The 57,671-nt window shown below is 44.9% G+C and carries 55 protein-coding genes and 1 tRNA gene (1 of these 56 running past the window's edge); 28 read left to right on the forward strand and 28 right to left on the reverse strand.

All coding sequences use genetic code 11. The features are described from left to right. Positions 1–354: 354 nt before the first annotated feature. The 6 genes from sir to QT990_RS15885 all read left to right on the forward strand — a co-directional run bounded on the left by sir (position 355) and on the right by QT990_RS15885 (position 5,068). The gene (sir, locus tag QT990_RS15860) at positions 355–2,343 is read left to right on the forward strand and encodes a sulfite reductase, ferredoxin dependent (protein WP_333412961.1); all 1,989 of its coding nucleotides are present in this window, start codon (positions 355–357) and stop codon (positions 2,341–2,343) included. Positions 2,344–2,581: 238 nt separating this feature from the next. Further along, positions 2,582–3,355: a 16S rRNA (uracil(1498)-N(3))-methyltransferase gene (locus tag QT990_RS15865; protein WP_333147871.1), complete on the forward strand. Its 774-nt coding sequence runs from the start codon at positions 2,582–2,584 to the stop codon at positions 3,353–3,355. 80 nt (positions 3,356–3,435) lie between these two features. Next, positions 3,436–3,666 carry a hypothetical protein gene (locus QT990_RS15870; RefSeq protein ID WP_333147873.1) on the forward strand — a complete coding sequence of 77 codons (231 nt, stop codon included), beginning with the start codon at positions 3,436–3,438 and terminating at the stop codon, positions 3,664–3,666. Then, complete coding sequence (locus tag QT990_RS15875) at positions 3,656–3,922, forward strand: type II toxin-antitoxin system PemK/MazF family toxin (protein WP_333465461.1); 267 nt, start codon at positions 3,656–3,658, stop codon at positions 3,920–3,922. The genes QT990_RS15870 and QT990_RS15875 overlap by 11 nt, the downstream gene beginning before the upstream one ends. A 187-nt stretch (positions 3,923–4,109) precedes the next feature. After that, entirely contained in the window at positions 4,110–4,538 is a 429-nt protein-coding gene (locus QT990_RS15880; RefSeq protein ID WP_333147877.1) for a lysozyme inhibitor LprI family protein, read from the forward strand. A gap of 65 nt (positions 4,539–4,603) precedes the next feature. Continuing rightward, a complete protein-coding gene (locus tag QT990_RS15885; protein ID WP_333147879.1) occupies positions 4,604–5,068 on the forward strand; it encodes a hypothetical protein in 465 nt (154 codons plus the stop codon). A gap of 308 nt (positions 5,069–5,376) precedes the next feature. On the opposite strand, the gene QT990_RS15890 is transcribed toward QT990_RS15885, so the two are convergent. Further along, positions 5,377–5,700, reverse strand: a complete 324-nt coding sequence (locus QT990_RS15890) for a YgiT-type zinc finger protein (protein WP_333412966.1) — start codon at positions 5,698–5,700, stop codon at positions 5,377–5,379. Here QT990_RS15890 and QT990_RS15895 point away from each other — a divergent pair. Beyond that, complete coding sequence (locus QT990_RS15895) at positions 5,690–6,847, forward strand: tetratricopeptide repeat protein (protein WP_333412968.1); 1,158 nt, start codon at positions 5,690–5,692, stop codon at positions 6,845–6,847. The genes QT990_RS15890 and QT990_RS15895 overlap by 11 nt on opposite strands. Before the next feature lie 105 nt (positions 6,848–6,952). Here QT990_RS15895 and QT990_RS15900 read toward each other — a convergent pair whose 3' ends face one another. Beyond that, positions 6,953–7,414: a hypothetical protein gene (locus QT990_RS15900; RefSeq protein WP_333147887.1), complete on the reverse strand. Its 462-nt coding sequence runs from the start codon at positions 7,412–7,414 to the stop codon at positions 6,953–6,955. A 318-nt stretch (positions 7,415–7,732) separates the two neighbouring features. Here QT990_RS15900 and QT990_RS15905 point away from each other — a divergent pair, with 318 nt between their 5' ends. The 3 genes from QT990_RS15905 to QT990_RS15915 all read left to right on the forward strand — a co-directional run bounded on the left by QT990_RS15905 (position 7,733) and on the right by QT990_RS15915 (position 9,379). Beyond that, positions 7,733–8,350 carry an alpha/beta fold hydrolase gene (locus tag QT990_RS15905; protein ID WP_333307061.1) on the forward strand — a complete coding sequence of 206 codons (618 nt, stop codon included), beginning with the start codon at positions 7,733–7,735 and terminating at the stop codon, positions 8,348–8,350. 2 nt (positions 8,351–8,352) lie between these two features. Further along, positions 8,353–8,964 (forward strand): alpha/beta fold hydrolase, encoded by a 612-nt coding sequence (locus tag QT990_RS15910; protein WP_333307063.1) that lies wholly within the window; start codon positions 8,353–8,355, stop codon positions 8,962–8,964. 142 nt (positions 8,965–9,106) lie between these two features. After that, a complete protein-coding gene (locus tag QT990_RS15915) occupies positions 9,107–9,379 on the forward strand; it encodes a hypothetical protein (protein ID WP_333044472.1) in 273 nt (90 codons plus the stop codon). Between the two features lie 116 nt (positions 9,380–9,495). Here the strand turns inward: QT990_RS15915 and QT990_RS15920 are convergent, their stop codons facing one another. Then, positions 9,496–9,927 carry a VOC family protein gene (locus tag QT990_RS15920; RefSeq protein ID WP_333148384.1) on the reverse strand — a complete coding sequence of 144 codons (432 nt, stop codon included), beginning with the start codon at positions 9,925–9,927 and terminating at the stop codon, positions 9,496–9,498. Positions 9,928–9,938: 11 nt separating this feature from the next. Between QT990_RS15920 and QT990_RS15925 the strand changes: the two genes are divergently transcribed. Then, the gene (locus QT990_RS15925) at positions 9,939–10,805 is read left to right on the forward strand and encodes a DUF92 domain-containing protein (RefSeq protein WP_333465462.1); all 867 of its coding nucleotides are present in this window, start codon (positions 9,939–9,941) and stop codon (positions 10,803–10,805) included. Between the two features lie 423 nt (positions 10,806–11,228). On the opposite strand, the gene hetR is transcribed toward QT990_RS15925, so the two are convergent. The 4 genes from hetR to QT990_RS15945 all read right to left on the reverse strand — a co-directional run bounded on the left by hetR (position 11,229) and on the right by QT990_RS15945 (position 15,944). Beyond that, on the reverse strand, positions 11,229–12,134 hold the full coding sequence (gene hetR, locus QT990_RS15930; protein ID WP_333034952.1) for a heterocyst differentiation master regulator HetR: 906 nt from the start codon (positions 12,132–12,134) through the stop codon (positions 11,229–11,231). Positions 12,135–12,986: 852 nt separating this feature from the next. Beyond that, on the reverse strand, positions 12,987–13,211 hold the full coding sequence (locus QT990_RS15935) for a hypothetical protein (RefSeq protein WP_333142682.1): 225 nt from the start codon (positions 13,209–13,211) through the stop codon (positions 12,987–12,989). Positions 13,212–13,816: 605 nt separating this feature from the next. Further along, on the reverse strand, positions 13,817–14,044 hold the full coding sequence (gene patX / locus QT990_RS15940; RefSeq protein ID WP_333142683.1) for a heterocyst-inhibiting protein PatX: 228 nt from the start codon (positions 14,042–14,044) through the stop codon (positions 13,817–13,819). A gap of 97 nt (positions 14,045–14,141) precedes the next feature. Further along, positions 14,142–15,944 carry an FAD-dependent oxidoreductase gene (locus QT990_RS15945; RefSeq protein ID WP_333465463.1) on the reverse strand — a complete coding sequence of 601 codons (1,803 nt, stop codon included), beginning with the start codon at positions 15,942–15,944 and terminating at the stop codon, positions 14,142–14,144. 349 nt (positions 15,945–16,293) lie between these two features. On the opposite strand from QT990_RS15945, the gene cysC reads away from it, so the two are divergent. The 6 genes from cysC (at position 16,294) to QT990_RS15975 (ending at position 24,754) form a co-directional block, all read left to right on the forward strand. Beyond that, complete coding sequence (gene cysC, locus QT990_RS15950) at positions 16,294–16,818, forward strand: adenylyl-sulfate kinase (protein WP_333142685.1); 525 nt, start codon at positions 16,294–16,296, stop codon at positions 16,816–16,818. Between the two features lie 37 nt (positions 16,819–16,855). Then, complete coding sequence (locus QT990_RS15955; protein WP_333307073.1) at positions 16,856–18,586, forward strand: SLBB domain-containing protein; 1,731 nt, start codon at positions 16,856–16,858, stop codon at positions 18,584–18,586. A gap of 143 nt (positions 18,587–18,729) precedes the next feature. After that, entirely contained in the window at positions 18,730–21,054 is a 2,325-nt protein-coding gene (locus QT990_RS15960) for a polysaccharide biosynthesis tyrosine autokinase (RefSeq protein ID WP_333307075.1), read from the forward strand. A 129-nt stretch (positions 21,055–21,183) separates the two neighbouring features. After that, positions 21,184–21,441: a hypothetical protein gene (locus QT990_RS15965; RefSeq protein WP_333142688.1), complete on the forward strand. Its 258-nt coding sequence runs from the start codon at positions 21,184–21,186 to the stop codon at positions 21,439–21,441. Positions 21,442–21,600: 159 nt separating this feature from the next. Next, on the forward strand, positions 21,601–22,968 hold the full coding sequence (locus tag QT990_RS15970) for an NAD-dependent succinate-semialdehyde dehydrogenase (RefSeq protein ID WP_333465464.1): 1,368 nt from the start codon (positions 21,601–21,603) through the stop codon (positions 22,966–22,968). Positions 22,969–23,116: 148 nt separating this feature from the next. Then, on the forward strand, positions 23,117–24,754 hold the full coding sequence (locus QT990_RS15975; RefSeq protein WP_333142690.1) for an acetolactate synthase large subunit: 1,638 nt from the start codon (positions 23,117–23,119) through the stop codon (positions 24,752–24,754). A gap of 230 nt (positions 24,755–24,984) precedes the next feature. Here the strand turns inward: QT990_RS15975 and QT990_RS15980 are convergent, their stop codons facing one another. Both QT990_RS15980 and QT990_RS15985 read right to left on the reverse strand, forming a co-directional pair. After that, positions 24,985–25,209, reverse strand: a complete 225-nt coding sequence (locus QT990_RS15980) for a DUF4926 domain-containing protein (protein ID WP_333053374.1) — start codon at positions 25,207–25,209, stop codon at positions 24,985–24,987. Positions 25,210–25,217: 8 nt separating this feature from the next. Continuing rightward, entirely contained in the window at positions 25,218–25,553 is a 336-nt protein-coding gene (locus tag QT990_RS15985) for a DUF6883 domain-containing protein (protein ID WP_333142691.1), read from the reverse strand. 195 nt (positions 25,554–25,748) lie between these two features. Between QT990_RS15985 and QT990_RS15990 the strand changes: the two genes are divergently transcribed. The 3 genes from QT990_RS15990 to QT990_RS16000 all read left to right on the forward strand — a co-directional run bounded on the left by QT990_RS15990 (position 25,749) and on the right by QT990_RS16000 (position 26,998). Continuing rightward, a complete protein-coding gene (locus tag QT990_RS15990; protein ID WP_333142692.1) occupies positions 25,749–26,078 on the forward strand; it encodes a hypothetical protein in 330 nt (109 codons plus the stop codon). Beyond that, positions 26,063–26,302: a DUF2283 domain-containing protein gene (locus tag QT990_RS15995; RefSeq protein WP_333142693.1), complete on the forward strand. Its 240-nt coding sequence runs from the start codon at positions 26,063–26,065 to the stop codon at positions 26,300–26,302. Before QT990_RS15990 ends, QT990_RS15995 begins: the two co-directional genes overlap by 16 nt. Positions 26,303–26,371: 69 nt before the next feature. Next, positions 26,372–26,998, forward strand: a complete 627-nt coding sequence (locus QT990_RS16000) for a type II toxin-antitoxin system antitoxin SocA domain-containing protein (RefSeq protein WP_333142694.1) — start codon at positions 26,372–26,374, stop codon at positions 26,996–26,998. 216 nt (positions 26,999–27,214) lie between these two features. Here the strand turns inward: QT990_RS16000 and QT990_RS16005 are convergent, their stop codons facing one another. The 6 genes from QT990_RS16005 to murA form a co-directional block, all read right to left on the reverse strand. Beyond that, entirely contained in the window at positions 27,215–27,442 is a 228-nt protein-coding gene (locus QT990_RS16005; RefSeq protein ID WP_333142695.1) for a hypothetical protein, read from the reverse strand. 95 nt (positions 27,443–27,537) lie between these two features. Then, entirely contained in the window at positions 27,538–28,413 is an 876-nt protein-coding gene (locus QT990_RS16010) for a DMT family transporter (RefSeq protein ID WP_333142696.1), read from the reverse strand. Beyond that, a complete protein-coding gene (locus QT990_RS16015) occupies positions 28,392–28,715 on the reverse strand; it encodes a hypothetical protein (protein ID WP_333142697.1) in 324 nt (107 codons plus the stop codon). The genes QT990_RS16010 and QT990_RS16015 overlap by 22 nt, the downstream gene beginning before the upstream one ends. Then, a tRNA-Leu gene (locus tag QT990_RS16020) sits at positions 28,689–28,770 on the reverse strand. Before QT990_RS16020 ends, QT990_RS16015 begins: the two co-directional genes overlap by 27 nt. Then, on the reverse strand, positions 28,749–29,618 hold the full coding sequence (locus tag QT990_RS16025; RefSeq protein ID WP_333142698.1) for a M48 family metallopeptidase: 870 nt from the start codon (positions 29,616–29,618) through the stop codon (positions 28,749–28,751). Before QT990_RS16025 ends, QT990_RS16020 begins: the two co-directional genes overlap by 22 nt. A gap of 94 nt (positions 29,619–29,712) precedes the next feature. Further along, a complete protein-coding gene (gene murA, locus QT990_RS16030) occupies positions 29,713–31,131 on the reverse strand; it encodes a UDP-N-acetylglucosamine 1-carboxyvinyltransferase (protein WP_333142699.1) in 1,419 nt (472 codons plus the stop codon). A gap of 365 nt (positions 31,132–31,496) precedes the next feature. On the opposite strand from murA, the gene smc reads away from it, so the two are divergent. The 5 genes from smc (at position 31,497) to QT990_RS16055 (ending at position 42,460) form a co-directional block, all read left to right on the forward strand. Then, positions 31,497–35,384: a chromosome segregation protein SMC gene (gene smc / locus QT990_RS16035; RefSeq protein ID WP_333142700.1), complete on the forward strand. Its 3,888-nt coding sequence runs from the start codon at positions 31,497–31,499 to the stop codon at positions 35,382–35,384. A 618-nt stretch (positions 35,385–36,002) separates the two neighbouring features. Beyond that, complete coding sequence (locus tag QT990_RS16040; protein WP_333142701.1) at positions 36,003–37,028, forward strand: PRC-barrel domain-containing protein; 1,026 nt, start codon at positions 36,003–36,005, stop codon at positions 37,026–37,028. Positions 37,029–37,318: 290 nt separating this feature from the next. Continuing rightward, a complete protein-coding gene (locus tag QT990_RS16045; RefSeq protein ID WP_333300507.1) occupies positions 37,319–38,341 on the forward strand; it encodes an SGNH/GDSL hydrolase family protein in 1,023 nt (340 codons plus the stop codon). An 81-nt stretch (positions 38,342–38,422) separates the two neighbouring features. Continuing rightward, positions 38,423–40,603 (forward strand): hypothetical protein, encoded by a 2,181-nt coding sequence (locus tag QT990_RS16050; protein ID WP_333142703.1) that lies wholly within the window; start codon positions 38,423–38,425, stop codon positions 40,601–40,603. Positions 40,604–40,615: 12 nt separating this feature from the next. Next, on the forward strand, positions 40,616–42,460 hold the full coding sequence (locus QT990_RS16055) for a DUF6798 domain-containing protein (protein ID WP_333142704.1): 1,845 nt from the start codon (positions 40,616–40,618) through the stop codon (positions 42,458–42,460). Positions 42,461–42,553: 93 nt separating this feature from the next. On the opposite strand, the gene QT990_RS16060 is transcribed toward QT990_RS16055, so the two are convergent. From QT990_RS16060 to rfbC, 4 genes are all read right to left on the reverse strand, one after another. Continuing rightward, positions 42,554–43,528 (reverse strand): glycosyltransferase family 2 protein, encoded by a 975-nt coding sequence (locus QT990_RS16060; RefSeq protein WP_333142705.1) that lies wholly within the window; start codon positions 43,526–43,528, stop codon positions 42,554–42,556. Between the two features lie 92 nt (positions 43,529–43,620). Beyond that, positions 43,621–45,366, reverse strand: coding sequence for a hypothetical protein (locus tag QT990_RS16065; protein WP_333142706.1), 1,746 nt, complete (start codon positions 45,364–45,366; stop codon positions 43,621–43,623). Positions 45,367–45,519: 153 nt separating this feature from the next. Beyond that, positions 45,520–46,392, reverse strand: a complete 873-nt coding sequence (gene rfbD / locus QT990_RS16070; RefSeq protein WP_333142707.1) for a dTDP-4-dehydrorhamnose reductase — start codon at positions 46,390–46,392, stop codon at positions 45,520–45,522. 2 nt (positions 46,393–46,394) lie between these two features. Beyond that, positions 46,395–46,940: a dTDP-4-dehydrorhamnose 3,5-epimerase gene (rfbC, locus tag QT990_RS16075; protein ID WP_333142708.1), complete on the reverse strand. Its 546-nt coding sequence runs from the start codon at positions 46,938–46,940 to the stop codon at positions 46,395–46,397. A 50-nt stretch (positions 46,941–46,990) separates the two neighbouring features. Between rfbC and QT990_RS16080 the strand changes: the two genes are divergently transcribed. Next, complete coding sequence (locus QT990_RS16080) at positions 46,991–47,665, forward strand: methyltransferase domain-containing protein (RefSeq protein ID WP_333142709.1); 675 nt, start codon at positions 46,991–46,993, stop codon at positions 47,663–47,665. A 62-nt stretch (positions 47,666–47,727) separates the two neighbouring features. Here the strand turns inward: QT990_RS16080 and QT990_RS16085 are convergent, their stop codons facing one another. Then, positions 47,728–48,273, reverse strand: a complete 546-nt coding sequence (locus tag QT990_RS16085; RefSeq protein WP_333142710.1) for a Uma2 family endonuclease — start codon at positions 48,271–48,273, stop codon at positions 47,728–47,730. Between the two features lie 194 nt (positions 48,274–48,467). Here QT990_RS16085 and QT990_RS16090 point away from each other — a divergent pair, with 194 nt between their 5' ends. Both QT990_RS16090 and QT990_RS16095 read left to right on the forward strand, forming a co-directional pair. Further along, on the forward strand, positions 48,468–49,070 hold the full coding sequence (locus QT990_RS16090) for a Uma2 family endonuclease (protein ID WP_333142712.1): 603 nt from the start codon (positions 48,468–48,470) through the stop codon (positions 49,068–49,070). 96 nt (positions 49,071–49,166) lie between these two features. Further along, entirely contained in the window at positions 49,167–49,790 is a 624-nt protein-coding gene (locus tag QT990_RS16095; protein WP_333142713.1) for a hypothetical protein, read from the forward strand. Positions 49,791–49,877: 87 nt separating this feature from the next. On the opposite strand, the gene QT990_RS16100 is transcribed toward QT990_RS16095, so the two are convergent. From QT990_RS16100 to QT990_RS16135, 8 genes are all read right to left on the reverse strand, one after another. Continuing rightward, on the reverse strand, positions 49,878–50,942 hold the full coding sequence (locus tag QT990_RS16100; RefSeq protein ID WP_333142714.1) for an NAD-dependent epimerase/dehydratase family protein: 1,065 nt from the start codon (positions 50,940–50,942) through the stop codon (positions 49,878–49,880). A 226-nt stretch (positions 50,943–51,168) separates the two neighbouring features. Next, a complete protein-coding gene (locus QT990_RS16105; RefSeq protein WP_333102862.1) occupies positions 51,169–51,825 on the reverse strand; it encodes a Uma2 family endonuclease in 657 nt (218 codons plus the stop codon). A gap of 79 nt (positions 51,826–51,904) precedes the next feature. Next, positions 51,905–52,102 (reverse strand): hypothetical protein, encoded by a 198-nt coding sequence (locus QT990_RS16110; protein ID WP_333102861.1) that lies wholly within the window; start codon positions 52,100–52,102, stop codon positions 51,905–51,907. Continuing rightward, entirely contained in the window at positions 52,099–52,899 is an 801-nt protein-coding gene (locus QT990_RS16115; protein ID WP_333142716.1) for a glycosyltransferase family 2 protein, read from the reverse strand. The genes QT990_RS16110 and QT990_RS16115 overlap by 4 nt, the downstream gene beginning before the upstream one ends. After that, positions 52,896–53,417: a hypothetical protein gene (locus QT990_RS16120; RefSeq protein ID WP_333142717.1), complete on the reverse strand. Its 522-nt coding sequence runs from the start codon at positions 53,415–53,417 to the stop codon at positions 52,896–52,898. Before QT990_RS16120 ends, QT990_RS16115 begins: the two co-directional genes overlap by 4 nt. A 128-nt stretch (positions 53,418–53,545) precedes the next feature. After that, a complete protein-coding gene (locus QT990_RS16125) occupies positions 53,546–54,649 on the reverse strand; it encodes a hypothetical protein (protein WP_333142718.1) in 1,104 nt (367 codons plus the stop codon). A 172-nt stretch (positions 54,650–54,821) separates the two neighbouring features. Then, positions 54,822–56,945, reverse strand: coding sequence for a hypothetical protein (locus QT990_RS16130; protein WP_333142719.1), 2,124 nt, complete (start codon positions 56,943–56,945; stop codon positions 54,822–54,824). Between the two features lie 222 nt (positions 56,946–57,167). Beyond that, positions 57,168–57,671: the final stretch of a chromosome partitioning protein ParA gene (locus tag QT990_RS16135; protein ID WP_333465465.1), read on the reverse strand. It continues 1,497 nt past the right edge of the window; 504 of the gene's 2,001 nt are visible here — the last part of the coding sequence; its start codon lies off the right edge, out of view; the stop codon is at positions 57,168–57,170.

The raw sequence follows: 57,671 nt of genomic DNA on the forward strand, positions 1-57,671 counted from the left end.
GTGTTTTTACTGACAATCCCAGCTTTTTTGCGAAAACGCGCGAGCTTAAACAAAATGGTACACCGCATATTTGTCTACAAGTGTACTATTTTGTCTATTTATTCGCTACCTAGGGACTAGCTCTTAATTACAATTTTTCAGGCCCGGCTCGATCGTGTTACAATTAAGCACCATCAGAATTCCTAGCGGATTACCGTTATTAACTTACTTGTTAACTTAGTTGTTAACCGAGTTGTCAACAGATCCGACACAGCATTTCTGAGGAGATTTGTCAAGTGCAAATTTGTCAAGTGTCAAATTGTCAAGAAATATTCGATCGGCTGTATCTAATTATAACTGGCACTATACATTCCCATGATCACATCTTCCACTTCAACCCCAGTTGCGCGCAAGCCCTCTAAATCAGAAGGTCTCAAAGAACGGAGCAACTATTTACGAGAACCCGTTGCGACTGAACTGTTACAAGAAACAACCCACTTCACCGAAGAAGGGATTCAGATTCTCAAATTTCACGGCTCGTACCAGCAAGACAACCGCGACAATCGAGTTAAAGGACAAGAAAAAGACTATCAGTTCATGCTCCGCACCCGCAATCCCGGCGGGTTCACTCCGCCGCAATTATACTTAGCCTTAGACAAGCTATCTGAAGAATACGGCAACCACACGATCCGCGTCACAACGCGCCAAGGTTTCCAACTGCACGGCGTGTTGAAAAAAAATCTTAAAGCAGTGTTTTCCTCAATTATTAAAAATATGGGGTCAACCTTGGGAGCTTGCGGCGACTTGAACCGCAACATCATGGCACCTCCGGCACCATACAAAAATCGCCCAGAATACCAGTATGCGCTGCAATACGCCAACAATGTCGCCGATTTACTGACACCGCAAACCGGTGCTTATTATGAAATTTGGTTGGATGGGGAAAAGGCTGTTTCGGCGGAAGAAGACCCCGCAGTGAAAGCTGCCAGACAGTCCAACCGCAACGGCACAACATTTGACGACAAAGAAGAACCGATTTACGGCAGCCATTATATGCCGCGCAAGTTCAAGTGTTCCGTCACCGTGCCGGGAGACAATTCAATTGACTTGTACTCTCAGGATTTGAGCTTGGTGGTAATTACCAATGAAGCTGGCGAATTGCAAGGTTTTGACGTGTTTGCTGGCGGCGGTTTGGGCCGCACTCACAACAAAGAAGAGACTTTTGCGCGGGTTGCTGATGAGATTTGCTATGTAGCCAAGGATGATGTTTACGATTTGGTCAAGGCAATTGTAGCAACCCAAAGAGATTACGGCGATCGCACAGACAGACGGCACGCGCGGCTGAAGTACCTGATTAACGACAAAGGTGTACAGTGGTTCCGCGAAAAAGTAGCCGAATATTTTGGCAAGCCGCTAGAAGCGTTTAAACCCCTGCCTGAGTGGAAGTATTTTGATTTCTTGGGCTGGAACGACCAGGGAGACGGTAAACTGTTTGTCGGCATTTCCGTGGACAATGGCCGGATCAAGGATGAAGGTTCATTTCAGCTAAAAACAGCTTTGCGGGAAATTGTGCAGAAGTACAACTTGCCGGTACTGGCGACGCCGCACCAAAACGTGCTGATTTACGATATTTCGCCGGATATCAAACAGGAAATTCAGGGAATACTCGATCGATGTGGCATTCAGCGGGAAACTGCGATCGACCCCTTAGTGCGCTATGGGATGGCCTGTCCAGCAATGCCGACTTGCGGGCTGGCGATTACCGAATCGGAGCGCGTGATGCCGAGCATTTTAGAGCGGATTCGGGCACTTTTAACCAAAGTGGGCTTGGCAGACGAGCATTTGGTGGTGCGGATGACTGGTTGCCCAAATGGATGCGCCCGCCCTTATATGGCAGAATTGGGGTTTGTCGGGAGTTCCCCGGAATCCTACCAGATTTGGCTGGGCGGTTCTCCCGATCAAACGCGGCTGGCAAAACCCATTGAGGAAAAGCTGCACGTCAAGGATTTTGAAGCTTTTCTGGAGCCGATTTTTGTTTATTTCAAGCAAAAACGGCAACTGAGCGAGAGTTTTGGCAATTTTTGCGATCGCGTCGGGTTAGAATCTATCCGTCAATTTGTAACCAACTACCAATCTGCTGACTCGATGACAACTGAGATTAATGATTTAAAAGTTACGTCTAGTAACGAAGATGAAAACGAGACTGCCACTGCTGGCGGTGGCAAAGTCCGCCGCCGGATTAGCGTCCGCGATGAAATCTACAACGAGCTCAAAGAAGAAGCAGCCCGTCAGGGCAAGCCGATTACACAGCTAGCTACAGAAGCGATTTCCACTTATTTAAAGAAGATTAAGGAGGAAGGATAAGCCGATTTTCGATTCTATTCAATAGACTTCTGGCAAAAGTAATATAAAGGCAGAGCATTTGCAGAAAAAACGTGAATTTGTAAAAGAATTCCGGTTGTAGATGCTTTGCCTTTATTGTTTTTTGAACAGTTGAAAGCCCCCTGCCTATCTCCTCTCATTCTCTCTTCCTCTGCGTTCTCTGCGTTCTCTGCGGTTAAATAAAAAAATCTCTAATAGAAAACGAACAATCCCAAATTCAATGCCTCAATTACAAAGATTAGCAATTACTGTCGCTCAAATTTGCGATCGCAAAATCGACTTAACTAGAGAACAGCAGCATTATTTAAATCGAGTGCTACGTTTGCAAGCGGGCGATCGATTTATTGCAATGGACGGCCGAGGACATTGGTGGTTAGCAGTCCTAGAAGCCCAGGAAACCGGGTTATTTGCCTCGATAACAGAGGAGATTGCTGTGAACAGGGAGCTACCAGTTGAAGTGACTTTGATGGCGGCATTGCCCAAGGGAAACGGGTTTGACGAGGTTGTGAGGCAGGCGACGGAGTTGGGTGTGGCAAGTATTGTGCCGGTAACGAGCGATCGAACTTTGCTCAAACCAAGTGCTCAGAAAGTCGATCGGTGGAGGAGAATTGCTGCGGAGGCGGCGGAACAGTCGGAACGTCAATTTGTGCCGACGATTTTAGAGCCGGTTTCGTTTGATGTGGCTGTGAAAGATTGCGGTCAAAAATATCGATTTATTTGTGTGGCTCGCGGGGACAATCGGCATTTGTGGGATTGTTTGATTGGTAGTTTCGCTCCCCCCTTTGTAGGGGCGGTGCCCCCGTGCCCGCCCCCTGGGGGAGAATTATCGATTGTCATAGCTATTGGCCCGGAGGGTGGATGGACTGAGGGTGAGGTGAAAAGGGCGATCGGATGGGGTTTTGAAGCTGTTTCTTTGGGGAGTAGAATTTTAAGAGCGGTGACAGCTCCGATTGTGGCTTTATCTTTAGTTGGCGCGGCCTTTGAGAAGTGCTAATATCCACCAAGCTGATCGGAGACTTGATGGGTTTGGCGATCGCAGCTAAAATGTAAATAGATAATTATCAGAGAAGTAATATGTTACAGTCAGTAGAGGGGATATACCGAAATGGCAAAATTGAGTTATTGGAAATGCCCGCCGACATAGAAGAAGCGCAAGTTATTGTTACTTTTATGCCAAAAGTAGGGTTAGTGAACTTGCAATCTCGCGGTATCAACCAGGAACAAGCAGCAGATTTACGGGTTCGGTTGAGTAGATTTGCTCCTGATTGGGAACTACCGGAGATGGATGCTTACGATGCCTTATAGTCGCGGTGATGTGGTTTTGGTTTTGTTCCCCAGCTCGGATTTGCGTACTGCGAAACGCCGTCCAGCTTTGAGAGTTCAAGCTAATAATCTGGGGACTGGTTTAGGGCAAACAATTACGGCAATGATTACTAGCAACTTAGCCCGTTCAGGACACCCAAGCCGGGTTTTTGTTTCCCTAGGAACACCGGAAGGGCAGCAAACGGGATTGCTAGCTGACTCGGTAATTATGACAGACAATCTTGTGACGCTTCTATAAGTTGAAATCGATCGCAAAATTGGTATTGTGTCGGATATGGTGGCAGTAGATGCAGCACTCAAGCACACTTTTGGAATCTGATAAAAAAAGGCGTTTTTATTCAGTAAATATAAAAAAATACTTAAATTAATCAAATCAACTCTGTCTCGTGTTAAGAGGAATTATCAGATAAATGGGTTGACGAGTCATGAAAATAGAGTTGAGGAAAGGTCGATCGCTCTTTTGGCCGATTCCCTACGGGATAGCTTCGCTTCACGCGCTTTTGGCAATTTTCGGTACAACATCAGTTTCTGCACAATCTCCGAGCTTTCCCATTGCTCAACAGATTAATTGCGATCGCCCCCAAGGGGATGCACAAGTCAGAGCTTGTATTCGGTTGAATTACGAAGCCTCCGATAAACGACTGAACGAGGTTTACAAACAACTGATTTCCCAATTGAGTGGCGAAGAGCGAGCGCTACTTTCCGAAGCACAATTAGGGTGGATTCAGTTAAGAGATAAAACCTGTGAATTTGAAGTTTATAAAAATCGTGGCGGTACCGGTTATCGAGGTTTCCTCAATGAATGTTTGGATCGCATGACTAAACAGCGCACTGCGGAATTAGAAAAGTATTAAAAAAAGAGATAGAATAGGAAGTACAGCGTACAATACCTGACAACAATAAAGAGAAACAAGTATTTATGAAAAGCCGATCGCCCTTCCCCCTCACCCTCGCCCTCATCTCAGCAATTGTAACCACCATCGTCCCAGCAGTTTTCGCCCAGCGACAGCCATCAGCTAACGAAATCTACATCGATAAAAATTGTAACCGTAACCAGCAACTAGCGCAACTTGAAAGATTCACTATCTTTAGCAGAAACGAATTTACAACTAACGGTCAAAACTATTGGTTATACGCCGCCCGCTATCTAGACGGAAGCGTGCTTTTCTGTACCTCAAAACCCAACTTCAACCAACCTAAACCTCTAACAGCAAAACAAATACAATCCCAATTTATTGACAAAATAGTCCGAGACCCCAACAACAAAACAGCCTTTATCATCGCAGTCAGAAACGGAAATGGCCCTGGTGCAACAACCACAAATTACCGCTTAGATTTGAGCAATGTCGATCGCCCAAAAGTCACCTCTCTCTCTCCCTCCTAGAGCGCCGAGAAACCTTAAAAGAAGGCGAATCCCGCGAACACGCCTTCCAAGGACGGGCTGGTCAACCTATTACGATCGACCTCAAAAGCAGAGCATTCGACCACAACATAACACTGTTCGACACCAGCGGCAAAAATATTGCCGAAAAAACAGGCAACTCCCAGAATCTCCGAGAGTCTCAACTCACCGTTAAATTGCCTAGTAACGGCACTTATAAAATAGTTGTTAAAGGAGGCGATCGCACAAGCAAAGGCACTTACACATTAAGCGTTAATTCCAATCAGCTTTAACTCAATTTAAACCAAGTGCTAAGCAAACTCAAAAACAGGTGTTTCAATCACCCTAATAGGCTTTCTATCTTCCAAAATCATCTTTTGCAACTCTTCCACAGTTTCAGGTGAAAAAAAATGATCTCCCGTTTCCACACACACTCTAGCAGGAACATTTTCAATAATAATAAACTTACCGTTGATTTCAAGCGTGTAAGTTACCTTTTGTTCCACCATTGTTTCTTTCCAGATATCATATCTATAAATTAACATAAAAGCCAAAATTGTTAACCAGTGGCGAAACCAACCAAACATCAGCCAAGATAGAAACAACGCCATTCCCCCAATCGCCATGACAGACATCAACCAAATAGCCGCCGCCCTAGAGGGTAAAGAATACAAACAAGCTGCCCAACTCATCAAACAACTACAAAAAGACTCCCCCGAAAATCCGTGGGTGCAATACTATATCGCCCGCTACTACGAACTCACCAACAATCTCGAAAAAGCCCAAACAACCTACAAACAAATACTCCGCGACATCACCAACGCCAAAATCGTCTCCCAGACCCGCCAAGCTATTCAACGGATTGAAACCGCACAACAAAACCTCCGCCAACAAGCCATAGAAACCGCCAAAAACGACCCCAGCAACCTCGAACCCGGACTCCTCATCCTCGAACCCGTGAGTCCCGAAAACAAACCCGCCGCCATTCAAAATATCAGCAGAATCTTTAAAATCGACGCCTACACAACCCGGATGCAAATCCAAAGCCGCGGCTGGAGACTCTACAAAACAGGCCCCATTGCCGAACTGCGAATTTATGGTCAAGAACTCCTCAACGCCGGCATTCCCGTATTTTGGGCAACCCTCAGCGATATTCAAAAAATCCAAATCTTCCGAGTGCAGCACTTCCAGTCTCTCTCTTCCCCAGCCGTTGTTTGCAAAGATAAACTCTCACGACTCGGTGCGATCGAATTTAGCTGGTCAGAAGTTACCCAAAGAGTAGAAGGCTTGTTGCCGATGTTCATCGAAGTCATGGACTACTCGCCCAACCGAAGAAAGGATCAATTTCGCCACAGAGAAATCCGGCAAGATTACGCTCAAATCTGTGACTTACACATTCCCAGCAGAAACTGCATTCTGCGAATTTGCGACCAAAGTTACGAATTTCAACAAGGAGTTAACTTCACCAAAGCTTCTGCAGATATCCCCACTTCACCGAACTCCAAAAACAAAACATCCAGAGTCACAAACTCTCAACAAATTCCTCAAAGTACAACCAGAATTAACTGGAATAACTTACTGGAAATATTCGATCGCCAGCTTGACGTTACAGTTTGGTCAGAATTTACGCCCTTTGCCGAGACCGTGCTCGATTACACGCAGATGTTGAGAAAGATCGAATCTCATATAGAAGTCGATCGCAAATCAGAAACTCCTTGGGACTCAGCTTTTCAGCTATACAGCGGATTAGCCTTCCTCAGAAATGAAAAAAATAGGGAATAGAACAAAGAGTTAAAATTAAAAATGAGTAATGCCATTTTTTTAATTTTTAACGCCAGCATTGGGAGTTATCCAATGCCCAATTCCCTATTATCAATTCCCAAATTCCTACTTCATTTTCACCTGACGGGCCATTTCCCGGAAATTGTTCATGCTAGGGCCGGGGGTGCGACGACTTCCATTTGGTGTCGGCATTAAATTATTAGGAGCAAAAGTCCGATTCGGTTCAGCTTGACTCGGCACTTTGCCGTTAGTTGCTGCAGCAGTCGGTACCTTCACGGGTTCCGAATTATTAGCAGGAGCGCTAGCGACTGGTTCGTTTTCTTTCTTAGACTTTTTCTCTACCTTAGCCTTCTTAGCCGGTTCGGACTTCTCAGACTTCTCAGACTTAACAGGCTCAACTTTTGTCGGTGCGATCGCAGCAGGCTCAGCCTTCGCCGGCGCAACTTTTGCTGGTTCCTTCGCTCCCGATTCGCCCAAATCTAGGAAATATTCAGACTTTTTCAAGCCCAACAGTCTGCCAAAAAAGCCGAAAATACCGCCGAAGAAATTTTTGATAAAACCAAACATTAGACTTACTCCTTTTGTTCTTTTAGAGAAATTTGTACAAGCTTGTCAACAAAGTTAGATTACGAGGTAAGGCAACCTTTGTCTACATTTATTCATCAAAATTTACATTTGGCTATATCTAAGCTAGCTCATCAAAGCAAATTTTAGGTATAAATACTCGCACTGCTTTGCACTTATTTACAAACTATCTCAGAATTTGTTAGGGATTCCCACTAATGGTCGATCGTACCTCGATCCGATTGGCTCGCTGTCCTAGTAGGGGTAAAACTCCCTAGGGGAGTGATTTATGCTGTAATCAGCAAGCAATTTTCTTTTCAAATGAACAGTTCGCTCGATCGCAATCCCGTCATCCTGATACACGGCATCTGGGACACAAAGATGATTTTCAGCAAAATGTGCGCCCGCCTCACCGAACTCGGATGGTCAGTCCACAGCCTCAACCTCACCCCCAACGACGGTAGCCTCGGCCTCGACTTACTGGCAAAGCAACTGGCAGACTACATCTCTGAAACCTTCGAGCCAGAACAATCTTTAGACATAGTAGGCTACAGCATGGGCGGCATCGTCAGCCGCTACTACGTCCAGCGACTCGGAGGAATCAACCGCGTACAGCGTTTCATCACTCTCTCTTCCCCCCACCACGGCACCCTCACCGCCTATTCCCTACGCCTACCAGGATACCTGGATATGCGCCCCGATAGTGGCTTGCTGCGCGATTTAAATCAAGATGTGACAATGCTCAAACGCATAAACTTTACATCAATGTGGACGCCATTTGACATAATGATTGTACCGGCGAACAGCTCCCAAATGCCAGTAGGTAAAGAAGTTAAAGTCAACGTTTTGCTGCACCGCCAAATGGTGACAGAGCCCCTAAGTATTAACGCATTAGTTGAAGAACTGAAAGCACCTATTGAAAATAAAATTCCCAGTTAAAAATGAATAGCAATTTTAGCCGAAACCCAGTCTTGCTAATTCACGGAATCTTCAGAAAATCGGGAATTTTTCACAAAATGTCTGCCTACCTGACCCAACTGGGATGGTCAGTCTACACCCTCAATCTCTCGCCCCATTGGGGCAACGCCAGCATAGACGAATTAGCCCAACAAATAGCAGATTATATAGACAAAACCTTTGCGCCAGAACAGCATCTAGATATAGTAGGATTGAGCATGGGCGGTTTAGTAACTCGTTACTACCTGCAAAGGTTAGGCGGCATTAACCGAGTGCAGCGCTTTATTGCCATATCTTCTCCTCACAGCGGTACTTGGATGGCTTACACTCTCTGGGGAAAAGGCTGCATCCAAATGCGTCCTGGCAGTGCTTTTTTGGAAGATTTAAATCGAGATGCGGCCTTGTTGGAAAAGCTCAATTTTACTTCAATTTGGACAGATTGGGATTTCATCATCGTACCCGCTTCTAGTTCCCAAATATCTGCTGCAAAAGAAGTAAAATTGTCTGTTTTCGCCCATGCCATGATGGCGAGGCATTCCAGCAGTTTAAAAGCGGTCGCTGAAGCACTGTCAGAACCCTTAAAGATTCATAAATAGCTGGCTGTAAAGTAAAACGCTCTGCTTTGAAAACCCCGATTTTTTTTTAGTAGGGGTTCGGTCTTCGGTATTTTCGAGTCTAGCTAAACGGATTTAAAATTTATTGATATAATCTTAATTGACACCCATAAAATCAACAATTATGATCGTCCTGCCCAAACTGGAAAAGCTGCGAGACACTCTGCCTATAGAAGGAGCAGTTCGCATTGAATTAGTGGAAGGAATACCGATTTTCCGAGCCTCTACAACAGTCAAAAATCGCATAGAAGAACTGTTGGAAAAACAACAAAATTTGCAACTCAATCCCGAAGAAGACCAAGAACTGAATCTTTACGAAGAAATCGACGATTACCTCAGTTTTGTCAATCGAACTGTCCGCAATCTTTTCTTGGGCCAGATTCAGCCTACAGTATAGAAATGTCAGATCGCCATTAAACAACTAATATCAAATCCGTTAGCCTCAGAATAATCGCTCTCTCTTCTCGAACTCTGCGTACTCTGCGTACTCTGCGGTTTAATCATTCCGAAAAATCAAACAGCATCGCCAACTTCAGCGTATTCGCTGCGACCAAAAATTGCTTCAGCTTCGCAGTAATACTTGAACTCCAGTATATTGTGGAAAGGGTCTTCTAAGAAGAAAGTACGGTGCTCTGTAGGCAAACCGACAAATCGCCGTCTCGGTTCTTGATAGAAATTTAACTTGTTTTGCTGGGCTTTTTCTAGCAACGCTTCCCAGTCAGCTTCGGAAGTAAAAATTAACCCAAAATGCCGAGGATAGATGCCTCGCTGAGGCGTCAAAGGTTCGCGGCTGACGTGGGCGACAATTTGATGGCCGCACAAACCCATAATCGCAGAATTAGGCGATTCGCGACCTAGTTCGCAGCCGAGCCCGTCTACATAGAACGCTTTTGTTTGGGCAATATCGGTCACGGGGAAGGCAAGATGAAATAAGACTTGGTTCATGGAGGTAGTAAATGCCGAATTCAGAATTGTTCTTTAATTATTTATCTTGGTCTAATCCTTGGTTGGTGGCGATCGCCCTAAATACAGTTTTACTCACGATCGCCACCATTGCTCCAAAAAAATTGCTCACTCCCGCTGGCCAATTTCACGGCTGGGGGCTGGGCGTCCTCATCTGGGGCTGTTTGGGATGGCAAGGCTATGCTGTCGTGATGTTTTACTTTCTTGTCGGATCGGGAGTTACCCGCATCGGCAAAGCCCAAAAAGAAGCAGAAGGCATAGCCGAAAAGCGTTCAGGCGCCAGAGGCCCCGAAAATGTCTGGGGTTCGGCTTTAACCGCTACTTTTTGTGCTCTGGGAGTTTTGGCATTATCTATTTTAGCAGAGACAGGCAAAATGTCTGTTTTAGGAGAGACAGCAAAGATGGCTGTTTTAGGAGAGACAGGCAAGATGCCTGTGCCACAAGATGCTATTTCTCTGTTATTGCTGGGTTACGCGGCGAGTTTTTGCACCAAACTTTCCGATACCTGCGCCAGCGAAATCGGCAAAGCTTACGGAAAGCGGACTTTTTTGATTACTAGCTTGCAGCCTGTACCTAGGGGTACGGAAGGGGCCGTTAGTTTGGAAGGAACGATCGCGGGTATTGTCGGCTCAATTTTGATGGCGCTTTTAAGTTGGGCAGTCGGTTTAATTGACTTGACAGGGATTGTTTTTTGTGTTGTTGCAGCTTTTATTGCCACGAACATCGAGAGTGTGATTGGGGCGACGGTGCAATCAAAGTTTGAGTGGCTCACCAACGAGGTAGTAAATTTTTTCAATACACTCATAGGAGCGATCGCAGCGATTATTTTAGCGGCAACCTGGAGAGCTTTTTTAACTTAGGAATGAGAATTAAATAACTTCCACTCTTGAAAGTGGGATGGGCGTCCCGCCCGTCCTTTTTGGACGGGCGGGACGCCCATCCCACAATAACAATTAAAATTGTAAGTTATTTAATTCGCGATCCTTAGTTAATCCTGGACGCATTCGCGACCCAAGAAACCTAGTTTTTTACGAGAATTCAAACGATTAATATTACGTCCGGTCGATTACCCCTAATACGGTAGGGGCTCTTTCACGACAAATATGTGCCAATAATTGACAATCTCAAAAACCCGCCCTTTTAATCGCTCGATCGGACATGATATAACACAGTATTTTTGGAAGAAAAAAACCCGGTTGCGCCGTCCAGGGCTATTAGCTATTAATCATTAGTCATTAGTCTCAAGCAATCAACTCCTGACTAATGATTAATAGTTAATCCAACTAAGCGTCGTCTTGCGGTCCAAAAACCATTTGTAAAATCATCGTCGGTTCGCCCCGCTTGTGATAGCGATCTGCCCAATTGCGAATAATTTCATCTAATTCCTCAAGAGCTTGGTCGAGCCGTTCCGGCGGAATATCCAAAGTCTCCATAATTCGCATCACCTTCGGTTGTTTTTCCGCCCAATCCTTCATCAGCCGGAAATATCTAGCCGTATCCTCAACCATAGTAAATGTCCGCTCTTCCTGCTCTGCGGGAGAGTAAGTAGCGCGGGTGAGGGCATAAAACGGCATTCCCCAAGGAGAATCAATGCGAGTTACTGTCCCAGAATAGATCAAGCGCCGCTTAATGTGTTCTGCTAGAGCTTCGCTCAAAGGCATTCGCCTTTCTGGAGACATATCTTCTTGCGATCGCCTGTGCAGAAACTCGATCAACTCCATAAACTGAAAAGAATTGATCAGTTGAGCATCAGGCGGATTCGGAGGAATCTTGCCTTCGAGATATTTTTTTTCATCTACAGTCAAATTGTTTCCCGGAATGCGAGGGCGTCCCGGCATCCAACCATACTGTTCCAGCCAGACATAAGGAAACTGAATCAAATATCTAGGTTCTTGCGAACCCAACATTTTCAGCAATTTTCCCTGAGTCAGAGCTTCCCGGACTTCTTCAACTATCACCTTCACCCGTTTAGGCTCAATGTGATGCAAATGTCCGGTCATCCGCAGGTTGTTGTCCTGCTCCATATAAGTCATATAAATGGCACACTTAGCCGCCGTTGCGGCCGCGTCTAGAAACGCCCCGTGCCTGTGCCCACTGGTTCTCATGGCGCTAAACGCCAGATATAGCATGATCTGATCCATTGCACTAGGGCTGAGGCTTTTGACCAGATCCAAAGAGTCATTTTTCATCACTATCCCCGAAATAGCCAAATTAGGAGGCATTTTGTCATCCTCCATTAAATTATTGCGAGAGCGCCGAATCAAGCATAGCCGACTGTCGCCGGAAAGCTTGCCAGCTACCCTAATATTCAGGTTAGTTAATTTCCCTGAGGTAACAGGGGCATGGGCTTAAAGGCTATCCACACCGCATAAGTGGTTCTTATTGGTGGCCAATTTAAGTAGATTGCTGCACCCTCTGCGCTGACAGTTTACCTATATATAAGTTAGTTATCGCAAGTTAATTATAGTGCAGCGGTTGAAAATTAAACCCTACCTGTGGGGGGGAGAAGGTAAATAACTGTTGCGATGCCAAGAATTTCAGGCGACTCCGATCCCCTAATTCTTGAATAGTCATGGATGCCCAAACCCGGTTCGATCGACTAAAATAAGCCTGTTGCATAATTGCGGGAAGATTTTGAGGGTTTTGTGGGATGGGATCTCGTAGCCCGTCCGCTGTATTTTCACAGCAGGCGGGACACCCCACAAGAATCCTCCTCAAATTGTACAACCCCAAAATAAGGGTGGAGCGCGAGAGATATCGTTTGAAAAACCCAGATGATCAGAGGCCTGTGGTTAGTTACTGTGTAATTGAAGCCTTTTCAATACAAAACCGCCACAGACTAGAATCTATCTCTAGGTAGATGGCTGTTTCCCGTTTATATGCTAACATTTTTCAAACAAAAAAGAATCTCCTCAGAACTGTCCACAAAAAGTGCAATTGTCGCTTAACCTGAAACACTAGAATTTTAGAAAATCCGATCGCGCGATCGAATGAACGGCCCGAAGCAACTCAGTTGTGGTCATCACTTGCGTCCAGTGTCATTAGAAATCTTGTAGCGGATGAGTGTAAACTGTAGGCTCAGTAAAATTTCTGCGTCTGCCCCTCTCAGCAGGGCGGTTGCCGCTTTGTTGAGTTTGGACTGACAACATATATTGGGCGGTGGCAGTTTCGACAATGGGGAGTGGAGATTCAAAAGCTTGAGCGGCGCTGGCACTCAAGGTAATGCCCAACAGGCTCAGTAAAGCAATTGCTGTGTAGGTTTTCATGGGTAGTATTTGTATCAGTATCTATTTAGAGATACGACATTACCCAGGCTGATCAGGATTAATTTCCCTGAAATTATCAAACTATAGAATCAGGAATCAGGAATCAGAAGGAAGAATCAGAAGGAAAAAGGAAGAAGGAATCAGGCTTAAGTTAAGCTATCTCGCATTTAAATTGTCTCCTAAAATCCTTGTATAAAAAGCGGAAAATTATCTTTCCCTCTCCCTTTCTCACCCTCTACCCCTCCCGAAGCAACAGACACTTTAGATGCGTAGCATCTGATCTATGAGAGCTGTCAGAAGTCGATGTAAAATGGAATAAATAAAATCTCTGGGTTCAGTAATAAAAAAAAAATCCTAATTGCACTACCCCGAAAGTTGCAATAATATACAAAACCGCCAAATACGAAATTCAATCTCTCGATAGATGGCGGTTTAAGGTTTATATGCTATCATCACTCACATAAAAGAAGAGCCTAATGACTGTAAACAAGAAATGCAGTGGCCTTGGAAACCTGAAAAACTAGCCTCCCAGGAAATCAGATTGAGCGCTCGACACGGGCGGCAGAAACTAACTCAATAACGGAAATCGCTTTCGTCCAATGTCATTAAAATGCTTGTAGTTGATGAGTGTAAAGATTAGGTTCACTGAACTCTCGGCGTCCGCTGCCTCTTTCAGGAGAACGATCGCCCCTTTGTTCGGTTTGGGCGGATAAAATGTATGAAGCGGTGGCAACTTCCAGCAGTCCGACGAGGGATTCAAAGGCTCGAACGACAGTGGCGCTCAAAGTAACGCCCAAAAGACTCTGTAAAGCAATTGGTGTGTAAGTTTGCATGGGGTTAGTATCCGTGTCATTGTCTATTAACTGATACGGACTCTCCCCGATCGATCAGGATAAATTTCTGTGAATTTTCGGATCTCTGCAAAAAACCCTACCTCTTCAATTCTACTGAGCCCGCCAGCAGCCAAGCACCTGCCGCATTCAGCCTACCCCATACAGTCAGAGGCTTTTCGGTTTCGCAATTGTGTAAAAATCTGTCGGTTTCCGAGTCCAAAGTCACAAGTTGCCAAGTTTGACCGGCTAAGGATGCAGGGCTTGTCAGCGTTAGTGTCCAGTCTTGTTCGCCGAGGCGACGGAAAATGCCCGAAAATTGGCTGTGGGTATTTGCTTTTTGGCTGCTTTGTTTCTCTACTGACTCCTGACATTCGCCACTGGCGGGATATGCTTGGGGTTGATCGAGATAATAGCGTTGCCAGTCGAGCCAGTCCGATCGCCCCCGTGTCAAATTAAATAAAGGAATAACCGCCGCACTCGCCTCGGAATCTTGCAGCAAAGCTTCCTGCAACACTCTCACCGGCAACTCCCGCGGCTGACATCCAGATTCCGCGCACAAAGCCGCCGCCATCCCCGCCGCCTGTCCAATATTCATTACTGTCGGTTGCAAGCGAGTTGCACCGTTGGCGATGTGAGAGACGGAAATATTTTTTTCGCAGACTAGCAAACCGTCTGTACTCGCAGGAATTAGCGCGCTGTAAGGAATGGTAAACGGAGTCCCCGTCCAGCGGCCGCCCCAGCGGATCGATTTGGGCTGCAAGGGAATGTCGCCACTGGTGTAGTGGTGGTCATTGGCGTAGTTGCCGATCGCAATTGTTTCACAAATACCCTCAGAATTTATCGGCAACTTCGCGACTCTGCCACCGACAATAGGCAAAATATCTTGTTCTGTGACTGTACTTATCCCTCGCAAGCGCCGACTTTCTCGGTAGTAAGGATGTAAGGCAAAGGAAGAAAGAAGGGAAGAATTTTGTTGATTGTCGATCGTTGAAATCGGGAAAATATTCTGTGCTAGGCCGTAGCGGGGGCCGAGTTGCGTTTGAATGAAGCGGGCGAAACTTTGAGTATGCCAGAGACTTTCTTGGAGGAATTCTTGTCGAGATGTTTCTGATTTAATGAGTCGATCGACCCCTTCACCATAATCATTACCTCGAATCGGCCAATTAATCATCAACAATCCCCCTGGCAGCCTGCCGTAATTGAGAAATTGTTCGGGAGTGTAACCGTCCCAAGCACCCATAAATCGATCGGGATTGTCTACAGGTGGCGCGGGAATTTCTGGCCCGGCTGCACCTTTACCAAAATCCTGCATAATTGCCACCCAAGTCGGAGCTTGCACCGAATACCTCTGTGTGAGAGCATTAGAGGCAGCCGGCGCGCTGGGTTCTCCCCACTCGGCTTGGAATTCCCAACCCCAGCGGTGTCCAACCTCCGCTAAAGCCAGCAAATCTCCCAATTCCGTTGCATCCAAAGTGATTTTGGCCGAAACCGTAAAATCTGCAAACCGAACGCCAGAAATGCGAGATTCTTCCCTTAGCACATCTTGAGCAGTTTGTCCAGAAATCCAGTGCAAGTTCGGCAAACATTTAACCCAATCAGCGAAAATTTCAGCACCGGTGCGGGGATCGTAAGTAAAAAAACTTACCCAGCCCCAATCCAAACCTCCCGGCTGTCGCTGCTGGAGTTCCCGCAAAAACGCGCCCCACAAACCGGTTTGAAAAGCTGCTAATTCATTGCCATCGGGGGCCGAAACGCCAGCCGAAGTCAGCATTCCTCCCAGCCAGGGGAATTCGCTTACTAAAATAGTTTTGGCACCTCGGCGGGCTGCTTGCACGGCTGCTGCTGTGCCGCCGGTGCCGCCACCGACGACCAAAACATCTGCTTTTAAGGTTGGGGACATGGGGAATAGGATTTTAGATTTTAGATTTTAGATTTTAGATTGCAAGAGGCTCATTCATCATGTAAGGTGCGACCACAAGCACCCAGAGGATAGATGTTCGGCGTTGGCGATCGCCCATTGAATGTAAGGGTACACAGGCGGCGCACCCTACGGATTTTAAAATTACCTCTTTATCCTCTTCCCTCTACCTCTGCGTCCTCTGCGTCCTCTGCGGTTAATAAAAAAATTAGTTATTGTGAAAGTCAGATCGCATCTCAAATCAAAAAGAATCAGAAAATGGGGAACCGCCACACTAAAGTCATACGTCGCGTAATTTCCCCACTATTCACTACTAACCCAGCAATTGAAAATGGAAAAAGGTTTTATCCTCTGGTTCACCGGGCTGAGCGGTTCCGGCAAGACAACTATCACCAAAGCCCTCGAACCCGAATTGAAGGCAAGAGGTTGCAAAGTTGAAATATTAGATGGAGATGTCGTTCGCACCAACTTGTCAAAAGGTTTGGGATTTAGCCAAGAAGACAGAGATACTAATATTCGGCGGATTGGATTTGTAGCTCACCTGCTGAGCCGCAATGGAGTAGCCGTAATGACCGCAGCTATTAGCCCCTACAGAGCAATTCGCGACGAAATTAGAGCAATGGAGCCCAATTTTGTTGAAGTATATATCACAGCGCCGTTAGAAGTGTGCGAAGATCGCGATGTCAAGGGGCTATACGCTAAGGCCAGAGCAGGAGAAATTAAGGGTTTTACGGGAATTGACGATCCTTATGAAGAACCGCTTAATCCTGAGATTATTTGTTACACAGAGCGAGAAACTGTGGAAGAGAGTGTTAAAAAAGTTCTGACCAAGTTAGAACAGTTGGGTTACATTTGATGTTGGCGGGGTTGGATGAGGATAGGGGCAAAAAGCGATGGTGGTGAAAAGTTATTCGCACGGCGTGCAACTTGAGAAAAAATCTCACCCTTGTGTCCCCTTCGCAGATAGGGAGGGTGAAGAATTTCTCCCATTTCCTGCAAGGAAAGGGGCCCAGGCAGAGGTTTCCAGCAAAAGCTGCAAGCTAAGTTATTGGGCAAGCAATGCTGTCAAAAGTTTAATGATTCAAAGTTTAACAGTGTCAGTGCTGGTGGCGGTGGGTTCATCTCCTGCGGCTGCCCAGTTGATGCCTCCTCCTCCTCCTCCTCCTGCTGATGCGGGTTCTCCTGTTCCTGTACCAGTACCGGCAGTGCCGGGATTGCCGGGATTGCCGGCAAGTGAACCTTCAAGTGTACGATCGGAAGTTTACACTTTAGGCGCGGGCGATCGTATTCAAATGGACATATTCAACGTCCCGGAATACAGCGGCCCCAACGGTCAACACCAAGTACAGGCAGACGGTTCCCTGAATTTGCCGTTAATTGGCAGCGTTTCGGTGTACGGTATGACCCTAGAACAAGCTTCTAATGTTGTTAAAGACAAATACGGCAAATACCTTAAACGTCCTTGGATTACCCTGAAACTGCTGGCGGCACGTCCTTTGCAAATTGCGATCGCGGGCGAAATCAACCGCCCAGGAGCCTATACAATATCCTCAGCAGCAGGCCCCGGAGGCACAGCAGAGCAAATGGGAACTCAAATGCCAACGATATCGCGGGCGCTGCGAATGGCCGGCGGAATTACCCAGTCAGCAGACGTGCGGCAAATCAAAATCCGCCGCCCCCAGCGCAACGCAGCGGAACAAATTATTAGTGTGGATTTGTGGGAATTATTGCAAAACGGCGATTTGCGGGCGGATATGACTTTGCGCGACGGCGATACTATATTTATTCCCACTGTAACTAGCCTCAACCGCCAAGAAGCACCGACTTTAGCAGTAGCTAACATTACCGGACAAAGCACTCAACCAATTAATATTGCTGTGGTGGGCGAAGTAACTCGCCCCGGTACTTATACTTTGGCAAAAGAGGCTCAAAGTAGGGTACAAGAGAATGAAATGGGTGAAAATTCTGGTTTGTTTGCTGCCAGCGAAACCAACGGCGGGGAAAATGTTTTGCAGCAAACTGTAACGAGGGCAATTAAAATGGCGGGCGGCATTACGCCGGTAGCTGATATCAGACAAATACAAGTTCGCCGCCTGACGCGGGCGGGTACCGAACAAATTATTAATGTGAATTTGTGGCAACTTTTGGAAGGGGGAGATGTATCCCAAGATTTAGCGCTGCAACAGGGAGATACGGTAATCGTTCCCAAAGCCGAAAACCTCGATGCAACCCAAGACGAACAAGTTGCTAATTCTAATTTTTCACCGGATACGATTAGGGTGAACATTGTAGGAGAAGTCGTGAAACCGGGAGCGATTGCGGTGCTGCCCAACACTACTTTAAATCAAGCGCTGGTAGCAGCGGGAGGTTTTAATAAAGCGCGGGCAGAAATGGATTCGGTGAATTTAATTCGCCTCAATCCTAACGGCACTGTTTCGCAGCTAAATGTTAAGGTGGATTTTTCCGCAACTGCCAATGAAGAAACTAATCCCAAACTCCAAAATAATGATGTAATTATGGTAAGGCGATCGGGTCGCGCTACGTTCTCGGATAATGTAGGCGGGACTCTCGCTCCTCTCAGCCCCCTGTTAGGAATATTTCGATTGTTCGATATTTTTCGGTGAGTTGAATAGACTGGCATTAAGACCTCAGAAACCCGCTTTCTATAAAAAATTGCGGTTTGGTAATGAAATATCTAGGAATCAACCGATTTCCTGAAACTCCGCTACCAATACAGACGTTTAAACTAATAAGTTGTAGAAATCCAATGAAACCAGGGAAACAATCACAAGTAGCACTGTTTAATCATAGAAAAGCCGCCGATCTGCAAAAAATGTCTTCGGGGCTTTATGAAGAAGATCAATTTTTAGGCAGAAACAAAACCGAGGCAGAAGAGTTAAGTTTTTGGGAAGTTTGCCGCAGTCGCTCCATTTTAGTCATCGGGGTAGCAGCGGCAGTAACTACCGGAGTTTTCGCCTGGACACTGAATCAAAAAAGCGAGTACGAAGGGCGCTTTCAATTATTAGTAGAACCAGCGGTTACGCAAAATACTTTAGCAAAAATCTACTCCGGTGAGCTGAAACTGCAACCAGCGGCCCCCGCGACCCAAGAAAAGGGCGGTTTTGACTACGAATCCCAAATTCAAGTTTTGCAAAGCCCGCAAGTAATGTCGCCGATTATTAAACAGTTGCAGGCTAAGTATCCCGAAATAAATTACAACTACCTCTTGAACCAAAAAGCCGATAATTTGCCGTTTTCTCAGGAAAGTAGGTTGTCAATTAATCGATTCAAAAATACCAAAATTATCGAAGTTAGATATCGGGATTATGACCCGAAAAAAATTCAGTTTGTTTTGGAAAAAGTGGCGCTAGGCTACCGCAACTACAGCGTGCAAGATACCACAACTCAAATTAGTCAGACTCTGGATTTTGTGAAATCGCAAATTCCCAACCAGCGAAAGCGCCAACAAGCTCTGCAAACAGAAATTCAAAAATTGCGGCAGCAGTACAATTTCATCGACCCGCAAATTCAAACGCAACAACTCGCGCAGCAAATCAGTGAACTTCAAACGCAAAGATTGGAAGCGCAATCGCAGCTCAATCAGCAGAGATTGCTCTATTCCAATCTGCAAAATCAGCTCGGATTAAACCAGAAGCAAGCGCTGATGGCCTCGGCTCTGAGTCAAGCTCCCCGCTATCAAGCGATGCTGACTCAATTGCAGCAATTAGAAGGGCAAATTGCGATTAACTCGGCTACGTTTACAGACGAAACTCCGCAAATGCAATTGTTGCGAGAACAGCGCAAGAACCTGATTCCTTTGTTGAAGAAAGAAGCCCAACAGGTTCTGGGAACTGATTTGGCTAAGGTAAATTCGCAAGTGCTGGCTTTTCAAGATCCGGTGCGGATTAAGTTAATCGAGCAGTTTATTGGTACTGCTAATTTAATTCAGGTGCTGGGCGTGCGGAATCAAGTTTTGGAACAAGCTGCTAAGCAGTTGAATCAATACTCTCAAGGATTACCAGTGATTTTGCGGCGCTATTCGGATTTGCAGCGCGAGTTGGATTTAACTAACAATACGCTGAATGGTTTGCTGGCAAAACAGCAAGCTTTGCAGCTTGAAGCTGTGGGTAAAAAAGAGGTGGCTTGGGAAGTTATTGCTAAGCCGGAAATTCCGCGCTACAAAAATGGCGAGTTGATGGCTGTTGCTCCGATTATGCCTTTGAATTTGGCTTTGGGGGGATTGGCTGGTTTGCTGTTTGGTATGCTGACGGCGCAGTTGGCGGAACGGTTTAAAAATAAAACGGTGTTCCAAACTCCAGAGGATGTCAAAGAGTCGATTCGCCTGCCTTTGTTGGGGGTAATTCCTGCTAGCGATAAAATTTTGAGACTTCCTCCTGCTGAGACAAGCCCGGTGGATGTGGCAATTTCGCCGATGCCGACGGATGCTTTTCAAGAAGCTTTTCGCTCGCTCAATGCGAATATTCGCTTACTAAACGTTGAAACTCCGATCAATTCTTGTGTAATTACTTCTTGTCAAGTAGGTGATGGCAAGTCTACGGTAGCAGTAAATCTGGCGCGGGCGGCGGCTGCAATGGGGCAGCAAGTGCTGTTGGTGGATGGGGATTTACGGCGCCCGCAGGTACACGAAATGCTGGGTTTACCGAATTGGCAAGGCCTGCACAATGTGATTGCTGATGATGTGGATGTGCAAAAGGTGATTTTGCGATCGCCCCGCGATGAAAATTTGTTTGTGTTAACTTCCGGCCCGGTTCCTCTAGATCCCACAAAGGTGCTTTCTTCCCGAAAAATGCAGCATTTAATGGCAGCTTTGTCAAGTCATTTTGACTTAGTTATTTACGATACTGCGCCGCTTTTAGGTTTGGCGGATGCGAATTTGTTGGCGGCTCACACTAACGGATTGATGCTGGTAGTAGGGCTGCATCAAACTCAGCGTGAGGCGCTGGTGTTGGCTTTTGAAGATTTAAAAATGGCGGGAATTCCGCTGTTGGGAATGGTGGCGAATAACGATAAAGGCAGCAGGTATTACTATCAGTCTTACGTGCAGGATTACGTTCAGGAACAGTCTGTTTGAGGGAGGGGAATCGCTAATTATCGTAGGGTGCGTCGCTGCGAGATTTTCGCTCTTTTTGAGGATTTTTGAGGGCGACGCACCTTATGCCTAATTCTTGTAAGGTGCGTCGCTGCGAGATTTTCGCTTTTTTTGAGGATTTTTGAGGGCGACGCACCCTACGGCTATACTGTTCTTGAGAATGCAAGGCGGGCGGGACAGCCGACAAGATATTTCATCCATCTTGCACCATTAATTGTGAATCAAGCTGTCAGAGGCGGGCGGGACGCCCCACAAGAACATTTAACTTTTATGGAACAGGCCGTCCAGCCTGTTAAGCGAGATTTGTGCATGATTTCAGAAAGACAAATTTTCTTAAGATTTGCGATCGAGACTCTGAACTATAATTAAAAGTAGAGAAATTTAAACAAATCGCGGCACTTGCAAATTGGCAAGACCTGAAAGAAAACGTGGCTGGTAAATTCCTATTTTGTAATACATTGATACAACTCCCTGCCTAGGCGGAAAACTAGCAGGGAGTTTTGTGTTTTTCACACAGGAGATGAAACAATGGCTATTGCTACTATCAACCCGGCAACGGGAGAAACGCTGAAAACTTTCGAGCCGATCGCGGATGAGGCAATCGAAGCTAAGCTGGAATTAGCACAGCAAGCTTTTAACAAATACCGCCACCTGCCGTTTGAGCAGAGAGCTCTGTGGATGCAGAAAGCTGCAGACATCTTGGAGCGCGATCGCGAAATTTACGCTGAAATGATGACCCTGGAAATGGGCAAAACGCTCAAATCTGCGATCGGCGAAGTGGAAAAATGCGCCTTAGTTTGCCGCTATTACGCCACAAATGCCGCTCAATTTATGGCAGACGTACCGGCAACCACTGACGCTAGCAGCAGCTTTGTCCGCTACCAACCACTAGGGGCTATTTTAGCCGTCATGCCGTGGAATTTCCCATTTTGGCAAGTTTTTCGGTTTGCGGCGCCGGCGTTGATGGCAGGCAATGTCGGCTTGCTCAAACACGCTTCCAACGTGCCTCAGTGCGCTTTGAAAATCGAAGAAATTTTCAGGGAAGCTGGCTTTCCCGAAGGAGTTTTTCAAACTTTGTTAGTCGGCGCCGACAAAGTAGCTGATATCGTTGCGGACGATCGTATAAAAGCAGCAACTCTCACCGGTAGCGAACCAGCGGGTGAAAGTTTGGCAGCAAATGCGGGCAAAAACTTGAAAAAAGTTGTACTGGAATTAGGAGGAAGCGACCCATTTATTGTGATGCCCAGTGCCGATTTAGCAGTAGCTTTATCAACTGCTGTGACATCGCGGATGCTGAATAACGGTCAATCTTGCATCGCCGCCAAACGCTTTATTTTAGCCGAAGAGATTGCCGACGAATTCATCAAAGGATTTGTCGAAAAAATCGAGCAATTAAAAGTAGGCGATCCGATGTTGCCAGAAACCGATATCGGCCCTTTAGCTACTCCGGCAATCCTCAAAGACTTGGACAATCAAGTGCAAACTTGCATCCAATCGGGAGCAAAACTTCTGACAGGTGGCCACCCATTGTCAGAGAATGCCGGCAATTTCTACTTGCCAACTATTCTGGCAGATATTCCGCCGGATGCTGCTGCGCGTCAAGAAGAATTTTTCGGGCCTGTAGCTTTAGTATTCCGGGTTGCAGGCATCGATGAGGCGATCGAACTGGCAAACAGCACATCTTTTGGCTTGGGTGCGTCAGCTTGGACTACAGTAAGAGAAGAGAGCGATCGGTTTATTTCCGAACTAGAAGCAGGCGCCGTATTCATCAACGGCTTAGTAAAATCAGACCCCAGATTGCCCTTTGGCGGCATCAAACGCTCCGGTTACGGACGCGAATTGAGCATCCAAGGAATGCACGAATTTGTTAACATAAAAACAGTGTGGGTGAAATAAGCTCCCACTCTATCAACCGATCGCACAAATCTACATAAGTCTGCGTTTATCTGCGTTTACCTGCGGTTAAAAAATCCCATATAGTATTTTTGCGATCGGTTGAAAAAGAAAGACCCAAAACCCCCATTAACCGAGGAGAAAAACGGAAATGAACACAGCTCAACTATTGGTAAAATGTTTAGAAAATGAAGGCGTCGAATACGTCTTCGGACTTCCTGGAGAAGAAAATTTAGAAGTTCTAGAAGCCCTGAGAAACTCTTCAATTAAATTTATTACTACTCGCCACGAACAAGGCGCCGCTTTCATGGCAGACGTTTACGGTCGTCTCACAGGCAAAGCCGGCGTTTGCTTGTCTACCTTGGGCCCGGGCGCAACTAACTTAATGACAGGAGTTGCTGACGCCAACTTAGACGGCGCTCCTTTAATAGCAATTACCGGACAAGTCGGCACAGACAGAATGCACATAGAATCGCACCAATATTTAGATTTGGTGGCCATGTTTGCGCCAGTTACTAAGTGGAATGCTCAAATTGTTCGCCCCAGCACGACGGCAGAAATTGTCCGCAAAGCCTTTAAAGTAGCTCAAAGTGAAAAGCCGGGAGCAGTTCACATTGACTTACCTGAAAACATCGCAGCCATGCCTGCTGAAGGACAGCCGCTCACCAAAGACAACCGCGAAAAAACTTTTGGCGCTTACCAAAGCTTGAATAAAGCCGCAGTGGCAATTTCCAAGGCAAAAAGTCCTCTGCTTTTAGTAGGAAACGGCGCGATCCGCGCTAACGCCAGCGATGCTTTGACACAATTTGCTACTCGATTGAATATTCCCGTAGCTAATACTTTCATGGGCAAAGGCGTAATTCCTTACACTCATCCTTTGGCGCTTTGGACGACGGGCTTGCAAAAACGCGATTACATTAGCTGTGCTTTTGAAGAAACGGATTTAGTGATTGCTGTTGGCTACGATTTGATTGAATATTCCCCGAAGAAGTGGAATCCTGAAGGAAAAATTCCGATTATTCATATTGGAGCTCTGCCAGCAGAAATTGACAGCAGTTATATTCCTCTTATAGAAGTTGTGGGGGATATTTCTGATTCTCTCAATGAAATTTTGCAGCGTGCCGATCGCATGGAGAAAGTAGACCCTTTTGCTAAGCAATTGCGGGCGGATATTCGGGCTGGGTACGAACAATATGCAGCCGACGACGGTTTCCCGATCAAGCCACAAAAACTCATTTACGATTTGCGGCAAATCCTGGGCCCGGAAGATATTCTTATATCTGATGTGGGAGCTCACAAAATGTGGATCGCGCGGCACTATCATTGCGATCGCCCGAATACCTGTTTGATTTCCAACGGCTTTGCGGCGATGGGAATTGCGATTCCGGGTGCGGTAGCTGCAAAACTCGTTTATCCCGATCGCAAAGTAATAGCAGCCACCGGCGACGGCGGTTTTATGATGAATTGCCAAGAGTTAGAAACTGCTTTGCGAGTCGGTACTAATTTTGTGACGCTGATATTTAATGACGGCGGTTACGGGTTAATTGAATGGAAGCAGCAAGATTATTTTGGTCATTCCGATTTCGTCAAATTTGGCAATCCCGACTTTGTGAAATTTGCCGAAAGTATGGGTTTAAAAGGCTATCGAGTGGAATCTGCAACGGATTTTATTCCGATTCTGAAAGAAGCCCTTGCTCAAGATGTCCCTTGCGTGATTGACTGTCCGGTAGACTATCGGGAAAATGCGCGTTTCAGTCAATTATCTGGGGATATGAGTTGCAATTTGTAATAGTAGCTAGAGCTCCGGCTTCTTTAATAAGTCGGGGCTCTAATAATGGACATTCTTCGAGATAGAGTTTTGTAGCTTGTTTAAGATTGGCGATCGCTTATTCTATGGTTTCGCCTTGGTCAACTGTGCCGATTTCTGGACATTCGGCAATGTATCTATCTTCTTCTTTGTAAATGATGCCTGTGAATCTGTGAGTGTTCATAATGTTTTTGCTTCCATTTAGATAACGCTCAAGCTAGCATCCGGGCGTGAGCAATTTCTCTATCACCTATGAGACGGACTTGGGAGCTAAAGAGTGAAATAATAGCTAATGTTTTCCCCGTCAAGGTAACAAATTCTACTTCATATCCTACCCCACCTTGATGTACTAAAACAACTGTGCCAATATCGCCTTGGCTTAATTTTTTTTCGGGGATATCAATTGTTAAAACAATGCTGTCAAGTTCTTGAATCATTTTATTTTTTAATCTGGTGGATAGGCACTTACTAGCCTGGGAGTGTCGCCTCCGGTTTCAATAAACCAAACAGAACGCACAAAGGGTTTTCTGCCATCTGCTGCTAGCATTTCTCCTTCAATAACGTACCGACTGCCAAAAGGAGATTCTTCAATTTTAGCTAATTCATGGTCTGCGGCATGACGCAGCAAGGCAGTTGCCATGATTTCCCAAGCATCAACTGAAAAACCAAACCGTAAAAAAAATTTTGCTTTGCTTTTCCCGTCGCGGTGGGTGAGTGAGAGCAGATATTCGGTAATTTTCTTTTCAGGAACGACTGCTCTTTCATAATTGGGCAGTTTCAAGCACTCTCTCCAAAGCTTACTCTTGTATATTAACCAGAGTTGAGGCGATCGGTCAAGCAGGGGCGATTCCCTACGGGATAGCTGCGCCGCGCGTGCTTTTTGACAAGTTGGGTTGGGATGGGCGATCGCTAAACTTATCAGGTAATTATGGTAATCTAAAAGTTAGGTAACTAGGACTGGCAAGAATGGAGGAATGTGACAACACAATTTTTCTGTCCATATCTCGATAGCGAGGTTGAACTCACTGAAGAGCGAGAACTACATATTGTTGATACACATCCCGATTTGCTACCATCTTATCAGGAAAGAATTGCTAAAACTCTAGCTGACCCAGATGAGGTTCGATGTGATTTACGTTTCGGCAATACTTTTCTATTTTCACAGCAGTATGGTAAGGGTCGCAAGGGTAGGTATGTTGTAGTAGCTGTTGTGAATGATACAGTTCCGAGAGAGCGCTATTGGATCGTGACAGCTTACTTAACAAAAAATGTTACCCAAGGAGAGATAATATGGCAGAAAAACTAACTTTTAAATACGATGCTATTGGGGATATTTTGTACGTCAATAAATGTTCGCCTTATGCAGAGCAAGAATCGCAAGAACTAGAATATGGAATTGTGGCTCGTCTCAATCCTGACACGGAGGAAATTGAAAATCTGGAAGTTATGTTTTTCTCAAAGCGGTTGCGAGAGAGTAATGTATTTGAATTACCGATTGTGGGTGAGTTGCACTTGAGTTATAAGGTTTAGAAAAGACTGCATGAGGTCATTATTCGGCACTGTTTGCTAGAATTATTTAAGTCAGCTCTAAGGAGGCCTATGACTCAAGCTATCTCAACAAAAAATGAATATCAAATAACTGTGAGTTCTCCAGTTTGGCAAAGAGTTGAGCAAATTGCCGCCGAATTTAACTTGTCAGTTTCTGAACTATTGGAACAGATAGGCGAAGGTCAACTCAAAGTTGTTGCGGTTCCAGGTAATTCAGTAAAAGTGAGTGAGCAAGATATTGCCAATGCTTTTATTTGGTTAGCCGCCCAAACTAATGTAGCAATCAACGCCTACAAGCTACAAAAACTTATGTATTACGCTCAAGCTTGGTATTTAGGAGTTTACGGCAAGCCACTATTTGATGCAGATTTTCAAGCAGGGATTCACGGGCCGGTTATTCCTGATTTATTAGAAAAGTATCAACGACAATTTAGTGGGGAACCAATTACAGAGAAAATCGAACAACCGAAACTTCCCCAAAAAATCGGGGAATTTATCGAGGAAGTTGCTGATGCTTATTTTGAGTATGATGATGCAACTTTGGAACGAATGATTTGCAGTGAAATGCCTTGGCAGGAAGCGAGAGGAGATTTGCCGAGAGACGAATCTTGTGAGGGGATTATTTCTCACGAATCGATGAAGAAATATTATTCGGGCCGTTTCTTCTCTAAAGAATAAGCTCCGAGGCATTTAAATTGCACGACCGAATACAATTAAACTTTTGTGGGGTGGGCATCCTGCCCGCCCTAAAGATATAAGTTAAATGCACAACAGCTTATAAGGGCGATTCCCTACGGGATAGCTGCGCCGCGCGTGCTTTGTGACAAGTTGGGATGTAAGGGCGATCGCGCTTTCTCAGATTCAAGTATTCGGATTAGCTGTGGCCTTCGTGATTTAGCGGATAATCAGACCAAAATCCTTACGGATTTCTGCCAATTGTTTTACCCAAGTATTAGAAGCATAAATCCCTTCCTCTTCCTTCTGGTGAGCGTTTGCAATTTGCTTCTCAATCTCTCCGTAGAGTTTTGTTTCCACTTGTCGGAGTTGTGATATCAAATCCGGTAGCATCGGAATTAATATTACCCATTGCTTTCGAGACGGCGCCGTGCCTATTAGTGTCAACAGTTAACACTCAACCATTCAGTTTTTCGACCCGCCCGTCAACAGTCAACAGTCAACAATCATTCCGGTGGCACCGGAATTGAGATCAAATCTAATCACTTCAAACCCAATAATAAGGCGATTCCGCCGATCGCACCAACTACCCCCAAAACAGCCCGAATGCTCACTTTTTCGCCCGCCAGCACGGCTAAAGGCAGGATAAATAGGGGACTGGTAGAACTGAGTGTTTGAGCGATTGCTGCGGGTGCATATTTCAGTGAAGTCTGTTGCAGGAAAATTCCGAGATAGGTTCCTAAAAAAGCTGCCAGAATTATTGCAGCTAATATTTTGGAGGATTTTAATTGTTTGAAACTGTCAAGGTTTGTTGGCTTCAAAAAGCACAACATAACTGCCATACCACCGCTCAAACGCAAGGCGGCTGTCCACAGGGGATCAATATCTATTTGAGTGAAGGCGGCGCGGGATAAAATTGCTCCAGCGGCGTGGCTTGTTTGTCCTAATAAACTAATACCTAATCCCTGCCAAATATGTTTTGATGATAAGGTTGTTTCGGCTGTTCGTTCTGCAATTACCCACGCTACGCCGCAGATAGTTAAAAGAATGCCAGTACAAGCAATGGCCGATAACTTTTCTTGCAAAAAGATTAAGCCGAATAAAGCTGTTAAAGGGGGAGATAGGGTTTCTAAAAGCAGCGTTCGCCTCGCGCCTAAATATTTTAATACGATAAAGAAAGCGGTGTCTCCGATGCCAATTCCTAGCCCGCCGCTGATGAGCAGCATTGCTAAAATATTAGGGTTGATTGCGGGTAAGGGTTTGCCTAATATTAGTACAGTGGCAAGGAGCATGAAAAGGGCGATCGCGCCTTTGAGCAAGTTTAGCACGACTGCGGGGAGTTGCTGTCCCACTCGCTGCCAGATGGTGGAAGCTAGAGCCCAGACAAATGCAGCGCCTAAAGCGGCGATTTCACCCATAAAATCTGTTGACTGTTGACTGTTGACTGTTGACTGTTGACTGTTGACTGTTGACTGTTAACGGTTGACTGTTGACTGTTGTCATTAGTTACCAATGCCCGATTCCCGATGCCCGATTCCCGATTCCCGATGCCCGATTCCCGATTCCCGATTCCCGATTCCCGATGCCCGATGCCCGATTCCCGATGCCCGATTCCCGATTCCCGATGCCCAGTATAAATTAGGGTTCCAGACTTATCATCTGGAACCCTAGATTTATTAAGCTTTTTTAGCAGTGGGCGGGGAGAGAATCGAACTCTCATACCTTTCGGTGTCAGATTTTGAGTCTGATGCGTCTACCAATTTCGCCACCCGCCCTTTTGGGTTTCACCATCATAACACACCGATCGATTTCCTGCAAGCAAAGATTCATAATCTTTTGAACTTGCCCAACGATCGATCTCTCTGGCGCGCAATACTGGTACAGGATGGGACAACTGAGCCGTCTGAGCTTGTTTGAGCATTTCTCCCAGTTGAGTGCTGCTGAGGTCGTCGTAGGCCCGCGCCTGCGCCAAAAACGCATCGACATTCAGTTTGGAAGCTAAAGTCGGCGAACCTCCGGCCAGTTTCATCAGCACCGATGCTACCACTTTTGGGTCTTGGGTGGCGAGCAAGGCGGCGCGATCGCACGTAAATTCCGCACACCGCAACCATTCCAACATTTGCGCCTGCAAACCCTGCGCCAGCACGGCTCCCACAGGCGAAATTTGACCGGCCGCCAACACAATTAAATTAGCCAGAGTCAGGTAAACTCCGTGCTCGCACTTCAAATGCCCCAACTCGTGAGCAATTACTGCCTTAACTTCCTCGTCTGTGAGCAAATCAATCAGAGAAGTGTGCATCACCACAAAAGGCTGCTTTCCCCGCATCGCAAAGGTGTAAGCATTTGGCATCGGATGCTGGCGGACATAAAGCTGCGGCGCTTCCAAATCCAGAGTTTTGCAGGCATCCAACAGCAATTGATGCAGGTGGGGCAATTGATTTTCGCCGACTTGGACGCTGGAAGCCAGATTTTCCAGCATGAAAAACTGTTCGCCCAGTTGTCCCAGCAACTGCCGCACGATCAAATCCAGACCGGGCAGTTGTTTGAGAGTGCTGGTGGCTTCCAAGTCTAGCGGGTGGCGAAACTGGTCTGCTTTTAAACCGATGAGCGGTATGTTCGACATTGTAGTGATTATTCCTTAGTCAACAGTTAACCGTCAACAGTTAACCGTCAACAGTTAACCGTCAACAGTCAACAGTCAACGGTCAACTGACTAATTAACAGTTTAAACCCGATCGCACTGGATTGACAGGAGCCTCAGCAGTCGCCGGGTCTGTACCCTCTTTGACGCGCCGCAACTTAGCTCCCAATTTTTGCAGTTTCACCTCTAACTGCTCGTAGCCGCGGTCTAAGTGCTGCAAGCTGCTGATGGTGGTGACACCATCGGCGGCAAGTCCCGCTAACACTAACGCCGCCGAAGCCCGCAAATCTGTTGCTACTACCGGCGCACCCGACAGCCGCGACACTCCGCGCACAATCGCTACATTGCCTTTAAGGCGAATGTCCGCGCCCATGCGGTTGAGCTCTGCTACGTGGCGCAAGCGATTTTCAAACACGGTTTCTTTGATCAAGCTGTCGCCTTCGCTCAGCGTCAGCAAAGCCATAAACTGAGCTTGCATATCTGTGGGGAAACCGGGATAAGGCAGAGTTTCGATGTCTGTGGCCGAGTGAGTTTGGCCGGGAACTATCCGCAAAATGTCAGGGGCTTCTGCAATAATTTTCGCCCCAATTGTCTGCAATTTGGCAATGACTGCGGTCAGGTGGTCGGGAATTACCGGCGACAAACTGATTTCCGAGTGAGTGATGGCTCCGGCTACTAAAAATGTTCCGGCTTCAATGCGATCGGGAATAATTGAATAGTCTACCGCGTGCAGCTTGGGAACTCCCGAAATGACGATCGTATTCGTGCCAGCGCCTTGAATTTTTGCTCCCATTGCGCGGCAGAAATTCGCCAAATCTGCGACTTCCGGCTCTTGAGCCGCATTTTCAATCACGGTTTCTCCTTCAGCCAGAGTCGCCGCCATCATCAAAGTTTCAGTTGCGCCGACGCTGGGGTAGTCCAAATAAATTTTGGCTCCTTTCAGGCGGCGGTTCGGCCCTTTGACGTAAGCGTGAACCGTGCCGTGGTCGATGTGGACTTCGGCACCCAGGGCTTGCAGACCGCGAACGTGGAGTTCAACGGGTCGCGCACCGATGGCACACCCACCGGGCAAGGGCACTTTGGCAAATCCCAAACGTGCTAGCAGTGGCCCGATGATGAAGAAGCTCGCCCGCAGTTGGCTGACTAATTCGTAGGGGGCTTGAGCGTCTATGAGGCTGCTGGCGTTGATGTCTAAAACGTCGCCGTGCTGCTGTAATTTGACTCCTACAGCCGAGAGAATTTGCCCCATGCGGGCGACATCGACTAGACCGGGAACGTTGCGGAGACGGCAATCCTCTGGGCATAGCAGGGCTCCTGCCATGACGACTAAGGCCGAGTTTTTGGCGCCGCTGATTTTGATATGTCCTTTAAGGGGCTGGCGACCCCAAATTTGCAATACTTGTTGGTCGCTTTCAGGTGAAGCTGACAGGTTAGATGAGTTCTGAGCTGGTGTAATGGGTTTGCCCTCCATAATTCGCTTCGTTACTTTATACATTATTAATTTTGGTTCGATTTTACCGGAAAGTTTTTATATGTCTAGGGGTAACATTAGGAATTCCGGGAATTATATTTGCTGGGATTCAATCGGGACAAGGCTTTCAGGTTTAATCGCATAAATAATGTCGATCGAGTCTCATGAAATTATTTGTATCAAAATTTACGTTCATCTGTAGCGGTCGCTCGGATCGCAGATGTTGTACTTTTGTCAACGATCTTTTGAAGTAAAAGCCGGCTGGGTTGTTGACGAAGGTGTAAGATATCGGTTCGATCAACAATGCTAGAAAGTTAACACATTGTCGATCGCCCCATTGCCTGTGCTACCCTGTGACAACAACCTAGAGCCAAAGCTACTCCTAGCATATGGTTCACATTAAGCGGATCGAACTGACTAACTTTAAATCTTTTGGCGGCACGACGGCCATTCCCGTGCTGCCCGGTTTTACTGTGGTTTCCGGGCCCAACGGTTCTGGGAAGTCCAACATCCTCGACGCTTTGCTGTTTTGTCTCGGACTTTCGAGTTCTAAGGGAATGCGGGCTGAACGTTTGCCGGATTTGGTGAACAGCGCCCAAAACAAACGCGGTACGATCGAAGCTAGCGTGACTGCGACTTTTGCCCTGGAAGATGTGGGGGAGGAATGGTTCGCGCAGGATGAAGATGAGGATGAAAATGCAGCAGATGAGTTATCTGTTGAAGCAGAGGAAGTTGAAGGGATAGAAACTGCCGAAACTCTAGACAACAACGGCCAATCATCTCCTGTCAATCAAGAATCGCCTCTAGTTGCAGAAGCCGAAGGGATAGAAACTGCCGAAACTCTAGACAACAACGGCCAATCATCTCCTGTCAATCGAAAATCAAAAATCCAAAATCCAAAATCGGATGAGTTATCTGTTGAAGACGTAGAAGAGATTGAAATCGCAGCAACTCAAGACAACAACGGACAACTACTCGCTACTAATAAAAAATCCAAAATCCAAAATCCCAAACCGGATGAGTGGAGTGTGACGCGCAAACTTCGGGTAACTCGCCAAGGTACTTACACTTCAACTTATTACATTAACGGTCAACCTTGCACGCTGACTCAACTTCACGAACAACTCAACCGCTTGCGAATTTATCCCGAAGGCTATAACGTCGTCCTGCAAGGAGACGTTACCAGCATTATTTCGATGAATTCTAAGGAACGAAGAGAAATCATTGACGAATTGGCTGGGGTGGCTCAGTTCGATCGCAAAATCTCTTTAGCTAGGCAGAAGTTGGATGAAGTTAAGGAGGTGGAAGAACGCAGCAGTATTGTGGAAAAAGAGCTGATTTCTCAGCGCGATAGACTGGCTTCCGATCGCACAAAAGCGGAAAAATATCAAAAATTGCGGGCGGAATTTCAAGAAAAGTCGCAATGGGAAATTGTGCTGAAATTCCGCCAATTGCAGCAGCAAGAATGGAAGCTGCGAGAACAAATCGAAACGGGCGATCGCACTTCTGCATCTCTCACCGAACAACTGCAAGCAATTAGTACCCAAATTCAAGAAGCAACGGCGGAACTCGACGCGCTGAATGCCCGCGTTAAAGCTTTGGGAGAGTCGGAATTGTTGGCTTTGCAAGCGACGATTGCGACTCAGGAAGCGGAACGGCGGCAACTGCAAAACCGCAAACAGGATTTGGAAAAAACTGCTGGGCAAATAGCTGCTAACATAGCACAAACCGAGGAAGAAGTTCGCCAATTCCGGCAAAGTTTGGAGCAAATTGAGATAGAAATATCTTATGTTAAGTCTCAAACAGGAAGTTTGCAGGAACAGCGGGACGCAGCCCAGCAAAGTTTAGATGAAAGTCGGGAAGTTGCAAATGCGATCGCCTCGACGGCCGAAGCTTGGGTACAGCAGCAAACGGAACTGCACCGCCAAATCGAAACAATTCAACAAACTTTGGAACCGCAGCGTACAGAACAAGCTACTATCGGAGAAAGAGCCGATCGCCTGCAAAGTCAAATTCAAGAACAAAACCAATCGCTGCAAGTATTGGAACAGGAAATTGCAGCGAAAAAAGAGCAACAATCTCGCCTTGTGGAAACCAAAGGCGTGGCATCTTTGCAAGTAGAATCGCTAAATCAGATTTTAGTCGAAGCCGAACAAGAATTGCAACTGCAACAGGAAACTCAAACTCGTTTGTTGGAAGAACAGCGGGAAAGACAGCGCAAATTAGACAAACTAGAGGTGCAGTTTCAAGCAATGCAAGAAGCGACGGGAACGTTTACTGCAAAAATTGTCGCGCAAAGCGGGATTGGCGGAGTTTGTGGCTTGGTGGCTCAACTGGGTAGGGTAGAACCGCGCTATCAGTTGGCGCTGGAAATTGCGGCGGGCGGGCGCATGGGAAATATGGTGGTGGAAGATGACAGCGTGGCTGCTGCTGCGATCGAATTGTTGAAACAAAAACGGGCGGGAAGGATGACGTTTTTGCCTTTGAATAAGATTAGGGGCGGCAGGTATTCGGTGAATGAAAATTTGCGGCGCGCGGCTGGGTTTGTGGATGCGGCTGTTAATTTGATTGACTGCGATTCCCGGTATCAGGAAATTTTTGCTTACGTTTTTGGCAGTACGGTTGTGTTTAGCAACCTCAGCGATGCTCGCCGCTATTTGGGACAGTACCGGATTGTCACTTTGGACGGGGAAATTTTGGAAACTAGCGGGGCGATGACTGGGGGAAGTTCTACTAATAGATCTACTTTGCATTTTGGCACGGTTGAGGCTAGTGAGGCTGCTAGTGAAGCGCGGACGATCGCGTCTTTGCAAGAAAGGTTGGAGGAAATTGAGCGGATTTTGGAACGGTGCAAAATTGCGATCGATCGCGCGTCTATTGCAGTGAAAACTCGCAGCCAAGAATTGATGGAAGCGAAACAGAATTTGCGCGAAAATCAGTTGCGATTGGAACAGTTGGAGTCAGAAATTAAGAATTTGCAAGGGCAACAGGAACAAGTGCGATCGCAAATTGCGAAAAACACACAGGAATTAACTGATTCGCGATCGAGATTGCAGTTGCTGGAACGAGAATTGCCCGCACAGGAAACTCAATTGCAGCAGTACCGGCAAACTTTGGCGCAGTTGGAAGAGTCGAACAGTCACAGCGAATGGCAGCAAATGCAATCGAGTTTGCGCGCTCTGGAAGCGCAACTCCAAGAGCGAGAATTGGCTCTGAGAAACGTCCAGCAGCGCCTTGTAGACTTGGAAAATCAATTCGGGCGTTTGGAAGAGAAAATTAAGGAAGGCAGCGAGAAATTGCAGGAATGGCAATTGCAGCAAAACGCGGGGGCGGATGCACTCGATCGCATTGTTTCGCAGCAGTTAGAACTCGATGGACAAATTGCCGCAGCTAAGGCGGCTTTGGGGGAAATTGAGGAAAAATTGGGCGTGGAAAAGGGAGAGCGCGATCGGGCGGAATCTCAATTGCGAGAACAGCATTTAGCCAAACAACAGTTACAATGGCAGTTGCAAAAACTCCACGAAACCCAGCAAGAACGCCGGGAACAATTGGCCGCAATCCGCACTCTCTTGGAAACGCAGCGGGCGGAAATGCCCGACCCCGTGCCGTCGATTCCTGAAAATGTCGAGAAAGCCAATTTGACCGAATTGCAGCAGGAAGTAAAGGCGATCGCCAAACGCATTCAAGCTTTAGAACCAGTCAATATGCTAGCCTTGGAAGAGTACAACCGCACTCAAGAACGCCTTCAAGAATTAAGTCAAAAATTGACGACATTGGAAGGAGAACGCACTGAACTGCTGTTGAGAATCGAAAACTTTACCACACTCAGGCGACGCGCTTTTAAAGAAGCTTTCGACGCGGTTAACGAGAACTTCCAGACTATCTTTGCGGAACTTTCCGAAGGCGATGGCTATCTCCAGCTAGATGACCAGGAAGACCCCTTCAGCAGTGGCTTGAATTTGGTCGCTCACCCGAAGGGCAAACCCGTACAGCGACTGGCTTCCATGTCTGGAGGCGAAAAGTCGTTGACGGCGCTGAGTTTTATTTTTGCGCTGCAACGCTACCGCCCGTCTACGTTCTACGCTTTTGATGAAGTGGATATGTTTCTGGATGGGGCAAATGTGGAGCGATTAGCTAGAATGATAAAACGACAGTCTGAACAAGCCCAGTTTATTGTTGTGAGTTTGCGGCGACCTATGATTCAATCGGCTGAGCGTACAATTGGTGTTACTCAAGCACGGGGAGCTTATACTCAAGTCATAGGACTGAAGTTGTAGTCCCGGAGTCTCTGTTGATGACCCTACCCAAAAACGGGTACAAGCCGCCGACAACAGTCGTGGATAGATCAAAATTTTAGACCCTAGTTCCAGCTCCCACATTCCTCTGTGGAGTAAATCTAAAATCTAAAATCTAAAATCTAAAATCGACTGACTGAAGTTGTAGTCCCGGAGTGTCGGTTGACGATCGTGTTGAGTGATATATGTACTTATTGACACTCCTCGACCTGAAGGTACGAGGATTCTTGGCTCACCGAGACCACTTAAACTAGATTCCTTGAAGTCTCTAGCCCAGAGGTGGGACTCTCCCCAAGAGTTAATTCGGGTATGCCCTACCCTATTTGCTTTTAGGCAAGTCCTGTTTCAGTTTGAAGCAAATTCGCTTCAAATGCTGTTTGTCTAGCTCCTCTGAATCTTTTACCTACTGCGAGGTGGAGTCTAGAAAAATGCAGTAGAACCGCTTAGATTCAATTTTCAAGGTTCAGCGCTTTGTCTTTTGACAGCTAGGTTTTTAGAGTGGTTGATTACCTTTCCACTACTACAAGCATACAGCAAAGCCGTGCTAGAAGCACGGGGGTTTTAGGCCCATTTTTATGATAAATCAGGACTAAACTTAGAATGACATCAGAACAAATTTGCCAACGCTCCGATATTCTCGGCACTCAAGTCATCACCCGCGACAGAGGTAAACGCTTGGGGGTGGTTAGTCAATTGTGGGTGGACATCGATCGGCGGGAAGTTGTGGCGATCGGTCTGCGTGATAATATATTCGCGGTCGCTGGAATGCCGAGGTTTATGTTCCTCAGCAATGTCAGCGAAATCGGCGACGTGCTGTTGGTGGAAGATGAGAGCGCGATCGAAGATGATGTTGATGTTGAAGTCTACAGCATTTTGATTAACAGCGAAGTTATTACCGAAACTGGCGAACTTTTAGGTAGGGTACGGGGCTTTAGGTTCGATCCCGAAGACGGTAAGTTAGTTTCTATAATTATCGCTTCCCTGGGAATCCCCCAAATCCCCGACCAAGTTCTCAGCACTTACGAGTTGGGGATTGAAGAAATTGTCAGCAGCGGCCCGAATCGCTTGATTGTGTTTGAAGGTTCCGAGGAAAGGCTCAGGCAGCTTAGTGTGGGTTTGCTGGAGCGCGTTGGTTTGGGCCAAGCACCTTGGGAACGAGAAGAGGACGAGGCAGGTTATTATCCGAAACCCGTGGCTACGGGAAATCAATTGGGCCCGGGGGTGCGGATACCTGCACCGGAAATGCGGAGCCGGGTAGCTGCGCCTGCGGTGGAGGAAGTTCCTTGGGATGAGGATTTAGAGTGGAATCGGCCTGCGGTTCGCCAGCCGATGCGCGCGGTGCAGGTACAGCAGCCTGAGCCAATAAGCGACGATTACGACGATTACGAAGAGGATAATTGGGGCGGTGAGGAGGACGATTACGAGGAGGAGTACGAGGAGAAGCCGCAGTACACTCGCGCGGAAATTTCTCGCCCGAAGCAGCCGGTGGTGCAGTACGAGTACGAGGATGATGTGGAGGCGGATGCTTGGGCTGACGATGAGGCACCGAAGCCTTACCAGGCTCCTCGGGTGAATATCCCTGAGAAGACTAAGACTCCTGAGTACGAGGAGGAGCCTGGTTATTAGGAATTAATCCCTCGGTTGGGCGGGTTTACGAGATTGTTTGTTTTAGACATAGATAGTTGGTGAAATCCGCCCCTACAATTGCCTGTAGGGGCGGGTTTTACAAACAATATTTGATGTTCACAAACAATTTAAATAAACCCGCCCCCACACAACCGATAATCTAGATTAACCTGATGTTCGAGATCATCCAAAAAAATGTAGATTCCGATTATTCGTTGGGCGGGGGCGGGTTTATTATATTGTTGGTCTTACGCCGATATGGTTGGTGAAACCCGCCCCTACGATAAATTATGAAAAAAAAATTTATTAAAACCTCTATTTTCAGATTAATAACATATCTAATTTTTCCAATTTTTTTATCTACCACTACGGCTGAAATTGTCTTGCGAGTTGCGGGATACAAACCCTGGCAAATAGAAAATGTTGATGTTGCGGTCGAACCAAAAGGTAACTTTTTCACTAAAGATTCGGAACTCGGCTACAAACATTTGCCTGGAAAATTCAAGGTGATAATTAACGGCAATTACTCATTTAATACAACTCATCTCAATAATAGTTTAAGAATCACACATCCCCTCACTACTTACAATTTATCGTCAAAAAAGCCGGAAATTTCGATATTTGGCTGTTCTTTTACCTACGGTTGGTCATTGAATGATAGCGAAACTTATGCTTGGTTGTTGCAAGAGAAATTACCCAAATATGAAATAGTGAATTTTGGCGTTAACGGCTACGGAACGCTGCACTCATTGATTCAATTCAAAGCAGCACTCAAACAAGGAAATAAACCCAAAATTGCGGTGATTGCTTATGCGGGATTTCATGACCGCCGCAATACTTTGTTAAGGGCGAGAAGAAAGCAAATGGCTGCTTGGAATAAACTCGGTATTCTATTTCAGCCCGATGCGAGGCTGAATAAAGAAAATAATTTTACCTACAGCATGGCCAAACTTGAATATCGCGAGTTCCCGCTGATGCGGGTTTCTGCATTCAGCCATTTTTGGGAGGTTAATTACAATCAATTTGAAGAGGGGTTGTATAGAAGCCGTGACCTTTCTAAGGCAATTATTCAAGAGTTTCACCGTGTGGCTGAGGCTAACAGTGTTAAGTTAGTTGTTGCGGGAATTAATGCGGGTTCTGCTAAGATGTTGGGGGAGTTAAGTCAGGAGGGAATTGCTACGGCGGATATTTCGGTTGATTTGAAAATACCTGCCAATAATAATTTACCTCATGACATTCATCCAAGCGCGATCGCGAATCGGCAATATGCAGAAAAGTTGGAGGATTTTTTGCAAGGTACTGTTTTAAGGTAAGTTAACGAACCGCGAAGGCGCGAAGGGCGCGAAGCAAGAGAGAAAGAGGAAGTTTAGGAGTTATTTAGGGTTGCTAGACTGATGGGATTATTTGATTTTGTTTCTTTTAAATTGCCTCGAAAATTTCTAATTGATGGCTTTTTCCTGTTTGTGCTTGTTCTAGTCACAGTTGCAGTAACATCAATCTATGTATCTAGCGAACATACTTTTTATTGGTGGGATTACGCGGGATACAATACTGCTACAGTCAACACGGCAAATTTATTTCGAGACTCGCCAGATAAAGCATGGCGCGGAGTTATAGAATCGCTATCTAAGGAAAAAAACCTGTTAATTTCTCTGCCGTTAGTGCCGTTTATTCTCTTATTTGGCAAGTCTCGGCTGAGTTACATTCTCAGCGTATCCCTGATTTATGTGCTGCCGTTTCGCCTGTTGTTGGGGGCAATTTCTGCCAAGCTAATTCCAGTTTATCCCCGCCGGGTGTTTTGGTCAACGGTGCTGCTGAGTTTATTAATTCCTATGAGTTGGATACCGACTCTGCGGGGATATCTGGATACTGGCGGCTGTGTGTTTGTAGCCTTGGCAATTTTGGTTTATTTGCAGGATGTTAAGCTGAAATCTTGGTGGAAAATCCCATTAATTGGGTTTTTGCTGGCGGCGGCCATTCTGTTGCGGCGCCATTTTGCTTATAGTGCGATCGCATTTTTTGGTGCAGCGGCTTTACAGGCTTTCATCGAGTTTATTATACTAATATACCGTAAAAAAACCGCATTGTCATCTCCCAAAGACAAGGACGTGGCAGTGTCGTTTCCCTACAGATACTTGTTTGAATCAGGTGTAAAATTGGGTTTGATAGCTGCAACTAGCTTGACTATTTTAATGTTGGTAGCGGGAGATTTTACTCGCAGTGCTCTGACGGTTGACTACCGCAATTTGTATGTCGCTTGGAGTTTGCCTGTAAATGATATTTTAACTCGTTATGCGGATTTTTACGGTTTGGGAACTTGGCTGCTGGTACTGATTGGTTTTTCGGCGGGAATTCTCACCAGAATCCTGGTTCCGGCGGCGGCTATTTTTGTTTCGTTGTTTGGGGTTTTGTCGCTGATTGAATGGCTGTTAGTCTTGCGTTACGGCTACTTGCACTATACAATTCATATTACACCGATCGCACTTTTAGGACTATCTACATTTTTCTGGACAACTTGGCTGACACTCAAGGGAAAAGTCCGGTATTTCATGCTGGGCGCGGCGGGTTTGTACCTGGTTGTAAATGCCGCAGTCGGGTTAATTCCTCTCAAAATTGATTTGCCAAGACTGTTTGTGGGTAATTTTCCGCCGTTAGTGCGATCGGACTACGACGAAGTTGTAAAATTAGTAGAGTTTCTGCGAAAATCAGCACCCAACGAAGAACCGATTTATATTGCCGGTGCTTCTAACAATTTCAATGCTAACATACTCAGACAAGCTAACCGCAAATTAAACCCGCCGGAGGGTTGGTGGAAGTTAAATACAATCGGGAGGCCGCAAATTGACTCGCGCGATACTTACCCGCTACCGGAGTTGTTGCAGTCACAATATGCGGTGGTTGCTGTACCTTTTCAGCAGGTGTTATCGACGGACGAACAAGTTTTGCGATCGCACGAACAAGATGTTGTTAAAGTTGTGTACGATGCCTTTACTCAAAACTGGGAAATTGCCCGCGATTTCCAATTGCTACCGGAACAGTTTAAGCTAGAAAACGGCGTGACACTCAGCGTTTACCGGAGGATGCGACCGACTGATACAGCAACGGCAGTTAGGACTCTGGAGGCGATGCAGCGGCAAATAGTCGATCGACCAGGCACGCAGTTAGATTGGATTAGTTTGCATCAATCAATCTACACAACTGCCAATTATTCAGTGAGTCAAGAATCGGATAACCTATATAATATTGTAACTCATCCAATTAAAAACAGCAAGAAACTCGATACATCTTTTCTGTATTTAGGTTCCATCTCAGACAAAGTAAAAGTTACCGGCAAACTCAATTTACCTAACAAACAATGTCCGGGAATTGCCCTGCGCTTGACGTTGTGGGACAAGCAAGGTAAATTAGTAGACTCAGCAGAGATGGCTGATAGTCAAAAAAGTGCGATCGGCTTAAATCTATTAGTTGAGGGCAAAAATCCCCTTTATCTGCTGCTTGAGGTATTGAGTAGCAGCAAACAGGATTTAACAAACCAATGCCAACTGGAGATTAATAATTTAGCTGTCAATAGGTAAATTGAACCCTCAATGCAGAACCATCAAAAATCAAACTGGTATTTTAATCTATCTCTCTATACTTTTGTCATCATCGGTTCCCTGATGGCAACTGGCTATATTTTCCCCATTGGAGGCAACTTTCCAGAATTGCCACAAATCCAATCGCTGCTAAATCCTGAACTCTACAAAAATGACTATCATGTTCAGGAAATGGTTAAATTTAATCCGAGATCCTACTATTATTATATCATTTATTTCTTAGCCAACTTAGGGTTAAGTATTCCGTTGGTGCATTTTATTTATCAATTCCTAGCCTTCGGTTCCTTTATCCTAGCTTGCTACGCAATTATCAATATCTATACTAATTCCAAACTGCCAGCAGCAGCGATGGCTTTTTTATGTATAGCCGCTTCATTTACAGATGTTGGTAACACGCTGATATTTTCCACAAAATCAGTACCCAGTACCTTCGCGATGGCCTTCGCAATCTGGGGAATTTACTTTAGTTTGCGCCAAAAATGGCTGACAGGATATTTCTTTTTTGGGCTGGGTTGTTTGCTGCAATTTTTAGTTGGCTTGTTGCCGGGATTGATGATGGTTCCCGTTTTATTTATTGAATCGGTAAAACAGCGGAAGTTTAAAACATTGATTTTGGCGATCGCACTTTTAGCAGCAATGGCAAGTATCGTTTATTTGCCAATGTTACTAACAGGTACTACCGGCACTCAAACTATTGAGAATGCTGAGTTTGTATACATTCACGCAAAAGTACGGAATCCTCACCACATCCTCCCGTCAAATTGGAATATTTGGAGTTGGTTCAACTTTATATGTTTGATCATTGGTGGCTTATTGTGCATCAAAACTGCCGATTCACTGCGCCAAGAAGACAAAGTTAACTTTTCTGTAATTATTAGTACCTCAATTTTTGGGCTGCTGCTTAATTATGTATTTGTAGAAGTTTACCCAGTGGCTTTAATTGCCAAACTCCAGTTAGCTAGAACCGTACCTTTTGCTCAAATAATCATATTTATTGCCATCAGCTTGCTAGTCGATCGACTTTACCAAGCAAAACAGCTAGCTATTGGTTTGCTGCTGTTAATTATCCTCACTTTACCTGACCGAGGTATTTTATTTTTAGCCTTATTTGTATTTTTATCAATTTGGCAAAGCAAAAAATATATAATTCCCAAACGCTACACTATTTTGCCGTGGATTTTCACAGCAGGAACATTAACTTTCAGCTTGATATATCCGCTGACTAATTCAGGAGAAATAATAGGCGATCGTATAATTAGCATACCTATCCTTTTCTCAATTATTGCCTTGCCTTTTATTTTAGAAAAAACATCCATTTCTAAACCAATCAAACAAATTCTCACCCATGCCTTAGCTTTAGCAACTACCGCGATCTTGGTTTTTGGGGTAGCAGGCATTTTACCAAAACCAATGTTAGACATATTTCAAAAAAAAGTTAATATTAATGCCGTTCCCAGCGACGACGTAAACAAATTAGCGGTGCGATTTTCACAAATTAGCAGTCAAGATGCACTGGTATTAATTCCACCTTCAGTTACCAGCTTCCAGTTTTTCTCTCAGAGAGCTATAGTAGTTAATTTCAAGAACTTTCCCCTGACAGAAAAAGGCATCAAAGAATGGCAAAATCGCATGGAAGCTGTTTTAGGAGTTCCCTTAAACCCGCAAATGATTTGGGGAGGAAATGACTTTTTCATCCGCCGCAGCAGTGCGGATTTAGTCAAAGTAGCCAAAAACTATCATGCCGATTATATCCTCACTCGCAGCGATTGGCATCCAAATATTGACGGAGAAATAGTAGATCGAGAAGGCAAATGGATACTGTTTAAAATTAGATAATACTCTTCTTCAAAACATGAGATATTTATTCAGTCTGCGAAGGCAGACTTTGTTTGTATAGAAGCGGTTTCAACCGCCGAATCAAATCTGCGGTTAAATATCAAAACCCGAATCATCAATAATTTCGCTAATTTGCTTATCCACATAATCAGCATCCACATTCCGCGCCATCAACTCAGCCAAAATCCCCAAAGAAATCAACTGCACCGACAGAATTGTACACAAAATCCCAAAAAATAACAAAGGTCGATTCCCGATCGGCCCAAAATTCATCCCCGCCAAATTCAGAAACCAAATAACTATCAAATAACTCAGCGAAACAGTTCCAACCAACCCAAAACACAATCCCAAACCTCCAAACAAATGACCCGGTTTGTGCAAATATTGCGTCGTGGCTAACACCGTCAACAAATCAATAAATCCCCGCGCATAACGTTCCCAGCCGTAATTTGATTTTCCGTGCTTGCGCGGATGATGTTCCACGACTACTTCGCCAATTTTAAACCCTAAATTGTTTGCTAAAGCCGGAATGTAGCGGTGCAATTCTCCGTACAATTTAATCGACTGCAAAACTTCCCTACGATACGCTTTAAAACCGCAATTCATATCGTGCATTTGCACCCCAGTCAGCAAACACGCAACGGCATTAAACAGCTTGGAAGGCAAAGTTTTAGAAAGCGGGTCGTTCCGCTGTTTTCGCCAACCGGAAACTAAATCAAATCCCGATTCTAAATGATGTAAGAATTTGGGAATTTCAGCGGGGTCATCCTGAAGGTCAGCATCGAGAGTAAAGATAATTATCCCTGCTGCATTGCGAAATCCTGCTGAAAGCGCGGCGGATTTGCCAAAGTTGCGGCGCATTTTAATCGCTTTAATTAGTTTGGGATGTTTGTTGGCTAAATCGGTGATTTCTTGCCAGGAATAATCGCGGCTACCGTCATCTATGAAAATGACTTCGTAACTGTCAATTGCTGTTTGGAACATGACAATTTGGATTTTGTCAAACAGTAATTTGAGGGTGGCTTCTTCGTTGTGAACTGGGATTACGAAGCTGAGATGTTTTGGCATAGGGCTATTCTATTTCATTTGTGTTGTCAATGAGATTTTTTTATTAACCGCAGAGGGCGCAGAGGGCGCAGAGGAGGAGAAAGAGAGGTTTTTTAGTTTTTGTTGATAACTTGGGAGTTTCGCAAGGCTACCCAATCTTTGCGGTTTTTAAAGGAGGCATAGGCTGTCAATAGTTTATCTGTTGGTGATGTTTGAATGTATCCTCTCCAAGCTGCGAATTCGTAGGAATGGCCAAATAATTTAACTAAATCTGGGCGGGGAAATCCTGACATGGCGAAACCTCGAACGACATTTTCTTGGTTGAGAATGGCAATACATTTTACATTGTTTTCGGGGTCTCCTACCCAGCCAATTACTCTGGAGGCGGCGGGTGCGAGTTTAGTTACTGTATCAAAATATCCGGGTACTCCGTCTTTGGGCGCTGACAGTAAATTTGCGTCGAGTTTTGTGTCTAATGCTGCACAAAAATTGTGTTTTTTGATGTCTCGGTTAAATGGCACTAAGTTGTTAGTTTTTAATGCGTCGATTAAGCCGACAAAAGCGGCGGGTTTATTGCCTACGCGGTCTTTAATTAGGGTTACATCGGTGATGCCTAATTGCAGTGATAATGCTACTAACGGTTGATAGGTTGCTCTGCGGGCGATCGCCATTGCAGTTTCGCCTCCCACCCCGTACATTAAAATAATCGCGACTGTGGCGACTGCAAACAGCGGTGTCAGCCAACGCCCTTGAATTCTTGGTGTTGGCTGCAACTCGCGCACCCACAATACTGTCAGCACAATTGTACTCATCCAAAACAAAGCTGGGAGTGTGGCGTAGCGGGAAGCGGTGGCTTGTTCGACGCCAAATCCCGATCGACTGACAGCGGCCATTAAGGCCGTTTGCAGCGTGTAAAGTTGGATTGATAGCCAAGGCAGCCAATCCGGGCGATCGACCTTTTTTACAAATAGCCAATAACCCACAAAACCCGTCGTTGCAATCAAACCAATTATACCAATAATTGAAGCAACAATAATATTTTCGCTAAAAATTCCGCCGAGATAAGTGGGAATATATTCGAGAGTTTTGAGCGGGTTAATTTTAGTTAAAGAAGGGTGATGAGATGGAGTTTTATAAGTTAAAAAATAAATGCCAATCACCGCAATCGAAGCAATGAAATACAAATAAGTTATTCGCCGAGGAAACCGCAGCACAACAGCAGCCGCACACAATATCGGCCACAAAGCTAAAGGAGTGCTGTAACTAATACAGCCTAAAACGCCAAAAACAATGCTGCCAATTACCCAACCATTCCGTAGGGGCGGTGCCCCCGTGCCCGCCCCCGGTGTACCCAACAAAGTCGCATAGGATTGCAAACAATATATCGAACAAATCACAAATAAATTAGCAATTATCCAGTGAACGCCACTGAATCCCCGCATCCAATTGTGAGCCGCCGCCGGAGTAAAATTAAAAATAGAAATGCAAAGGAGTAGCGAGATAAATTGCAGGGGAAAACGCCTCAAATTTAACGGCAGCAGAGCAATTAATACGTGGCACTGAATCCAAGCCAAGAACCAGGCAACTAAACACAAACCAATATTTGAACCTTGGGTGACAACTATATTCAAGCCATAAATAATTGCCGGAATCAAGACAAAATGCTCGTTCGCCCGAAATATCCAATTAAAAGGATTGGTAGAGAAACCGTCTACAGAATAAAAATTCCATGTCATCCACCAATAATCAAAATTAGACAAGTCTCCCGCTTGCGATATCAAGTACAAAATATATGACGCTGGTATTAGAATTCCGAGAATTGATGCGGCAATTAAAATATATTGTTGCTTGACTTTCATGGATTGGTAGATGGCGATATTTTTAATCGATTTGGGCTAAGTTGTACGCGCTGGGATTAAAGAAACCGGGTTTTTTACTTGATTGAGGGTTTGAACCAAGTATTTTGGTGAAAAAACCCGGTTTCTGGCTACTTTACAGATTTACTCGAATTTTTATTTCACTTCTCTTGCCAGCATTTGTCTGAGCCCTTGCCGCCAGTGGGGAGGATACGTGCCTAGAAGTGCTGATATTTTTACTGTAGAGAGGACAGAAAAAGCGGGACGTTTTGCGGGTGTCGGATATTCGGAGGTGGTGATGGGAATTACGCGCTGAATTTTTAGGGGAAAGCCGAGTTTGGCTGCTTCCTCAAAAATGGCGATCGCAAAATCGTACCAACTACAAACACCGCTGTTAGTGTACTGATAAGTCCCAAAACTTTCTGGCCCAAGCAGAGGAATAATTTGCGAAGTCGCCGCACTTAAATCCCCCGTCCAAGTAGGACTTCCGATCTGATCGGCTACTACTCGAATTTCTTCTCTTTCCTTTCCCAACCTCAACATGGTTTTGACAAAATTACCTTTGCCACCGTTGCCGTAAACCCAGGCTGTTCTAATAATAATATGTCGGTTTCCGGCTTGCCGAATTGCTTCCTCGCCTGCTAATTTGGACTTGCCGTAAGTTCCCAGCGGGTTCGTAGAATCTGTTTCCTGATAAGCAGAACCGTGGCTACCGTCAAATACATAATCAGTAGAAAAGTGAATCAAACTTGCTCCCAGTTTTTCGCATTCTTCTGCGATAATTCCGGGTGCAATGCCGTTGATGGCGTTTGCTAATTCCGGTTCGCTTTCCGCTTTGTCTACCGCAGTGTAAGCACCCCCATTGACGACTAAATTCGGTTGAATTTCAGCCATTGCTTGACGGATGCTTTCCGGTTGGGATAAATCGAGGCGAGTGCGATCGACCGCAATTACCTCTCCCGAAGATAATAAAATCGGCTGCAATTCTTGAGCTAGCTGTCCGCTGCCACCTGCGAGTAAAATTTTCATAATCAAAACACTTGAGCTGTTTTCAACGTTTGTCCAGCTTGGTCTTTAGCTGATAAGATGGGTTGAGCACCATCTAGCGGCCAGTCGATCGCCAAATCGGGGTCATTCCACAGGATACACCGCTCGTGTGCCGGTGCATAATAATCTGTAGTTTTATACAAAACTTCAGCAGTCTGGGAAACCACTAAAAAACCGTGTGCAAATCCCGCCGGCACCCAAAATTGCCGTTTATTTTCTGCACTCAGCAAACACCCCACCCACTTTCCAAAATTCGGCGAACTTTGTCTAATATCCACTGCTACATCAAATATTTCGCCAGCAACTACCCGCAGCAATTTGCCTTGAGGCTGCTGCAGTTGGTAGTGCAAACCGCGCAGCACATTTTTAGAAGATTTGGAATGATTGTCTTGCACAAATTCGGCCGTCACGCCTGTTTTTTCTACAAAAGCTTTGTGATTGAAACTCTCAAAAAAGAAACCGCGATCGTCTCCGAAAATTTTCGGCTCAATAATCAGAACTTCCGGTATTTCAGTAGATATAACATTCATAGTTGGCTGTATCGCGTGATAAACTCATACTCAGTCTAGGCTATTTTACTATGAAAACTGACACATATCTCAAAAAGTTGTATGCCAACCGCTTTGATTTGCGACAAATGCAAGCGAAGGTGGCACTATGGAAAGTTTTAATTGACGAATTCTTACAAGATTATGTTCCTCCCGAATCAACCGTTTTAGATATTGGCGGCGGTTACTGCGAGTTTATCAATCAAATTCGGGCTAAAAAAAAATATTTAATTGACCTTAATCCCGATTCAAAGTTATTTGCTAATGCTGATGTAAATGTGCTTAATATTGATGTGTTGAATTTGGAAGATTACACATCTTTTACCGAACAGTTCGATCGCATTTTTATCTCAAACTTTTTTGAACACCTCCGCAACAAAGAGGAACTTGTAGAAATTATCTCGTTTTGCTTTGATGCCCTCAAGCCTAGCGGTTCTCTATTGGTAATTCAGCCTAATTTCAAATATTCCTACAAGGAATACTACGATTTTATCGACCATCAATTACCGATAACGCATTTATCGCTACAAGAGCTTTTACAAACTGTCGGGTTTGAAATTGACCTGATTGTACCGAGATTTTTGCCCTTTTCGACGAAAGGCAGACCGGCCTCGCCCTTGCTGTTAAAAATTTACTTAAAATTGCCTTGGTTGTGGCGGTTTTTGGGAGGGCAAATGTTTGTTAAAGCATCGAAACCCAACAAGTGAGTATCTTCCTCAATATCGACACTTGCCGTCGGAGGCTGAAAATGAGAATGTAGGGAAAGCGCTCATTTTAATAACTCATCTACTGGAATACTAAAACCCGGTAAAACAATTTGAGTGCTAACAGCTTCCCCAGCAATAAAGATGCTTCTGGTTTGTTTTGTTACTACAATAATCCATTGGTTTTCAGGATATACCAGCCAAACTTCCTCACTTCCCGATTCTAAATATTCTGTAGCTTTAGCAATTACATCTTCCGCCAAATCTGTTGGTGAAACAATTTCAGCACATAAAGGAAAACTTTGTGGCAGCACTTTGAGATTGCCAAATTGTGCTGCTAATTCCGGGGGAAGGTAGGCAACATCAGGATAGCGCCCCTGGTTGTTTGTGCGGCAGGGAACATCAGTATAAACTTTTTCTCCCTGTCGGCTGGATTCTTTGTAGTTTCTCCAATAAAAGTAAAGATTTCTTTGCACCTTGCTATGCTTGAGAGTTATGCCATTTTTCTCCAGTAATTCGCCATCAACCCACTCTTGCCGATCCGGTGGACTTTCCATCCATGCTTCTAGAGAGTAGATTTTCGATGGGGCAACAACTGTAGAAGTTATCATGTTTTTGCGTCGGGGCGGGGAACTTTTTTTCTATGATACCAGATGCGATCGACCTTTGGTGGACAAAAGGGCGATCGCACTTTGTAGATGGCACTTTTAAGTGTTATCATAAAAGTTACAAAGTATCCCGCATTTCTGGCTTTGTCCAATTAGGATGAAGCTGCCATTAAAGCATCAGCTTGAGGACAAAAATGATGACACAAACTCAATCATCCGCTGCCCTTCCCGTCAATATTCCACTAACACTAACACTCACCGTTACCCACGAACAGTTCGTTGAATTGGCGATCGCCAATCGAGAGTTACAATTAGAACGCACAGCAACAGGAGAATTAATCGTGAACCCACCAACCGGAGGCGAAACAGGATATCGGAATCTGGATATAGAAGGGCAACTCTGGCTGTGGAATCGGCGGACTAGACTCGGTAAAGCATTTAATTCTTCTACTGGTTTTCACCTGCCCAATGGAGCAGATCGCTCTCCCGATGCAGCTTGGGTGCGTCAAGAAAGGTGGGATGGGCTCACCCCAAAACAAAAAGAAAGTTTTATTCCCTTGTGTCCTGATTTTGTGGTAGAACTTCGTTCTAAAACTGACAACATGGAACCGCTGCGAGCCAAGATGAAAGAGTATATGAACAATGGCGCTCGTTTAGGTTGGTTGATAGATAGAAAAAACAGAAAGGTGGAAATTTACAGGCAAAATCAAGATGTAGAAGTGCTGGAAAATCCTGTTACTTTGTCCGGTGAAGATGTGTTGCCGGGGTTTGTCTTGGATTTGACAGAAGTTTGGGGATAAATGCTGAGTCCTGTTAAAAATGGCTATTCCTCATCTTCTAAGCTTGGAAAAATTGATATATAATGTACAAACAAATACATGGCGATTTCAAACAGAATGACCAAGCAAAAAATCTTACAGGAAGGTCGAGAATATACATTTCGTTCATACTTTGAGTTACCTTACGAAACGGATCAAATTTTAGCAGAATTTGATTACTCGCTGATCAAAACTGAGTTGTCTTTGCCGCATACCCCTAGGGAACTCGCAGAAATAGCTTTTCTCAAACAAAGAATTAAAGAAACTTTATTTTTTGTCAGTCTCAGCAGCGAAACAGCTAGAAGAGAATCATTAGTATCGCCAGTTTTGCTGGACATCATCCGGTACTGCAAATGTCAACTGCGATTTGAGTATACTCTCAACGTTAATAGCTGGTTAAAGGGAAATTTAGATTATTTCGTAAAATCCGAGCGAGAATTGCTAGTCATTGAAGCAAAGAACGACGATATGACTAGAGGATTTACCCAACTAGCTGTAGAATTGATTGCGATGTCTCACGTTGAAGAGCAAAATATCTTTTACGGTGCGGTGACAATGGGAGATGTCTGGCGATTTGGCAAGTTAGACCGAAATCAGCACACTATTTTTCAAGATATCAATTTGTTTAAAGTGCCTGACGATTTAGAGGATTTAATGAAAATAATGGTGGGAATTTTAGACGGGGATGAAATTTCGCCGTAGGGTGCGTCGGTTCTAGTCACTCAAATAGTGGCGAAATTTCCCATAGCGACGCACCCTACTATTTGCAATCTGCCATTAAAAAACTCCCTACAAAATCGAACTTAAAACCACCTCATTAGCAGCAATCCAATCATAAATATCCTGCAAAGCTGCTTCCGGCCCAATAACAGGCCGCCATCCTGTTTTCTCCATCACCCTAGAAGAATCCGTAATAAAAATCGGAATATCCCCCGCGCGTTCCTCCAAAACAGGGTTAATTGAAATCGATTTACCCGTAATCTTTTGGCACAAATCAGTTGTCTCAACTAAAGAAAGACTGTTGCTCAAACCGCCGCCCACATTAAAAACTTCGCCATCAAATTCAGGAAAATGTTCTAACTGATAATTAACTAACCTCAACAAATCTTCAACGTGCAGCAAATCCCTAACTTGCTTCCCACTGCCGCCAAAACCGATATAATTCAGCGACTTTTGAAAATAGTGAGCCGCCACCCACAAACCGCAAACTCCCTGATCTACTTTACCCATTTGCCAAGCACCGGTAATTAACCCGCAACGGTTAATAATTGCCGACACATTGTATGCTTCCCTGTATTCCTCAATCAGCAATTCCGAAGCTAATTTAGTTGCTCCGTAAAGCGAACGGTGTCCTTTTAATGGGAAGTCTTCTGATATGCCCAACTCAGATATACCGGGTAAAGTTTGCTCAGGGGCGATCGCAAATCTATTCGGCAACTCTAACAGCTTAACAGATTTGACACTGGCGATCGGATAAACCCGACTCGTAGACAAAAACAGCAAACTCGCACCCGTTTGTCTCGCCAACTCCAAAACATTCACAGTGCCCAGTAAATTCGTTTGCAAAACGTACTGAGGCGAACTAAAACCAGCCAGCACAGAAGGCTCCGCAGCACAATCTATAATGCAGTCAGCATTCAGTGCAACTGGATCTAAATCTGCCGCTGTACGAATATCCCCGTAAACAAACTGAATCCCCCAACTCTTAAGCCGCGGCAGATTCAATTCCGAGCCCCGGCGACGCAGGTTATCTAAACAAATTATTTGCCATTCCGGGTGCCGTTTCTTCAGGCCAATTGCCAAACAACTGCCGATGAAACCCGCACCACCCACAATTAAAATTCTCTCAGGCATTGACTCAACTTTCTTAGAGGATTAATTACTGCTGTTAAATTATTGAACAATGGGTGTTGAGGTATACCTCGCATTAAAACCGAATCATCTTTTTAATGAATTTTGACAACTATAGGACTGACGCACGGATGACCAGAAACCGGGTTTTTTGCGAAAATCCTTCGCTGCAATCCGCAGATTAGATAAAAAACCCGGTTTCTTTGGTCGGAAATGCGTAAGTCTTCAACTATTCTGGTTCAATGCCCAAAGCCCGCAACTGATTCGCTAATCGATTGGCCCGCTCCTGTGCTTGCAGTGCAGCTTCCTCTGGTGTAGCAACTAACTCACCATCTGGGGTAAAATAACGCAATTTCCCATCGTGAATTCCCAGATATAATTCTAGTACCTCACTCCACAATCTACCAAATTCATTGGCAATGATAGGTTGATATTCTTGACCGATTAAACGAAAACCGCTAAAATCTAAATCTTCAGGATCGAACCAAAAGTATTCGGGAGTTCTAAACCGATTCTGATATAATATCTTTTTTTCGTTGCGATCGACTCTTGCCGTAGAACTAGATAGCAATTCTATAATTAGATCGGGATATCTCCCCTCTTCTTCCCAAACTACCCAGGAACGACGCGGACGTTTTTCTGTGTTTGCGATCAGAAAAAAATCCGGACCGCGAAAATCCCGATTCCGCAATTGTTGCTGGCTGTAGTAAACCGTCAGGTTTGCTCCAATAAAAAAGTCGTGGCGCTCGCGCCATTGCCATTCCAAACAGGCAACTAATAATGCTAGTTGAATATAATGTAGGGAACTTTCCATTTCCGGTTCGTCACTTTCTAATTGACTGGCATCTGGCATCAATCTTGCCATTTCTTGGGCTGTAAAAACCATGACTCAATCCTCCCAATTTGGTATATTTTATAACCCAAACTTCCCCATCGCCTCTCTCGTCAAATTATCGCTGACTATCCTACTTTTTATCCCCTTCACCATTATAATCGGGAAACTCGATTTTGTACGCAATCCGCGAGAAGAGCGCAAAGTTGCCATGAATTTTTCCATCTCGCGAGAATATGCCAGGTAGGATGACGATTAACCGATCGCACTGATTATCTCCGATCTGCATCAAAGTATCAATAGCTGCGGTACCAAAATCATTAGTCATCATTCCTTCGCCGTCAAAACTTCCCTCCTTGAATTTGGCAATAAATCTAATTTCAATTCATTCATCTTTCTAGTCCGGTGGTAGTCGCCGCGAGAGAGATGTTTTTCCAGCCAAACGTACAAGACAATAAACAAATACCTACTGCCCATCTCTTTGATTTTCAGCTTAGAAATCCCAGCAGTCCGATTGTACCACCTCAAAGGAATTACCTTATAGGAAAAACCACGAACAATTGCTTTTAAAGGCAGTTCCACTGTCAAATTAAAATGATGGCTCAAAATCGGTTGTACGCCTTCAATTACTTCTCGGCGGTAAATTTTAAAAGCATTGGTGACATCGCTGTACCGCAAGCCGAAAATACTTTTGACAAACCAGTTTGCTAAGCGGTTAATTGCTAACTTGTGAATTGGATAATCAACTATCAAGCCACCTTTGATAAAGCGGGAACCGAAAACGCAATCATATCCTTCTTGCAACTTGCGGTATCCTGCTACCAAATCCATCGGATCGTCGGAAGCATCCGCCATCACAATTGCTGCTGCATCTCCGTCAAATTCCGCCAATCCCCGGCGCACAGCAAATCCGAAACCGTTGGGAGGCTGATTGTTGATGTATCTCACTGTGGGAAAAGTCTCTGACAACTCCTGGCAAATATCAATAGTTCGATCGACACTATTGTCATTCACAATCAAAATTTCGTGCGGAATGCCTTCTAAATCGAGCGTCTGGGCGATCGCCCGCACAGTACCGTACAAACAGCCCTCCTCATTGTGGGCTGGTATTATCACAGAAATTTTCACTCCTCATCCTCCACTTTTATCCTAGCGCCACCACGCAACCTGACAAATTGGTTGTCCACAGGATTATACACCCAAGCTTTAATTTCGGTTTGGGCGATCGGCAAATTTTTCGCCGAAAAATCCACAGCCCACCTCACGCGACTATACTGATTAGACCTTAACGCTTTGGCTACATCAGGGCTATCCAGAGTGACACAAGCATTGGCAAAAAATGATTTTTTGTCTGCCAATGATAGTAGCACGAGTGTGGGTTGTTGCTGGCGATCTGGCAGAATTGCCCAGCCTGTCACCCGGATGCGATCGTTGCTTTTGACAACTAAGGGTTTATCTATTGTCTGGGGGTTGTCAAGATAGCCGTAGTTTTCGCTATTATTGCTAATAAAAGCTACGTCTTTGGGGAAATGTCTAAACCCAATGCGATCGAGGACTTCTGCACGCTTTCTAATTAACAAAGGTTTTTCACCACTGAGCAGAAAGAGGCAGCTATCTTCTGATTCGTGAAATGGGGATTTTTCCATATAATTAATTAGCTCTAAGCAAGTTTTGATGCTTTGCTTGTAGGGAATATCAGCTTGAGCTTTGGCAATTGCAAACCCAGAATTGAGCGTGATTGTACCAGCTAAAATAACCGTAAAAACAGGATAAATCAGGCTACCAAAAGTTGCATTTTTTTTCTTTGGTTACATATAAATATATTACCAATCTGAACAAAAGCAATGATTAACAACAGAGAAGTTGTCGTATATCTCGATTCCAAAGCCTGTTCTACCCCGTATCGCACCCGACCAATCGTAATTGCAAGAGAACATAACAGAGAAAACAAACCAATTGATAGCCAGGGTGTTAGTTCTGTGATAGCAGGTACAAACTTGAACTGAGAGATTTTGAGAACTTTGATAACATATACACTTATACCAAAAAAACCGGAAAAAATGACTAAGCCTATAACCGCTGAAACCATCTGAAATCGGACAATTGGCGCACCGAGCAAGCTAAAAAAGTAATCGAATAGGAGGAATGGCTGTTCTTGCAAAGAATCTATTTGGTAATTCCCCTTTTTAGGATGATAATTAATTGTATATATAGCCAATAAAGCTACCCAAATGCTCACCCATCCTACCAATCGCTGGATTTTATCCTTTACTGTTCCTTCGAGGGCAAATAATGAAGGGATGACGGCGAGCCAAGATAGCAGGCCGTGGGCGGATGAAAGGCTAGCCACGAAACAGAATATGCCTGCTAAAAAAATTCTCTTTTTAGCAGATATTTGGGATTTTTTATTCAGCCAATATACCGCTAAAATAACACATAAATTAATCAAAAACCATGCTAATTGGAACCCCCACAGCCAGTTTTCTTCTTGAACGAGGGAAAAGACCAAAAAGCAGGTTAAAATATTTGTCAAATGGAACAGACGAGCGCTCACACCCTTGGCTGTGATCTCAGAGATTTTATAGAGGATACCAAAAGTTATGAGAGATAAAAAAATGCTAAAACATATTTCATAATTGATATTCCAATGGGATATAAACGCGAGTATAGTCATAATAATTTTTGGGACTGGTATCCGGTGGTTACTATGTAAAGCCCAAAAAGGTCTAAAGGTTAAAGTTCCCGCAGTCACTTTATCAAAAATAGGGACTAATGCCCATTGATCCCTAAAGGGAACATTGACGCTAAAAGCAGCTACAAACCAAATTACTAAGAGCACAGGAATCAGATAAAGAATCAGTAAGGTACTTTTTTTCATTATGTTTGCTTGGACAGGAAAGAGAAAAGAGTAATGATTCAGGTGCTTGATTAACACAACAAGCGAGAGGTTGTGTTCTATGTTTACGGATAACAGTGATAAACTGTTCTAAATCATAACAGGACTTGAGTAACAAGTTGAGCAAAACCAAAAAATCTATTGCATGAAATTTTTAGAGTTCCTCGACTCTCACTTGCTCCTCTCCCTTTAATTTGACAAACTGGTTGTCAACAGGATTATACACCCAAGCTTTAATTTCCGTTTGGGCGATCGGCAAATTATTATGCGACAAATCAACAGCCCACCTTGCATTATTGTATAACTCAGATTTTAAACTCTCAGCAATGTCGGGACTGTCCAAATTTACATAAGCGTTAGCAAAAAAAGATTGTTTATCGCCTACAGATAGCAGTACAATATTCGGCTGGTGCAATTTTTCTGGCCAAACCGCCCAACCCGCAGCCTTGACAGCATCATTTTGCTTAACAGTCAAGGATTTATCGGTAGTTTGAGGTTTGTCTAAATAACCGTAAATTTTCTCGGTATTAGAAATAAACTCTACATTTTTCGCGAACTTGAGCCAACCTATTTTGTCTATAATTGCAGCGCCTTCTCTCACCAGCCAAGTTTTTTTGCTCAGCACCCTCAAACAGCTTTCCGGCGAATTCTTAAAAAAATCCGAGGGTTCCAGATAGTTAATTAACTGCAAACAATCTTGAGCGCCTTGTTTGTAAAGAAGTGCCGATCTAGTTTGGGCGATCGCCTGTTGAGAGTTAAGAATAATTGTAGCAATTAACAGCCCTGCAACTACCCGATAAATAAATTTATAATTACGTTTTAACGTTGCTTTTGTTTCTTGATAATTGCCTCGGACAAACAATTGCCCTAGCTGAACCACAGCAATTAATAGCAAAATTGAATTAGTCGTATATCTAGACGATTCTAGCGCCTGAATTGCCCCAAATTCAGCCCTTCCCGCCGTAATAAACAGAGCCGATAAAACCGAAAAAAAACCTATTGACAGCCAAGGTAAAGCCTGATATGGCACTCCTAAATCAATATTGGAATGAGTATCTTGCCGTAATCCTAAATGAATTGTGGGATGGGCATCTTGCCCGTCCAGCGTCGCAGTCTGAACCACGTTCATAACTGAGTTGGGATTGCTATAGCTTTCCGAAATATCATTCCTATCTGTCATTGCCAGTGGCGAAGGAATCGCAGGGGCTGGAGATGGCTTCGCAGGGTTCCCAATGACAAAGAAATAGAATACCAAAAATAAGAAACTTGCAACTATTAGCAATCCAACTAATGCTGAAATTCCAGGTGATCGCACAATTGGCGAACCCAGCAAACTTAAAAAGTAATCAATCACCACAAACGGCTTATTCAACAATGAAATAATACTTGCTTTCCGGCTAGGATGATAATCAATTGAGTAAACAGCACAAGTTGCCAAAAACAGCAGCATCCAGACAATAACTCTTTTTCTTTTCTGCGCCGCATTTCCTTCTAAAGCCGCCACAGCCGGAATCGCAGCCAACCAAGAAAGCAAACCTTGGGCCAGGGAAAAACTCGCAATAAAGCAGAATCCAGCCGCAATCCATATTTGAATATCGTAGGGACACGGCAGTGGCGTGTCCGTACTCTGTTTGATCTGAGGTGTTGCATCATTCTCAATAACGGGCAAGATGCCCGTTCCACAAAAATTCAATGTTCTTGTGGAACGGGCATCTTGCCCGTTCCTAAATAGCTTATTGATCGTGGTGCAACATCTCTGTTTCATCCGATTAAAAACCGCTATATTAGGCAATAATTTGTGATTTGAAACCAGCGCATAAACCGCAGCGACAAAACAAAAATTGACTAAAAACCAAGCCAATTGAAATCCCCAAAGCCAGTTTTCGTGCTGAACTAGCGAGAAAAGCAAAATACAAGTTAAAATATTAGCTAAATGCCACAAATCATCCCCAACATTCTTAACTTGCATCGAGGATAACTTGTACATAGCGAGAAAAGTTATCGCAGCCAAACCTATGCTGAGACACAACTGATAATTAATATTCCATCGGGAAGCAAAAGCCAGCACCGCAATAATTATTTTAGGGAAAACTATGCGGTGATTGCTGTGCAAATCCCAAAAATCGTTAAAAGTTACATTTCCCGCAGCTATTTTTTCAAAAAGGCTAGCTAACCTCCACTCGTCATCAACGGGAACGTTAACGCTAAAATTCGCTACCAATCCGATTAAGAAGAGGACAGGAATTAGATATAAAGTAAATAAGATGATTTTTTTCATGAAAGTGCGATCGCACTGATTGTCATCACCATTTTATATCAAACCCGGTTAAATAATTTTTATCAAGTTTGTAGTGAAGATTTCACTCCTCATAGTTTGAGCCGGGACTTGCATTCGTTACTACAAACAAGTTGAAAAACATAACACATAGAAACCCGGTTTCTTGAAGAAACCGGGTTTCCGAACAGCCTCAAAGTCTCACGTTCAATTCGGTTAACCGAATTACTTAATAGTCTTGAACGTATCCATTTTCCCAGTAAATCGGTTGATAAACATCTGCAAGACACTCCGCTTGCCAATATTGATATTAGAACTCACGGACATTCCCGACTGCAAGTTAACCTCCACTTCATTTGCCTTGCCCTTGTTCAAAACAAACTTCTGATTTTTGAGCTTTATTTTGGTTTTGAAAGCGTAGTATTTCCGCAGTTCAGTAGGAGGCTCAGCATCGCTGCTAATCTCTATCACTTCACCCTCAGCAGTACCAAACTCCAGCGCCGGGAAAGCTTCTACATTCACTTCCACAGGCACGCATTGGTATTTCGTCAAACCCAGTTTCTCTCTGTTAACTTCCTTCTCTGGACAAACGCAACTTTTACCTATTTCGCAGTCAATCTTTTCTCCGTCTAATTGCTTGCCGTGATACTGCTCCAATTTTGCCCGCTTCTGTCTCAAAGCATCCAATACCAGAGCCACATTGCTGTTTTCCAGGTAAACCACTGCTTG

It is taken from the genome of Microcoleus sp. T3_B1 (assembly GCF_036700445.1).
Classification (GTDB): Bacteria; Cyanobacteriota; Cyanobacteriia; order Cyanobacteriales; family Microcoleaceae; genus Microcoleus.

What these genes read in the sequence shown, in the direction of transcription:
- sir (WP_333412961.1), top strand. Translation starts at nt 355, where the DNA reads ATGATCACATCTTCCACTTCAACCCCAGTTGCGCGCAAGCCCTCTAAA.
- QT990_RS15865 (WP_333147871.1), top strand. Translation starts at nt 2,582, where the DNA reads ATGCCTCAATTACAAAGATTAGCAATTACTGTCGCTCAAATTTGCGAT.
- QT990_RS15870 (WP_333147873.1), top strand. Translation starts at nt 3,436, where the DNA reads ATGTTACAGTCAGTAGAGGGGATATACCGAAATGGCAAAATTGAGTTA.
- QT990_RS15875 (WP_333465461.1), top strand. Translation starts at nt 3,656, where the DNA reads ATGCCTTATAGTCGCGGTGATGTGGTTTTGGTTTTGTTCCCCAGCTCG.
- QT990_RS15880 (WP_333147877.1), top strand. Translation starts at nt 4,110, where the DNA reads ATGAAAATAGAGTTGAGGAAAGGTCGATCGCTCTTTTGGCCGATTCCC.
- QT990_RS15885 (WP_333147879.1), top strand. Translation starts at nt 4,604, where the DNA reads ATGAAAAGCCGATCGCCCTTCCCCCTCACCCTCGCCCTCATCTCAGCA.
- QT990_RS15895 (WP_333412968.1), top strand. Translation starts at nt 5,690, where the DNA reads ATGACAGACATCAACCAAATAGCCGCCGCCCTAGAGGGTAAAGAATAC.
- QT990_RS15890 (WP_333412966.1), bottom strand. Translation starts at nt 5,700, where the DNA reads ATGTCTGTCATGGCGATTGGGGGAATGGCGTTGTTTCTATCTTGGCTG.
- QT990_RS15900 (WP_333147887.1), bottom strand. Translation starts at nt 7,414, where the DNA reads ATGTTTGGTTTTATCAAAAATTTCTTCGGCGGTATTTTCGGCTTTTTT.
- QT990_RS15905 (WP_333307061.1), top strand. Translation starts at nt 7,733, where the DNA reads ATGAACAGTTCGCTCGATCGCAATCCCGTCATCCTGATACACGGCATC.
- QT990_RS15910 (WP_333307063.1), top strand. Translation starts at nt 8,353, where the DNA reads ATGAATAGCAATTTTAGCCGAAACCCAGTCTTGCTAATTCACGGAATC.
- QT990_RS15915 (WP_333044472.1), top strand. Translation starts at nt 9,107, where the DNA reads ATGATCGTCCTGCCCAAACTGGAAAAGCTGCGAGACACTCTGCCTATA.
- QT990_RS15920 (WP_333148384.1), bottom strand. Translation starts at nt 9,927, where the DNA reads ATGAACCAAGTCTTATTTCATCTTGCCTTCCCCGTGACCGATATTGCC.
- QT990_RS15925 (WP_333465462.1), top strand. Translation starts at nt 9,939, where the DNA reads ATGCCGAATTCAGAATTGTTCTTTAATTATTTATCTTGGTCTAATCCT.
- hetR (WP_333034952.1), bottom strand. Translation starts at nt 12,134, where the DNA reads ATGAAAAATGACTCTTTGGATCTGGTCAAAAGCCTCAGCCCTAGTGCA.
- QT990_RS15935 (WP_333142682.1), bottom strand. Translation starts at nt 13,211, where the DNA reads ATGAAAACCTACACAGCAATTGCTTTACTGAGCCTGTTGGGCATTACC.
- patX (WP_333142683.1), bottom strand. Translation starts at nt 14,044, where the DNA reads ATGCAAACTTACACACCAATTGCTTTACAGAGTCTTTTGGGCGTTACT.
- QT990_RS15945 (WP_333465463.1), bottom strand. Translation starts at nt 15,944, where the DNA reads ATGTCCCCAACCTTAAAAGCAGATGTTTTGGTCGTCGGTGGCGGCACC.
- cysC (WP_333142685.1), top strand. Translation starts at nt 16,294, where the DNA reads ATGGAAAAAGGTTTTATCCTCTGGTTCACCGGGCTGAGCGGTTCCGGC.
- QT990_RS15955 (WP_333307073.1), top strand. Translation starts at nt 16,856, where the DNA reads ATGGTGGTGAAAAGTTATTCGCACGGCGTGCAACTTGAGAAAAAATCT.
- QT990_RS15960 (WP_333307075.1), top strand. Translation starts at nt 18,730, where the DNA reads ATGAAACCAGGGAAACAATCACAAGTAGCACTGTTTAATCATAGAAAA.
- QT990_RS15970 (WP_333465464.1), top strand. Translation starts at nt 21,601, where the DNA reads ATGGCTATTGCTACTATCAACCCGGCAACGGGAGAAACGCTGAAAACT.
- QT990_RS15975 (WP_333142690.1), top strand. Translation starts at nt 23,117, where the DNA reads ATGAACACAGCTCAACTATTGGTAAAATGTTTAGAAAATGAAGGCGTC.
- QT990_RS15980 (WP_333053374.1), bottom strand. Translation starts at nt 25,209, where the DNA reads ATGATTCAAGAACTTGACAGCATTGTTTTAACAATTGATATCCCCGAA.
- QT990_RS15995 (WP_333142693.1), top strand. Translation starts at nt 26,063, where the DNA reads ATGGCAGAAAAACTAACTTTTAAATACGATGCTATTGGGGATATTTTG.
- QT990_RS16000 (WP_333142694.1), top strand. Translation starts at nt 26,372, where the DNA reads ATGACTCAAGCTATCTCAACAAAAAATGAATATCAAATAACTGTGAGT.
- QT990_RS16010 (WP_333142696.1), bottom strand. Translation starts at nt 28,413, where the DNA reads ATGGGTGAAATCGCCGCTTTAGGCGCTGCATTTGTCTGGGCTCTAGCT.
- QT990_RS16015 (WP_333142697.1), bottom strand. Translation starts at nt 28,715, where the DNA reads ATGAGAGTTCGATTCTCTCCCCGCCCACTGCTAAAAAAGCTTAATAAA.
- QT990_RS16025 (WP_333142698.1), bottom strand. Translation starts at nt 29,618, where the DNA reads ATGTCGAACATACCGCTCATCGGTTTAAAAGCAGACCAGTTTCGCCAC.
- murA (WP_333142699.1), bottom strand. Translation starts at nt 31,131, where the DNA reads ATGTATAAAGTAACGAAGCGAATTATGGAGGGCAAACCCATTACACCA.
- smc (WP_333142700.1), top strand. Translation starts at nt 31,497, where the DNA reads ATGGTTCACATTAAGCGGATCGAACTGACTAACTTTAAATCTTTTGGC.
- QT990_RS16040 (WP_333142701.1), top strand. Translation starts at nt 36,003, where the DNA reads ATGACATCAGAACAAATTTGCCAACGCTCCGATATTCTCGGCACTCAA.
- QT990_RS16045 (WP_333300507.1), top strand. Translation starts at nt 37,319, where the DNA reads ATGAAAAAAAAATTTATTAAAACCTCTATTTTCAGATTAATAACATAT.
- QT990_RS16050 (WP_333142703.1), top strand. Translation starts at nt 38,423, where the DNA reads ATGGGATTATTTGATTTTGTTTCTTTTAAATTGCCTCGAAAATTTCTA.
- QT990_RS16055 (WP_333142704.1), top strand. Translation starts at nt 40,616, where the DNA reads ATGCAGAACCATCAAAAATCAAACTGGTATTTTAATCTATCTCTCTAT.
- QT990_RS16060 (WP_333142705.1), bottom strand. Translation starts at nt 43,528, where the DNA reads ATGCCAAAACATCTCAGCTTCGTAATCCCAGTTCACAACGAAGAAGCC.
- QT990_RS16065 (WP_333142706.1), bottom strand. Translation starts at nt 45,366, where the DNA reads ATGAAAGTCAAGCAACAATATATTTTAATTGCCGCATCAATTCTCGGA.
- rfbD (WP_333142707.1), bottom strand. Translation starts at nt 46,392, where the DNA reads ATGAAAATTTTACTCGCAGGTGGCAGCGGACAGCTAGCTCAAGAATTG.
- rfbC (WP_333142708.1), bottom strand. Translation starts at nt 46,940, where the DNA reads ATGAATGTTATATCTACTGAAATACCGGAAGTTCTGATTATTGAGCCG.
- QT990_RS16080 (WP_333142709.1), top strand. Translation starts at nt 46,991, where the DNA reads ATGAAAACTGACACATATCTCAAAAAGTTGTATGCCAACCGCTTTGAT.
- QT990_RS16085 (WP_333142710.1), bottom strand. Translation starts at nt 48,273, where the DNA reads ATGATAACTTCTACAGTTGTTGCCCCATCGAAAATCTACTCTCTAGAA.
- QT990_RS16090 (WP_333142712.1), top strand. Translation starts at nt 48,468, where the DNA reads ATGACACAAACTCAATCATCCGCTGCCCTTCCCGTCAATATTCCACTA.
- QT990_RS16095 (WP_333142713.1), top strand. Translation starts at nt 49,167, where the DNA reads ATGACCAAGCAAAAAATCTTACAGGAAGGTCGAGAATATACATTTCGT.
- QT990_RS16100 (WP_333142714.1), bottom strand. Translation starts at nt 50,942, where the DNA reads ATGCCTGAGAGAATTTTAATTGTGGGTGGTGCGGGTTTCATCGGCAGT.
- QT990_RS16105 (WP_333102862.1), bottom strand. Translation starts at nt 51,825, where the DNA reads ATGGTTTTTACAGCCCAAGAAATGGCAAGATTGATGCCAGATGCCAGT.
- QT990_RS16110 (WP_333102861.1), bottom strand. Translation starts at nt 52,102, where the DNA reads ATGATGACTAATGATTTTGGTACCGCAGCTATTGATACTTTGATGCAG.
- QT990_RS16120 (WP_333142717.1), bottom strand. Translation starts at nt 53,417, where the DNA reads ATGGAAAAATCCCCATTTCACGAATCAGAAGATAGCTGCCTCTTTCTG.
- QT990_RS16125 (WP_333142718.1), bottom strand. Translation starts at nt 54,649, where the DNA reads ATGAAAAAAAGTACCTTACTGATTCTTTATCTGATTCCTGTGCTCTTA.
- QT990_RS16130 (WP_333142719.1), bottom strand. Translation starts at nt 56,945, where the DNA reads ATGAAAAAAATCATCTTATTTACTTTATATCTAATTCCTGTCCTCTTC.